46 protein-coding genes are annotated in these 51,644 nt (G+C 59.6%); 35 read left to right on the top strand and 11 right to left on the bottom strand.

Translation table 11 applies throughout. From position 1 onward, the window contains the following. The first annotated feature begins 208 nt into the window (after positions 1–208). The 3 genes from WC421_09270 to WC421_09260 all read left to right on the top strand — a co-directional run bounded on the left by WC421_09270 (position 209) and on the right by WC421_09260 (position 3,036). A complete protein-coding gene (locus WC421_09270) occupies positions 209–760 on the top strand; it encodes a hypothetical protein (GenBank protein MFA5162424.1) in 552 nt (183 codons plus the stop codon). Between the two features lie 59 nt (positions 761–819). Beyond that, positions 820–1,653 carry an alpha/beta hydrolase gene (locus WC421_09265; protein ID MFA5162423.1) on the top strand — a complete coding sequence of 278 codons (834 nt, stop codon included), beginning with the start codon at positions 820–822 and terminating at the stop codon, positions 1,651–1,653. 690 nt (positions 1,654–2,343) lie between these two features. Beyond that, positions 2,344–3,036: a hypothetical protein gene (locus WC421_09260; GenBank protein ID MFA5162422.1), complete on the top strand. Its 693-nt coding sequence runs from the start codon at positions 2,344–2,346 to the stop codon at positions 3,034–3,036. Positions 3,037–3,110: 74 nt separating this feature from the next. Here WC421_09260 and WC421_09255 read toward each other — a convergent pair whose 3' ends face one another. Together WC421_09255 and WC421_09250 are read right to left on the bottom strand one after the other, a co-directional pair. Continuing rightward, positions 3,111–4,589, bottom strand: coding sequence for an alpha-amylase family glycosyl hydrolase (locus WC421_09255; GenBank protein MFA5162421.1), 1,479 nt, complete (start codon positions 4,587–4,589; stop codon positions 3,111–3,113). 35 nt (positions 4,590–4,624) lie between these two features. Continuing rightward, positions 4,625–5,941 (bottom strand): response regulator, encoded by a 1,317-nt coding sequence (locus tag WC421_09250; protein ID MFA5162420.1) that lies wholly within the window; start codon positions 5,939–5,941, stop codon positions 4,625–4,627. A 23-nt stretch (positions 5,942–5,964) separates the two neighbouring features. On the opposite strand from WC421_09250, the gene rsmD reads away from it, so the two are divergent. From rsmD to WC421_09235, 3 genes are all read left to right on the top strand, one after another. Further along, entirely contained in the window at positions 5,965–6,543 is a 579-nt protein-coding gene (rsmD, locus tag WC421_09245; protein ID MFA5162419.1) for a 16S rRNA (guanine(966)-N(2))-methyltransferase RsmD, read from the top strand. Beyond that, positions 6,536–7,264, top strand: a complete 729-nt coding sequence (locus tag WC421_09240; protein MFA5162418.1) for a PD-(D/E)XK nuclease family protein — start codon at positions 6,536–6,538, stop codon at positions 7,262–7,264. Before rsmD ends, WC421_09240 begins: the two co-directional genes overlap by 8 nt. 159 nt (positions 7,265–7,423) lie before the next feature. Continuing rightward, positions 7,424–9,094, top strand: coding sequence for a hypothetical protein (locus WC421_09235; GenBank protein ID MFA5162417.1), 1,671 nt, complete (start codon positions 7,424–7,426; stop codon positions 9,092–9,094). Positions 9,095–9,302: 208 nt separating this feature from the next. Here WC421_09235 and WC421_09230 read toward each other — a convergent pair whose 3' ends face one another. Then, positions 9,303–9,890 carry a MarC family protein gene (locus WC421_09230; protein ID MFA5162416.1) on the bottom strand — a complete coding sequence of 196 codons (588 nt, stop codon included), beginning with the start codon at positions 9,888–9,890 and terminating at the stop codon, positions 9,303–9,305. A gap of 45 nt (positions 9,891–9,935) precedes the next feature. Here WC421_09230 and gpmI point away from each other — a divergent pair, with 45 nt between their 5' ends. Genes gpmI through WC421_09165 form a run of 13 tightly spaced genes read left to right on the top strand, consistent with a single transcriptional unit; the run spans position 9,936 to position 22,555 of the window. Then, a complete protein-coding gene (gpmI, locus tag WC421_09225; GenBank protein ID MFA5162415.1) occupies positions 9,936–11,504 on the top strand; it encodes a 2,3-bisphosphoglycerate-independent phosphoglycerate mutase in 1,569 nt (522 codons plus the stop codon). Continuing rightward, positions 11,486–11,707 carry a DUF167 family protein gene (locus WC421_09220; protein ID MFA5162414.1) on the top strand — a complete coding sequence of 74 codons (222 nt, stop codon included), beginning with the start codon at positions 11,486–11,488 and terminating at the stop codon, positions 11,705–11,707. Before gpmI ends, WC421_09220 begins: the two co-directional genes overlap by 19 nt. Positions 11,708–11,714: 7 nt before the next feature. After that, complete coding sequence (locus WC421_09215) at positions 11,715–12,335, top strand: thioredoxin domain-containing protein (GenBank protein ID MFA5162413.1); 621 nt, start codon at positions 11,715–11,717, stop codon at positions 12,333–12,335. Next, on the top strand, positions 12,332–13,153 hold the full coding sequence (locus tag WC421_09210) for a hypothetical protein (GenBank protein MFA5162412.1): 822 nt from the start codon (positions 12,332–12,334) through the stop codon (positions 13,151–13,153). The genes WC421_09215 and WC421_09210 overlap by 4 nt, the downstream gene beginning before the upstream one ends. 25 nt (positions 13,154–13,178) lie before the next feature. Then, the gene (locus WC421_09205; GenBank protein MFA5162411.1) at positions 13,179–13,577 is read left to right on the top strand and encodes a hypothetical protein; all 399 of its coding nucleotides are present in this window, start codon (positions 13,179–13,181) and stop codon (positions 13,575–13,577) included. 2 nt (positions 13,578–13,579) lie between these two features. Next, positions 13,580–14,545, top strand: a complete 966-nt coding sequence (locus WC421_09200; protein ID MFA5162410.1) for a hypothetical protein — start codon at positions 13,580–13,582, stop codon at positions 14,543–14,545. Beyond that, positions 14,532–15,518 carry a tRNA-dihydrouridine synthase gene (locus WC421_09195; protein MFA5162409.1) on the top strand — a complete coding sequence of 329 codons (987 nt, stop codon included), beginning with the start codon at positions 14,532–14,534 and terminating at the stop codon, positions 15,516–15,518. Before WC421_09200 ends, WC421_09195 begins: the two co-directional genes overlap by 14 nt. Positions 15,519–15,529: 11 nt before the next feature. Beyond that, positions 15,530–16,357, top strand: a complete 828-nt coding sequence (locus tag WC421_09190; GenBank protein ID MFA5162408.1) for a permease-like cell division protein FtsX — start codon at positions 15,530–15,532, stop codon at positions 16,355–16,357. Beyond that, on the top strand, positions 16,339–17,526 hold the full coding sequence (locus tag WC421_09185) for a peptidoglycan DD-metalloendopeptidase family protein (protein MFA5162407.1): 1,188 nt from the start codon (positions 16,339–16,341) through the stop codon (positions 17,524–17,526). Before WC421_09190 ends, WC421_09185 begins: the two co-directional genes overlap by 19 nt. A 10-nt stretch (positions 17,527–17,536) precedes the next feature. Continuing rightward, positions 17,537–18,817 carry a S41 family peptidase gene (locus WC421_09180; GenBank protein MFA5162406.1) on the top strand — a complete coding sequence of 427 codons (1,281 nt, stop codon included), beginning with the start codon at positions 17,537–17,539 and terminating at the stop codon, positions 18,815–18,817. Further along, positions 18,814–19,830: a tRNA (adenosine(37)-N6)-threonylcarbamoyltransferase complex transferase subunit TsaD gene (tsaD, locus tag WC421_09175; GenBank protein ID MFA5162405.1), complete on the top strand. Its 1,017-nt coding sequence runs from the start codon at positions 18,814–18,816 to the stop codon at positions 19,828–19,830. Before WC421_09180 ends, tsaD begins: the two co-directional genes overlap by 4 nt. Further along, positions 19,827–21,029 carry an extracellular solute-binding protein gene (locus WC421_09170; protein MFA5162404.1) on the top strand — a complete coding sequence of 401 codons (1,203 nt, stop codon included), beginning with the start codon at positions 19,827–19,829 and terminating at the stop codon, positions 21,027–21,029. The genes tsaD and WC421_09170 overlap by 4 nt, the downstream gene beginning before the upstream one ends. Beyond that, positions 21,026–22,555: a sensor domain-containing diguanylate cyclase gene (locus WC421_09165; protein ID MFA5162403.1), complete on the top strand. Its 1,530-nt coding sequence runs from the start codon at positions 21,026–21,028 to the stop codon at positions 22,553–22,555. The genes WC421_09170 and WC421_09165 overlap by 4 nt, the downstream gene beginning before the upstream one ends. 96 nt (positions 22,556–22,651) lie before the next feature. Here WC421_09165 and WC421_09160 read toward each other — a convergent pair whose 3' ends face one another. The 4 genes from WC421_09160 to WC421_09145 all read right to left on the bottom strand — a co-directional run bounded on the left by WC421_09160 (position 22,652) and on the right by WC421_09145 (position 27,837). Then, positions 22,652–23,734: an alpha/beta fold hydrolase gene (locus tag WC421_09160; protein MFA5162402.1), complete on the bottom strand. Its 1,083-nt coding sequence runs from the start codon at positions 23,732–23,734 to the stop codon at positions 22,652–22,654. A 157-nt stretch (positions 23,735–23,891) separates the two neighbouring features. Further along, the gene (locus tag WC421_09155) at positions 23,892–25,628 is read right to left on the bottom strand and encodes an ABC transporter ATP-binding protein (protein MFA5162401.1); all 1,737 of its coding nucleotides are present in this window, start codon (positions 25,626–25,628) and stop codon (positions 23,892–23,894) included. Next, entirely contained in the window at positions 25,625–26,770 is a 1,146-nt protein-coding gene (gene lpxB / locus WC421_09150; GenBank protein ID MFA5162400.1) for a lipid-A-disaccharide synthase, read from the bottom strand. Before lpxB ends, WC421_09155 begins: the two co-directional genes overlap by 4 nt. Further along, the gene (locus tag WC421_09145) at positions 26,770–27,837 is read right to left on the bottom strand and encodes a Gfo/Idh/MocA family oxidoreductase (protein ID MFA5162399.1); all 1,068 of its coding nucleotides are present in this window, start codon (positions 27,835–27,837) and stop codon (positions 26,770–26,772) included. The genes lpxB and WC421_09145 overlap by 1 nt, the downstream gene beginning before the upstream one ends. A gap of 162 nt (positions 27,838–27,999) precedes the next feature. On the opposite strand from WC421_09145, the gene WC421_09140 reads away from it, so the two are divergent. From WC421_09140 to obgE, 8 genes are all read left to right on the top strand, one after another. Continuing rightward, positions 28,000–28,671: a Crp/Fnr family transcriptional regulator gene (locus tag WC421_09140; protein ID MFA5162398.1), complete on the top strand. Its 672-nt coding sequence runs from the start codon at positions 28,000–28,002 to the stop codon at positions 28,669–28,671. Then, positions 28,668–29,906 (top strand): histidine--tRNA ligase, encoded by a 1,239-nt coding sequence (gene hisS, locus WC421_09135; GenBank protein MFA5162397.1) that lies wholly within the window; start codon positions 28,668–28,670, stop codon positions 29,904–29,906. The genes WC421_09140 and hisS overlap by 4 nt, the downstream gene beginning before the upstream one ends. Next, positions 29,903–31,669, top strand: a complete 1,767-nt coding sequence (gene aspS, locus WC421_09130; GenBank protein MFA5162396.1) for an aspartate--tRNA ligase — start codon at positions 29,903–29,905, stop codon at positions 31,667–31,669. The genes hisS and aspS overlap by 4 nt, the downstream gene beginning before the upstream one ends. A 165-nt stretch (positions 31,670–31,834) precedes the next feature. Continuing rightward, positions 31,835–33,013 carry a phosphoserine transaminase gene (locus WC421_09125; protein ID MFA5162395.1) on the top strand — a complete coding sequence of 393 codons (1,179 nt, stop codon included), beginning with the start codon at positions 31,835–31,837 and terminating at the stop codon, positions 33,011–33,013. Next, positions 33,010–33,957 carry a hydroxyacid dehydrogenase gene (locus WC421_09120; GenBank protein MFA5162394.1) on the top strand — a complete coding sequence of 316 codons (948 nt, stop codon included), beginning with the start codon at positions 33,010–33,012 and terminating at the stop codon, positions 33,955–33,957. Before WC421_09125 ends, WC421_09120 begins: the two co-directional genes overlap by 4 nt. An 88-nt stretch (positions 33,958–34,045) precedes the next feature. After that, on the top strand, positions 34,046–34,357 hold the full coding sequence (rplU, locus tag WC421_09115) for a 50S ribosomal protein L21 (GenBank protein MFA5162393.1): 312 nt from the start codon (positions 34,046–34,048) through the stop codon (positions 34,355–34,357). A 16-nt stretch (positions 34,358–34,373) separates the two neighbouring features. Beyond that, the gene (rpmA, locus tag WC421_09110; GenBank protein ID MFA5162392.1) at positions 34,374–34,640 is read left to right on the top strand and encodes a 50S ribosomal protein L27; all 267 of its coding nucleotides are present in this window, start codon (positions 34,374–34,376) and stop codon (positions 34,638–34,640) included. A gap of 54 nt (positions 34,641–34,694) precedes the next feature. Next, positions 34,695–36,020 carry a GTPase ObgE gene (gene obgE / locus WC421_09105; GenBank protein ID MFA5162391.1) on the top strand — a complete coding sequence of 442 codons (1,326 nt, stop codon included), beginning with the start codon at positions 34,695–34,697 and terminating at the stop codon, positions 36,018–36,020. A 5-nt stretch (positions 36,021–36,025) separates the two neighbouring features. Here the strand turns inward: obgE and WC421_09100 are convergent, their stop codons facing one another. The 4 genes from WC421_09100 to hpdB are packed head-to-tail and all read right to left on the bottom strand — an operon-like array spanning position 36,026 to position 41,131. Further along, the gene (locus WC421_09100) at positions 36,026–36,940 is read right to left on the bottom strand and encodes a glycyl-radical enzyme activating protein (GenBank protein ID MFA5162390.1); all 915 of its coding nucleotides are present in this window, start codon (positions 36,938–36,940) and stop codon (positions 36,026–36,028) included. After that, positions 36,925–38,349, bottom strand: coding sequence for a hypothetical protein (locus WC421_09095; GenBank protein MFA5162389.1), 1,425 nt, complete (start codon positions 38,347–38,349; stop codon positions 36,925–36,927). Before WC421_09095 ends, WC421_09100 begins: the two co-directional genes overlap by 16 nt. Beyond that, positions 38,328–38,579: a 4-hydroxyphenylacetate decarboxylase small subunit gene (gene hpdC / locus WC421_09090; GenBank protein ID MFA5162388.1), complete on the bottom strand. Its 252-nt coding sequence runs from the start codon at positions 38,577–38,579 to the stop codon at positions 38,328–38,330. The genes WC421_09095 and hpdC overlap by 22 nt, the downstream gene beginning before the upstream one ends. Beyond that, entirely contained in the window at positions 38,579–41,131 is a 2,553-nt protein-coding gene (hpdB, locus tag WC421_09085; protein ID MFA5162387.1) for a 4-hydroxyphenylacetate decarboxylase large subunit, read from the bottom strand. Before hpdB ends, hpdC begins: the two co-directional genes overlap by 1 nt. A 33-nt stretch (positions 41,132–41,164) precedes the next feature. Here hpdB and WC421_09080 point away from each other — a divergent pair, with 33 nt between their 5' ends. From WC421_09080 to WC421_09045, 8 genes are all read left to right on the top strand, one after another. Further along, positions 41,165–41,839: a response regulator transcription factor gene (locus tag WC421_09080; protein MFA5162386.1), complete on the top strand. Its 675-nt coding sequence runs from the start codon at positions 41,165–41,167 to the stop codon at positions 41,837–41,839. Further along, complete coding sequence (locus WC421_09075) at positions 41,823–43,565, top strand: ATP-binding protein (protein ID MFA5162385.1); 1,743 nt, start codon at positions 41,823–41,825, stop codon at positions 43,563–43,565. Before WC421_09080 ends, WC421_09075 begins: the two co-directional genes overlap by 17 nt. A gap of 112 nt (positions 43,566–43,677) precedes the next feature. After that, on the top strand, positions 43,678–44,847 hold the full coding sequence (locus WC421_09070; GenBank protein ID MFA5162384.1) for a glycosyltransferase: 1,170 nt from the start codon (positions 43,678–43,680) through the stop codon (positions 44,845–44,847). A 141-nt stretch (positions 44,848–44,988) separates the two neighbouring features. Continuing rightward, positions 44,989–46,182, top strand: a complete 1,194-nt coding sequence (locus WC421_09065) for an MltA domain-containing protein (protein MFA5162383.1) — start codon at positions 44,989–44,991, stop codon at positions 46,180–46,182. Continuing rightward, the gene (locus WC421_09060; protein MFA5162382.1) at positions 46,182–47,363 is read left to right on the top strand and encodes a DUF1343 domain-containing protein; all 1,182 of its coding nucleotides are present in this window, start codon (positions 46,182–46,184) and stop codon (positions 47,361–47,363) included. The genes WC421_09065 and WC421_09060 overlap by 1 nt, the downstream gene beginning before the upstream one ends. Positions 47,364–47,645: 282 nt before the next feature. Beyond that, positions 47,646–48,899 carry a S8/S53 family peptidase gene (locus tag WC421_09055; GenBank protein MFA5162381.1) on the top strand — a complete coding sequence of 418 codons (1,254 nt, stop codon included), beginning with the start codon at positions 47,646–47,648 and terminating at the stop codon, positions 48,897–48,899. Then, positions 48,896–50,395, top strand: a complete 1,500-nt coding sequence (locus WC421_09050; GenBank protein ID MFA5162380.1) for a hypothetical protein — start codon at positions 48,896–48,898, stop codon at positions 50,393–50,395. The genes WC421_09055 and WC421_09050 overlap by 4 nt, the downstream gene beginning before the upstream one ends. A 16-nt stretch (positions 50,396–50,411) precedes the next feature. Then, positions 50,412–51,542, top strand: coding sequence for a radical SAM protein (locus tag WC421_09045; protein ID MFA5162379.1), 1,131 nt, complete (start codon positions 50,412–50,414; stop codon positions 51,540–51,542). Positions 51,543–51,644: the final 102 nt, after the last annotated feature.

The raw sequence follows: 51,644 nt of genomic DNA, 5'->3' as shown, positions 1-51,644 counted from the left end.
CAGAATTCTGCGCGAAGCGGAGGAAAAAGACACGGTAAAATCAATCAAAACGGGAGGCATGGCAAAAAATATCCCGACGGAGCCACGACGAGAGATTTCAGGCTCATTATTCAATTAGAAAATGCTTCCGGCGCGGAGGCCAAATCTGGGTCTTGCGGCCCATGCGCCGCACCGGCGCGGTATGCGACAATTTGATACGGAGGAATTTATGAAAATTGCGATGATTGTCATTATGTCGGCCTGCGTTTCCGCGGCGCGCGCCGCGGAAGCGCCGCGCGGTTTCAGCGGCAGTTTCCAGTGTCATACCGAAAAGGGCGGCCTGCTCGGGGACAGGGAGGCTTTTTCGTTCTCGCTGTCCGGGGGCAAACTGTCCGCCGGCAAAGACGGCATGTCCATGGATGTCCGCAATATGGACGGCGGCGGCGCGCCGGCCATGGCCGTGTTCAATTCAAAAACCGGCGCAGTGTCGTCTGACGGCGGCAACCTTGTCATCACGATGGACGAGGGCGGCGTGCGCGGCAGGCTGACGCTGTACAAAAGCTCCGCTTACAGGCTGGGCAAAGTAGCTATTCAGACGCAGAATGTCACCTTCGGCGGCAAATTCTCCAGCCGGGTGTACTGCAAAGTGAAGCGGGTCCAGTCCTCCGGAGCGGATTCTTCGCCTTCGGGCTGCCTGCCCCAGGAGGATGGCGAGCCGTCCCAGCCTTCCCCGCTGGATTTACAGGATGAAATGCAGGACTTCCCCAGCTACGGCCAGTAGCCCGGCGTGGAAAGCGCGTCTCTGCTGTCCAACTGCAATTTCCGGGTTATAATACAGGCATGACGGACGTTAAAATCCATCCGGCGGTTGCGTTTGCCGTTATTGCCGCGCTGTCGTATCCGGCGGCGTGGTGGTTCCAGCAGAGATGCCTGTATTTTCCGGATTCCGGAATCGCCGCCACGCCGGGCCGTTTCGGGCTGGAATGGAGCGAAACCTTCGTCAGTTCCCCGGACGGCAAACGGATAAACATCTGGCATATTCCCGCCGCCAATCCTGACGCGCCGGCGGTTCTGTTTTTTCACGGCAACGCCGGCAACATGAGCGGGCGGCTGAATCAGGCCGCGATTTTCCGCGGGCTGGGCGCTACGGTCGTGATGTTTGATTACAGGGGATACGGCAAAAGCTCCGGTATCCCGTCCGAAAAAGGCACGTATGCCGACGCGGAGGCGGCGTACGGATATATGGTCTCCGCGCTGAAAATCCCGCCGGAAAAAATAATATTCTGGGGCGAATCTCTGGGCACTGCCGTCGCGGTGGAAACGGCTTTGCGCCACCGGCCCGCCGCGCTGATTCTGGACAGCCCGTTTACATCCATTACGGACATGTCCGGGGTGATTTTTCCGCATGTGCCGATGCGCTGGCTGGTTACTTACAGGTATGACACCCTCTCAAAAATAGGCGGGGTAAACTCTCCGCTGCTGGTGATTCACGGCGACAAAGACGAGCTTGTCCCCTTTGACATGGGCCGCAGGGTTTACGAGGCCGCCGCCTCGCCGAAGACATTTGTCCGCTTTTCCGGCGGGCACTGCCGGTCCCATCTTGAGGCCGGGAAATATTCCGCCGTCCTGCGCGATTTCCTGAGCAAGCACATTTCCATCGCGCCATCCCCCTGAAAGCGCAGCCGAACAGCGGTATGCCTGATAAGGTGTCCGCCATTGCAACGATAGCCGCTGTGCGCGCGCGCCTCACTGCGCGAAAGGATAATTTTGTGAAGGCAGTATGAAGCGATTTTTCGCCGAATCCCGCAATCCAACTGAAACATTCAGGTTATTGATGTCTGCATAAATAAAAGCCTATGCGACTGAGCCGATTTCGCGGCGAAACAAGAAGCCAAAGGCTGGACATACTGTTCGTATGTCCGGCCTTTGGCGACGCGGTTGCAGCCCGAAAGCGGCTCGGCCCCTTCGGGGAGGCCCGCCTTCAGGCCGCGCGCGTCGTTGCGGCTGTTTGCAGTGCGGACAGCACAGCGGCGCAGCCGCGCCTGGCGCGCGGCCTGAATTCGGGCCTTCGCATAGGCTTTTATTTATGCGGCCATCAATAGTACCCCGCGTTGCCGGGATACTCATCGGGGCATCCGCCTGTCCAGCACGGCGGCAGTTGCGGCGGATGCTGACAAGGCCGCATTTTACGCATATTCCCGCAGATAAAGCGCTGCATTGATTTGGCGGCAAGCCTATGGGGGCCGAAAGTCCCCGATTCCATATAGGTCTTATGCCTCATGCGCAAACGCCGGATTCCTGCGGTAATTTAATCATACGCCGGCAGACCGGCGGCTGAAATCCGTTCGTTTCAAGGAGAGTGTTATGGCGCTGAAGAACAGACTGGCTGTTATGGCTATCGCGATATGTTCCCCCGCCTTTGCCCTGGCCGGCGGAATAAATGACGATGACGCGCGCGCCGCGGTTCCCGCGGCGGCCAAAGCGGCGTTTGACAACCACTCCTACAAGGCCGAAATGCCCGACTACGAACTGCTGGCCAAGTACCAGGCCAGCCATTATTCTGCCAAAGCGCCGGGCGGCCTCGCGGCGGCGCGCGCCAAATCCGGCGCAACGGCGAATTTAACCGCGGCTTACGGCGGCTCCTCCGGCGCGGCGGCGCGGAAACCGGCGGGCGCTTACCGCGGCATGAGCGCGGCCTCCTCCAAATTCACAACCGCGCAGGCGGTTCCCTCCCCCGCCGTCGCGCCGCAGGCGGCAAAAGGACGGCTGTCGTCAATCGCCGGAAAGGTCAAACGCGGCGCTTCGGCTGTAAACCGCGCCGTCATGTTCATGGGCAGCAACCCGATGATAACCCTCGGCGTGGGGATATTAGCAGGAGGGGCGATGGTCGGCTCCATGGGCGCAATAACAGGCGGACTCACCTTCGCGGCCATGGGCTACGGGATGAAAAAAATCGGCGAATGGTACTGGAAAAACGCGGCGGACCCGCAGGCCGGAGTGCCGGTGGAGGGAATGCAGGACGCAATAAACTCCTCCCGCAAAAACGCCGCCAAGTAACAGAGTCTCATATTCAAAACAACGCGCCGCATTCCATTATATGGAATGCGGCGCGTCTTTTATATCCTTGCAATCTAAAACTCCAGGTCCAGCATGTGGGCGCCGTAGGGGGGCAGGTCCACCAGCAGGCCGTCGGGCCGCACCTCGCCTGCCGCGCGCACCATGAAAATATCCGACAACTCGTCGAAAAACGCGTATGAGTCGCCTTTGGCGGACGCGTTGACCGGCACCCGGCCCGCCGCGCGGTTTTGCGAGTAGTTCACTATTATCAGCTTGTATGTCCGGCGCTGATGCCAGGACCAGCACAGCAGATTGTTGAACGCGGCGTCGCCCGGCGCCGCGGGACGCGGCTCCACCAAAGCCCATTCCCCGCCGTGAAAGGCGGGATGGTCGGCTATTTTTATGATTTTGCTGTAGAGCTTTCCGATAAACGGGTCCTCGGGGAAATCCGCCCGCGAATACTGGATGGGCGACTTTACATTCATGCCCTTTATCTGCGGCTGGTAGAAAAGCCGCATTCCCCGCAACGTGGCCATGGCCACCGCCGAGGCTATGGATTTCTCCCTGCCGAAGGCGGATACGGCGGGGGCCTCGTCGTGGTTTTCCAGGAAGCGGACGGAGCGTTTCTGGTAAAGCTTTTCGGCGCGCAAATGACTTTTTACGTCCACCGGGCCGGAGAGCCTCATGCGGTCGTAGAGAACCTTGTCGTAGGTATAGTCAAACCCCATTTCCTGAAGCCGCCATTCCAGCCCCCAGTAAACCTCGGCCATAAAGGTGAAATGGGGATGCTCCTCCTTGACGGCGCGTATCGCCTCGTCCCAGAATTCGGTTTCCGGGCGCGCAAAGCCGTTTTTTCCCAGCAGCCGGCCCCAGGTGGCGTCGTGAATGTCGTTGAGGTTGAGCATCACCATGTCGCAGCGGACGCCGTCGCAGACGGAGGCTATTTTTTTCAGAGTGTCCAGCATGAAGGCGCGCGCGCGGGGGTTGAAATAGTTAAGCTGCGCCGTGTCCTGCCAGGGCGGGAAATTGGGGTCGCGCCCGTAGGCTGTGAAGCGGCCCGGCGCGCTTTCAAAAAACCAGTCCGGGTGCGCGGAGACCTCCGCCGCGCCGGCCTGTATGAAGCAGTCCGGCGCGGATTCCAGCAGCGCATGGTCCAGCGCCAGGTGGTTGGAGACAAAATCCAGAAACAGCCCGATGCCCATGCCGTTGAGCTTGGCGCGCAGCAGGGCAAGCTCGCCCTCCGCGCCCAGCGCGGGGTCCAGAGTATAGTCCCGCACGGCATAGGGAGAGGCGGCAATGTCGTTTATGTCGTAATCCGGCCTGAAAGCGGCCACGGCTTTAAGCAAGTCCGGAGTGGCGCGCGCCACATCGCGCCCCTTCGGGCTCTGCCGCCAGACGCCCATCAGCCACACCGCGTCAAAGCCCAGATGCTTAAGCTCCTGCCATTCCTCGTCCGGGACCGAGGCGAGCGTGAGCGGCGCGCCGTACTTGTCGCGCAGCTGGCGCAGCCAGCAGCGGGTGTTTATCTCCAGCACATGCGGGTTTGGCCGCATAGAACCCCCTTAAAAAACTTACCCGGCGGCGCGGACTATTCCAGCGTCAGCGAAAACCCCTCTCTGGCCGTATGGCACTGCGTTTCCCAGGAGTTCAGCTTGGCCAGGCGGGCCGCCCGTTCCGTCATCTTGTCCACCGTCTCGTCGGAGTAGGCGCCGTCGTAGTGGAACAGCACGAGGTTTTTCGCCTCGGCCTGAAGCGCGGCGAACTCCATAGCCGCCGCGGGGGAGGAATGCCCCTCCTCCCGGCGGGACTGCCAGTCCTCGTCGGTAAAGCAGGCGTCGTGGATGACTGCGTCGGCCCGGCGGCAGAATTCGCCCAGCTTCTCGTCATAGGCCTGCATGGCGGCGGCGTCGCCGAAAAGGCCGCTGTCGGGCGCGTAAACTATTTTCTTGCCTGCCGCCTCCAGCCTGTAGCACAGCGTCATGGACGGGTGGTGCGCCTGCATGGTCCGGACCCGGATGCCGGGCGCAAGCTCGCACACATCGCCGGACATCTCGTATATCAGAATGCGCGCCCTGGGACGCGGCGCATGCCACCAGGGCGAAGCGTAGAATATGCCGCGCACCGCCTCGGCGAACTTGTCCTCCCCCGGGCCGGCGCCGGCTATCCGTATGGTATAGGCCGGGTTGGCAAGGCAGGGGAAATAGGGCAGCCCCATCACATGGCCCAGATGGAAATGCGTAAGCAGAATCCAGATGTCGCGGTGTCCGCTTTCCGCCAGCAGCTTCCTGCCAAGCGGAATTATGCCGGAGCCGCCGTCAAAAATAACCAGACGCTCGCGCGTTTCCACCGCCACGCATGAGGTCTGCTTGCCGTAGGCGGAAACCAGATTCGGCATCTCCGGCGCAAATCCCCTGCACCCCCATACGGTTATCCGGGCCTGGGTTTCGGAGAGGGTATCGTCGGCATGGGGGGCGCCGGGCATCTCCTCTTCCTCCACGCCGCCGCCGAAAGCGGTCAGCAGTTCCTTGTTGCCGGAGAGTATCTGGCTTATCTGGCTGGCGAAAGTATCCACGTTGAAAGGCTTTTTTATGAACGCCTCCACCCCGTATTTGAAGGCGCGCTGCTTCTCGTATTCAAAATCATTTTCGCTGACCACCACTATTCTGACGGCGGATATCTCCAGGTCGGACTTTATCATGCGGATGACTTTCAGCCCGTCCATGCCGGAGAGCGTGATGTCCATCACCACCATATCCGGCTTGGCCTGTTTTATGGCGGGTATTATGTCTATGGATTTGCCCAGCAGGTGAACCGAAAAGCCCGCGCCGTCCAGCAGGTCATGCGCCAGCCGGCCGGAAACCTCGTCGTCGTCCGCCACCAGTATGAGGGGCGCTCTCTCTTCCATGCCCGGATATTCTATAATATATTATGCGCATTATTGCCGGGACAGCAAAGGGCAGGACGCTTATCTCCGTGCCGAAGCATCTTCCCGTGAAACCGATTTCGGACAGAATCAAGCAGTCGCTGTTTGATATCATCAGGCCGCGGATACCGGCCTCGCGTTTTCTGGACCTGTTCGCCGGAACCGGCGCGGTCGGGCTGGAGGCGCTTTCGCGCGGGGCGGGTTTTGTGGTTTTTGCCGAGCGGGACCAGGCCTGCCTCAAGGCCATAAACCGCAATCTGGAAAAATTCGGCTTCGCCGAGCGCGCCCTGACGCTGCGCGCCGATATAACCGCCGGGCTTTCCTGGCTGCGCCACCGCGCGGGAGAAGAGGGCTTTGACCTGATTTTCATGGGGCCGCCCTACCGCGACGGGAAAAACAACATGCTTTCGCTTACCGGCCCGGTTTTGCGCGACATAGCGCAAAGCGGGCTTCTGGCTGAAGACGGGCGCATAATAGCCCAGCACCATATAACCGAAAAATTCGAGGTCCCGGCGGGATACTCCCTTTTCCGCTCCGAGAAATACGGCGACAGCCTGGTGGATTTCCTGAGGCGCGATGTTTGATCCGGGCGAGCTTAATTATTCCAAAGTCCGGGCATACCTGAACTGCCCCGTCTCGTTCAAGTACAAGTACATTGATTACCGGCGGGAGCCGTTTACCCCGCTGTCCTCGCTGGGGGTGTCGCTGCACAAGGCGCTGGAATCGCGCCGGGCAAGCGCCGGCTCGCTTGAGGAGCTGCTCTCATCCTACGATGACTGCTGGCTTACCGGCGGCTACGTCAGCGCGGCGGAGCAGGTGGAGTATTACGACAAGGGCAAGGCGCTGCTTGAAACCTTCTGGCGGCGCGACGCGGAGCGCAAAACCCTGACCGTCTGCGCCGAGCAGTTTTTTGAATTTCCGTATCGCCGCTGGCGCATAAAAGGCACCATAGACCGCATAGACCGCCACCCCGGCGGCGGCCATGAAATCATAGATTACAAGACGGGCCCTGAACTGCGCTCCGATGCCGACGCCGCCGAAAACCTGCAATTGTGCATATACGCGCTGGGCGCGAAAAACGCGCTGGGCATAGAGCCGGCGTCGCTTACCATATGGCAGTTGTATCACGACAAGCTGGCCACCGCGCCCTACAACCCCTCCCAGGGCGAGAAGACGCTGGAGCAGTTCGCAAAAGCGGGCGAAGGCATCGCCGCAAACGATTTTTCCCCACGCCATGAATTCTGCGCGATATGCGGCTACCGCCACGCCTGCGCGAAAAGCGCAAATACACTCTCCCCGGAATAAGCCTTCGGGGCGCAAACACAGGATTTTGGTCTGCGGCAAAAACGGGGCGGGGCGCGCGCGGATAATTTTGTCCGGCATTATTTCGCCTCGGTTCACGCAACCAACTGAAGCATTCGGGATAAGTTTGACAAAACCGCCGGCGTCTGTTATGGTTAAATAATGAGGCTTCTGCATCTCGTTTTACTGTGCGCCGCCGCGTCGGGCGCGCCGGACGGGTTTTCCTCTCTGGATGAGAACCTGCCTTCCGCGCAATTGCAGCAGGCGGACGGCAAGCTGGGAGAGACTGCCAGCAGGCTCGCCAGCGACCTGATGTTTGCCGGCGAACTGGCCGACGCCATGATGGATTCCGGAGATTACGGTTCCTACCCGGGCGATGTGCAGGGCGGCGACCGCGCCGCCATCCGCCAGGGGATAATACTCTGGATACGCAGCCATCCCCAGGAGGCCGCGCAGATTTACGAGCGCGAAAAACGCAACCGCCCCGCCCGTCCGGAGGCGGCGCCCCCGTCCTCCGCGCAAACCAGCCAGCCAGCCTCCGCGACAGGGTCTTCCATGGGGCCGTATACCGTCAAGAAGCTGAAATGGTATCTCAACACCAATTTTCTCAACGTCTCCCGCACGCTGATACGCGACGCCGCCAACCCGTCGCTCTCAAACGAGGAGGCCTCCGTGGCCATGCGCCGGCTGTTTGAGGGACAGCAGATACCGGCGGACAAGTCCGGGGCGGTAGTGCTGGGGCTGCGCGAAGCCGGTTCCGGCGCGGTTTCCGGCGGGGCCGCGCGCGGCGGCGCGCGCAGCGGCGGCGAGAAATACGAGTGGCGGCTGAACCGCGCCGCGCTGGAAAAAGAGCGCCGCAGTTCCGCCTTCAATCTGGAGGAACTGCGCGGACAGTTGCGCGGCGACAAGGCGCGGCAGGCGGCGGCGCTGTCCGGCCTGAAGGCGGACAAGCTGCTTGCCGATCAGGATTTGATGAGCCGCGCGCTTTCCATGGAGCAGAAAGGGCGCAGCGTGGAGGAATTGCTTGCGGAGCAGTTCCTTGCGCGGGAAAAGCTGCTTGACAGGGCCTCGGCGCGGCAGGCGGAATTTTCATCCTATGCCGCGCGGTTTGCCGGCAGGGACGGGCTGCGCGGCGGCGAGGCCGCCTCGCTGGAGCGGCTGCGCGGCGCCTCGCGCGACGCGCTGGCCGGCGCGGCTATAGCCGGGCGCATAGACGGGCTGCGCCAGGAAAAGGCCGCGGTGCAGGCCGCCGCCGCGGTTCCCGCGGGCCTGCCCAAAGACATGGCCCGCGCCTATGCCGCAGCAGGCGGGCAGCTGGCCGGGCGCGGCGCGGAGGTGGAAGCGGCCTACCGCGCGGTGTTTTCCATGGCCGCGGCGAATATGCCGGCGGCGCAGGTTTACGCGGCGCTTGCCGCGGCGGCGGATAAAGACGCGCGCTGGCGGCAGGCGGCGCAGGCATGGATTGTCATGCCGCAGTTTCTGGACAGGCCGCGGCTGTGGCGTTCCAACACGCTTAACAATGCGCTGACCCGCGTTTTAACAGGATTGTATCCGGATTCCGGCTATTCAAGGGCGGCGCGCGGGCTGGAGGCGTATCCGCAGGCCGCGCGCGCGGTAACGGCGGCGATGTCCGCGGGGGATTATGACAAGGCGTTTTCGCTGCTAAGCGCCGCCGTCGGCGGAAGGGACACCGCCGAGAATCTGGCGGAAATAGCGGAGCAGTACGATTACTGCGCGCGTGTGGTCAACCTGACGCGGATGACTTCGGACGTGGTGCAATCGCTTTTGTTTGATTCGCCTTTCTACCGCGTTTTCTCGCCTCTGATGAAATAATCTCATTTTCCGCCGCAATGCCCGGTTATAAAGGGAAAAGTCCGGATAATCTGTGGAAATCTGTGGTCAATCTGTGGATAAAACGCCGTTAACCTGAAACTTTCAGGTTAACGCAGATGGCCGTAGATGAATTCGGAATTATCCGAGGAGGACCAAATTCCGCGCAGGAATGTTCCGCCGGCCGGCGCGGACTTCTCTGTGCAAAGTGTTACCGCGCCAGGAATTGCTTTATGCCGGACATGAACATCTGAACGGAGATGGTGGTAAGCAGCATTCCCATCAGGCGGGTTACGGCTATCATGCCGCGCTCGCCCAGAAAACGGCTTATGCGCACCGAGGAGAGCAGTATCGCGCAGTTAAGCACCCATGCCGCCGCTATCACAAACACCCATTGCAGCATCTTGTCGGGCTCGCGCAGCGGCATGATAAGCACCATGCTGGCCACGGAAGGCCCCACTATAAGCGGCACGGCCAGCGGGACTATGAACGGTTCCCCCTCCGGGCTGGCGGCGAAGCCGTCTTCCTTGAGGGGGAAAATCATCTTCACCGATATCAGAAACAGCACTATGCCGCCGGCTATGCTGAGCGACGGCTGGTCTATGCCCATCCACTCCAGCATTCTGCCGCCGAAAAGCAGGGCGGCGTACATGATGCCCAGCGCTATCAGCAGCTCGCGCGCGATGACCCGGCGTTTGCGCTCGTAAGGCACGTCTTTGAGCGCGGCGATGAAAAGCGGCACATTGCCCAGCGGGTCCATCACGAAAAACAGCGTCAGCACGGCGGTAACAAAGGACATACTCTGATTCTACAATTTCCCCGCGCATTTTTATAGAATGTCCGTATGGCGAAACAACGCGTGGTGCTTATCGTGCGCGACGGATGGGGCATAGGCGCCCCCGGAAAATACAATGCCGTTACAACGGCAAAGACGCCCAATGTGTCCGGCTGGCTGGGCAAATATCCGTATTCCGTGCTGGAAGCCTCCGGCGAATTCGTCGGGCTGCCGGCGGGGTTCATGGGATCCTCGGAAGTGGGGCATCTCAACATGGGCGCGGGGCGCATTGTGGTTCAGGAGCTTAAAAAGCTCATGGACGCCGCCGCGGACGGCTCGCTTTTCAGCGCGCCGGCTTTCAAGGCATGTATTGACAACTGCCTCAAGACTGGCGGCGCGCTCCACCTGATGGGGCTGGTGCAGGACGAGGGCGTCCACGCGCATCAGGAGCATCTTTTCGCCATAATGCGCCATGCCGCGGGCAGAGGCGTAAAAAATATCAACATCCATTTTTTCGCGGACGGGAGGGACACTCCTCCCCGCAGCGCGCTGGCTTATGTGAAAACAGTGGAAGCCAAAATACGGGAAACCGGCGCCGGCAGGATAGCCACCGTCATAGGCCGCTATTACGCCATGGACCGCAGCGAGAAATGGGAGCTGGTGGACAGGGCCTATGACTGCATAGCGCTGGCAGCGGGCGAACGCGCCGCAACCGCCGAAGAAGCCGTAACGCGCGCCTATTCCGGCAAAAACCCGGACGGCTCCCCGCTTGTGGACGAATATGTGCCGCCCACCGTCATCGGCGGCTATTCCGGCGTGAAAGACGGCGATTCCGTGGTGCATTTCAATTTCCGGCAGGACCGCGCGATAGAGCTTACCAAAGCCTTCGTGGAGGACGAGTATCCGGGAAAGCGCGCCGTAAAGCTGAATGTGGCTTATTGCGGGCTTACCCGGTATTACGACACCTTCAAATTCAGCGCGCTGCCGCCCATGGACGAGGACGCCTCCATGTCCAATCTGCTGGGAGAGGTTATCGGAAAACGCGGGCTGCGGCAGCTGCGCCTGGCCGAGACGCAGAAGTTCAAGCACGTGACCTCCTTTTTCAACGGCAAGATGCTCAGGCCCTATCCCGGAGAGGACCGCATAGAGATAAAGGGCACATTTGACCCCGCCACCTATGCCGAGCATCCCGAAATGAACGCGCCCGAGGTTTGCGCCGAGGCGGAAAAGCAAATCCGCTCCTGCGCGTATGATTTCGTGCTTGTCAATTTCGCCAACTGCGACATGGTGGGGCATACCGGCAATTTCGGCGCCGCCGTCAGGGCGGTGGAAATTGTGGACGATTGCGCCGGCCGGCTGGTCCGCGCCGCGCTGGAGACAGGGGCCGCCGCCATCGTAACCGCAGACCACGGCAATGCCGAGGAGATGTGGGACGCCGCGCTTGACATGCCCAAAACTGCGCACACCTGCAATCCGGTGGAATGCATTCTCATCCGCGGCGGCGCGCCGACACGGCTGCGCCCGAAGGGCATACTGGGCGACATCGCGCCCACCGTGCTGGAACTGCTGGGCATTGCCCCGCCGCCGGAGATGACGGCAAGGACGCTTATCGCGGCCCCATGCGCTATATCCGGCTGAAGGTCCATGCGGGCGCCAAAACCGCCAGGCTGGAGCGGCGCGGCCCCGACGCGCTGGAGGCGTGGGTGAAGTCCCCTGCGGAACGCGGGCTTGCCAACGCAGAGGCACTGAATGCCGCCGCGCGCGAGCTGGGGATAGAAGCCAAAAGGCTGCGCATAATAAAGGGCGCGCATTCCCCGGCGAAAATTCTGGGATTGCTCTGATGCTCCTATGAAACGGATTTATTGCTTTTACGCCGCCTGCCTGCTTGCCGCCGCCGCGACGGGAATTTATGTGGCGCGCAAATACGAGCTTCCGCCGGAGATTCAGCCCAGCCGCGTCAAAGGTCCGCTGGACGCGCCGATTGTGATAGACGAGTATACGGATTTGCAATGCCCCGCCTGCCGGGTGGGGAACGAGGAAATGAACAGGCTGTTTTCAGCCTATGGCCGGCATATACGGCTGACTTTCCGCCATAGCCCGCTGCCGGAGCATAAATGGGCCGTGGCCGCGGCTGGCGCGGCGGAATGCGCCGGCTGGCAGAATAAGTTTTTCCAGTATGCGGACATGCTGTATCAAAATCAGGATGAGTGGTCCAAATCCGCGGACGAGCCGGCCCAGTTTGACGCTTACGCCGTCAGCCTGGGCATCAACAGGGATGTATTTTCGCTGTGCATGAGGGACCCTTCGGTCCGGCAGGCGGTGGAGGCGGAGGCTAGGTATGCCGCGGAGCATGGCATAGATGTTACGCCCACTTTTATCGTAAACGGCAAGCCCGTGCGCGGCGCGCGCGAACTGGCCCAGGCCGCGGCGGGTTTCGAAGCTTTGATACGTCGCAGGGAGGGGTTATGATGCAGGCTGCCATGCTGGTTCTGGCCTTGTGCCGTCCCGCTCATGCCGTAAGGCCGCCCGCGGCCACGTTGGAGCCGGCGGCTATATGGATGCGCGTTTTCCGCGAGGGGGTTCCCGGCTACGAGTACATTGAGACCGACGAAAACGGCGGGGCGCTGTATGTGAACGCCTCTTCAGGGAACATGCTGGTGGAGTCCGGTGATATCAAAAAAGGACTGGTAAGGGACCTTCTGCGCGAACTGGAGAACGCCGATACTTTTGACGTTGCGCTTGAGAAACCGCGCGGGCAGTTCATGTTCATGCGCGGCTCCGTTTACGAGATAACCGCTTCCCATAAGGGCGAATTGCTCACGGCCCGCGTGCCGGAAAGCAACCTGACTACGGGGTTCAAGCTGGCTTTCGGAGAGACCAGGCAGGCCGTGGTGAAGCTTCCCAGGATGAAGGGGGTTTACCGTTTCATCACGGCCAGCATGCACAAAAAGGAAACCATGTTTATCCCGGATGCCAAGCCGGACAGGCGGGGCGAAACGGTCCTGCTTGAAATATCGGACATGGAAACCATAGCGCCGCTCAACCGCGCGTTGCTTAAGCCGCACCGCCTTATCCCGATAGAGAGCAAAAAGCAGTATGACCAGCTTGCGGAGTTCATGGCCGTGCATAGCGTGGCCAACGAGGAGAATGTCTATAACTTTGACACACTGCGCGGCAGATGGCGGCTGGATATCATAAATCCCGGCGCGGGCGGGGAATTGTCTCCGAAAAATAAAAATGCGGCCGGCGGGCGCAAGCCGCGCGGGAAGAAACTCATTTCAAAGTAGCCGGCGCGCTCCGGCAGGAGGAGATATGCTGCAACTGTCCGTCAAATGTCCGCATTGTCTGAAAACGCTGATGAGCCCGCGCAAAATAGGCGGCGGGTCGTCGGTTTGCGTGAGAGTGTCTTATGCCGGCAAGAGAGGGATGCTCTACCTCAGCGCGGTTTACGGCAGTTACGACACTGTTGCGCCGTTTCAGGTGCCGCCGGGCAAGGTGGCCGGGCTGCGCTGCCCGCATTGCGATGCCGACCTCAAGGGCGCGCGCCGCTGCGACGGCTGCGGCGCCCAGATGGCGGCTTTTGTTCTAAAACACGGCGGGCAGGTGCAGATATGTTCGCGCAACGGCTGTAAAAAGCACATCCTTGAATTCCAGGATCCCAAAACCGAGCTTGAAGCCTTCTATAAATCTTACGCCAAATCCTTCGGATAAACATGGCAGAGCAATTCTCGCGGGAACAGCCTTATTGGGACAGGGAAGGACAGCAGCAGGAAAATGTGCAGAGAGGTCCTGTGCCTCCGCCTCCTCCGCCGCCTCTGTCTCCGCCTTCGCGCTGCGTGCAGGCGTCGCAGGAAGAAGCCGGCTTCACCCCGCAAAATACGGAGATTTCCCTGCCTTCGCAGGAAGCCGCCCCGCCTGGAGTCACAGTCAGGATGGCCGCTACCGTGCGCGAGAAAATGGTTGCGCCTGTGCGCGATTTCAAGGTTACGCCCCGCGTGGCGGCGCTGCTGATACTGTTTATACTGGCGATGAATTACTGGAACCGCACGCTTATCCGCCGCATGGGCGACAGGCAGCGCGCCGCGGCGCGCGCCGCCAGGGATCGCGTTTTCCAGCGCAAATACGGGCTGGACAGGGGCGCGCCGGGCCTGGTTAAAGAGGACCTGGCTTCCGGCATAAAATTCAAGCTGTTCGGCAAGCCGCAGTTCCAGGATCAGGTGATGAAGTCGCTGGTGCTTATCAGCCATTACGACAATTCCCTGTTCCAGCAGCTGCGCCAGTACGTTTTCGCCATACGCGGCGCGGACCGCACCGATTTTGCGATTGAAAACGGCGTTCCCACGATACTGCTCACCGACAACACCGCTTTCCGCTCCCCGGCCTGGTGCGCCGGCGCGATAGCGCGTCAGTTTTTCCACGCGCAGCGTCATTTCGAGCGGGAAAAGCTCAGGCACGAGCTTGCCACCCCGTCCGTTCCGGGGCAGAAGTACCTCGACGGCATAGCCGCCAACCCCATCCTGAACGATTTCCGCGACGCCAAAAGCATAGAGCGCATGGAGCGCGAGGCGGACGCTTTTCAACTGCTGGTCATGCGCGCGGTGGGCGCAAGCACCGGCGAACTCCTGCTGATTCAGGACAGAAAACCCTCCGACTACAGCCTTGTCAATGACGGCAAGTAAGCGCCCTTCCGAACTGCGCATAGGGCGGGTAACCTGCTCCAATATTTTGTCGCTGGCGCCCATGGCGGGGATAAGCGATTCCGCGCTGCGTCTGCTCTGCCTGCGCGGCGGCGCGGGGCTGGTGTGCGCGGAGATGGTGTCGGCTGTGGCGCTGCGGTTCGGCAGCCGGCGCTCCGGCGATATGCTGGAAATAGGGCCGGACGGGCATCCCTGCGCGATGCAGATTTTCGGGCAGGACGAGGCGGCGGTGCGCCTTGCCGCGGCCCGGGCCGCCGAACGCGGGGCGGATATTGTGGATATAAACGCGGGGTGCCCGGTTCCCAAAATAATCAAATCCGGCGCGGGCACGGCCCTTATGAAGGACGAGCGCGCCTTTGCCCGCGTGGTCGCGGCGGCGGTGTCCGCCGCGGGGGGCGCGCCGGTAACGGTTAAAACCAGGGTCGGGCTTGAAAAAGGCGCGCCGCTGTCCGCCCGGCTGGCCCGCATAGCCGAAGGCGAGGGGGCCTCCGCCGTTTTCCTGCACGGGCGTTATGCGCGGGCCGCGCATTCCGGTCCTGTTGACCTGGACGCGGTGGCTGCCGCCTGCGCGGCGGTGAAAATACCGGTTATAGGCAACGGCGGCGTGTCGGACGCGGAGGGCGCGGCGGCCTTCCTGTCCGCCGGCTGCGCCGGGGTGATGATAGGCCGCGCCGCGATAGGCGACCCTTTCATTTTCGCGTGCATAGACGCCGGCCTGCGCGGCGCGCAATACTCCGCCCCGGAATACGGCAGGCTGGAACTGTTTATTGAGTATCTGGAACTCAGCGCGCGGCAATGCGGCCCCCGCGCGGCGGTTCTGCGTGCGCGCAAGACGGCGGGTTTCTGGATACGCGGCCTGCCGGATTGCGCCCTTTTGCGCGCCGCCTTCATGCGCGCGGAGAACCTGGAGCAGGCCCGCTGCGTTTTGCAGGAATGGCGGCGGCAAAAATTATAGAATCAATACATATGCGCCAGAATATTTCAGGAGACGGAACCGGCGGCGCGCGGACCTGGCGTTCGCCGGCGTTTATGACCGGCGGCCACAGGGCGGCTTTTCTGATAAGCCTGTGCCTGGCGCTGCCGCTGTGCGCCGCCGCTTTCATGGAAAAGCAGAGCGCGCAGCTTGAATCGCTGCTGCGGGACGATTTCAGACTTTTTCTGATTGTGGACGACAAGGCCCCGCTTTCCGCCATGAACGGGCTGGAAGACGCGGTACGCGCGCTGCCTTATGTGGCGGAGGCGCGCTTTGTCTCAAAAAAACAGGCGCTGGAGGAACTGAAGCTGGGCGATGCGGACCTGATAAAATCCATCACCGTGGCGGCTGAAAATCCGATGCCGGAGTATTTTTCGGTGAAAGTGGCCGATCCCGCGCTTGAGAATATCGGCGGCTGGCTGGACGCAAACGTGCTTCAGGGCAAAATGCCGGCCATAGCCGGCGTTTCCTACAAGCCGGAGCAGGTTTACGCGATATTGCACGCCTCGTTCTACAGGCGGTTTCTGCGGCTTGTGTTTTGCGCGGCGGCTTTTGTTCTCGCCATGGCGGCGCTGGCCGTTGAAATAGCCGCCGTGCGCGGCGCGGGGTTTTCGCTTCCCTCCGTTCAGGTCTGGGGCTGGCTGCTTTCCGGCGCGGGCGGGGCCGCCGCCGGCGCGCTGCTGTGCTGGCTGCTTGTCTCTCCTGTGAAACACTTAAGCCCGATGTGGTGGTCCCTGCCGCTGGCGCAGTGGCGGTTTGCGGCGCCGGCTCTGGGCGCGTTATGCGGCTGGATACTTTTCCGATGGAAAGAAACGCTCTGAGCCCGCTTAGTTCGCGCGCGGTTTCCGGCTTTGCCGGCGCGTGGCTGGCGGCGCTGTTTCTGTGCGCCGCCCCGGTCACGGCGGCATCCTCGCGCGAGCAGACGAAGCAGGAACTGGAGAAAATACAGTCCCAGCTGAGCGCGCGCAAAAAGGAGATGGAGCGCTACCGCAAGCAGGAGCGCGACATAAACCGCTACATAGAGTTCCTGAAACGGCAAAGCGACCAGGCCGAGCAGGCCCGGCAGGGCATTCTCCGCGAAAAGACGCAGACGGAGCATCTGTTGCGGGACACGGAGATAAAAACGGCCTCGCTGAAATCCTCGCTTGAGCGGTGGAAGCGGCTTGCCGCCGACGATACGCGGACTTACGCCGCGTTGCAACTGTCGTCATTTCCGTATTACGGCAGCGCCAGGCTGCCGCAGCAGTTGTATTTGCAGGCCGCGCTGTACCAGAAAGCGTCCCTTCTTACCCGCCTTTCGGATGAGAGAGAGCGCAGCCAGCGCCAACTCAATTCCTGGAAGCGCGCCAGCCGCGAGCTGGTGGATCGCTCCAACAAGCTCCGCCGCGAGAAGGAGCGGCGCATGAGCGATTACAGGAAAAAAGTCGCCGCCCTCAACACGGCAAGGGACAGGCAGCAGCAGATACAGGCGGAACTGGACGATCTGAAAGCTTCCGCCGCCAGCCTGATGAAATTCCTGAAGAATTTTGAGAAAAAACAGGCCGCCGGCCCTTCCCGCGGAAAAAACGGCATCAGCATAGCGCGCCACAGCCTGCCCTGGCCGGCGGGGGGAGAGGTGGTCAGCAATTTCGGGCGGGAGGCGGTTCCCGCGCTGAAAACCTGGATTTACCGGGAAGGCGTCAAAATCGCGGCCCGTCCGGGGGAGCAGGTCCTTTCCGTCATGGAGGGCGACGTAATATACGCGGGTCCTTTCCGCTCATACGGAAATGTTGTAATAATAGACCATAGGCGCGGTTTTTTCACGGTTTACGGGCTGCTTGCGGATATGTCGGTGCGCAAAGGCGACAAGGCGGCAGCCGGACAGCCGCTGGGAACCGCAGGCCCGGACAACGGGAACATATCCGGCGGCAGCCCCGCCCAGACTGTGTATTTTGAGATACGCTCCGGCACCACTGCGGTGGATCCGGTGGAATGGCTGATTAAAAGGTGATGGAGGATATATGGCAAAACGCAACAGGATAATGCTTTGGGTGCTGGCGGCTTTCTTTATGGGAACCGTTTTCCCGCTGGCTTATTCCGCCGTGGACCAGACGTATCAGCAGTTGCGCGTGCTGGTGGAGGTGCTGGAGCTGGTAAAGGACAATTACGTAGACGAAACCGACAGCAAAAAGCTCCTTTACGGCGCGGCCAACGGAATTGTGCGCGAGCTGGACGATTTCTCCCAGTTTATGGACCCCGACGTCAACAAGCGCGTCAAGGGCGACACGGAGGGCGAGTTCGGCGGCATAGGCATACGGATAACCTCGCGCGACGGTTTTGTGGTGGTCATCACGCCCATGCCCGGCACTCCCGCCTACAGGGCCGGCATCATGCCTGGGGACCGCATCGTCAAAATAGAGGATGAAAGCGTCAAGGACATGTCGCCCGACGATGCCGTCAAAAAGCTGCGCGGCGCGCCCGGCACCAAAGTGCGCTTTACCATCGCGCGCGACCCGGAGAGCAAAAGCACGGACGCCCCTGCGCTGATAAAGGAGTTCACGCTGGAGCGGGCTAAAATAGTAACCGAAGCGGTGGATTTCAAAATGCTGGAAAACGGCACAGGATACCTGCGGCTGGCGGAATTTTCCGGCCACATGATGCAGTCTACGTCCAAGGCGCTGGATTCCATGTCCAAAGACGGGATGAAGGCGCTTGTCATAGATATGCGCTACAACCCCGGCGGGCTGCTGGCCGGCGCGGTGGACTTCTCCAAGCTGTTCATGGGCGAAAACAGGATGGTGGTTTACACCAAGGGCCGCAAGGCCGAAAACTATCAGGAATTCCGCTGCGGGCGCGCCGCCAAATACTCCGCTCTGCCGCTGGTGGTGCTGGTAAACGGCGGCTCCGCCTCCGCTTCCGAGATTGTGGCCGGCGCGCTGCAGGACAACAAGCGCGCGGTGATAGTGGGCGCGCGCACCTTCGGCAAGGGCAGCGTGCAGTCCATACTGCCGCTGTCCGACGGTTCAGGCCTCAGGCTTACTGTCGCCAAATACTACACCCCCAGCGGCAAAACCATACACCGCGACCCCAAAACCGGCGCCGGCGGCATAGTGCCGGATATAACCGTGGATGTCCCGCGCGAAACGGAGCGCCGGCTTATGGAGCAGATGGACAAGCTCTACGCGCAGGGGAAAGAGCCTATTTCCGCGGTTAAAAAAGAGGATATGGTCAAGGACGAGGCCCTGATCCGCGCCCTGGAGATACTCAAGGCGCGCGAAGCCTTTATAAGCCTCAAGCAATGAGACTGCGGGTGCTTGGCATAGAGACCACCTGCGACGAGACCGCCGCCGCGGTTTACGAGGACGGACGGCTGCTTTCGGATGTGGTGTGGTCGCAGGTTCCGCTGCACCGGCGCTACAAGGGGGTTGTGCCGGAACTTGCCAGCCGCGCGCATTGCGAAAAAATCGCCCCGGTAATAGCCAAGGCGCTTAAGGACTGTCCCGCCCGGCGGGGCGCGCCGGTTGACGCGGTGGCTTTCGCCAGGGGGCCGGGACTGGCAGGCGGGCTGGTGTCCGGCAGCGTGGCGGCGCAGACCGTCGGGGGGCTTTATAACGTTCCGGTCATGGGCGTGAATCATCTTGAAGGCCATCTCTATTCCTGCGAGTTCACCGCCGGCGGGCGCGTCAGGGCCCTTGAATTTCCGCTGCTGGCGCTTATAATATCCGGCGGGCATACTGAGCTGTGGCATGTCAAAGGCTATGGCAGATACCGCCGGCTGGGGAAAACGCGCGACGACGCCGCCGGCGAGGCTTTTGACAAGGTGGCCAAGCTGCTGGGGCTGGATTATCCCGGCGGGCCGGCTGTGGAGGCCGCCGCGCGCGGCGCGCGCAGAGGCGGAGTGGTGTTCCCGCGCCCCATGCTGGAGGGCAGCCGCGATTTTTCGTTCAGCGGATTGAAAACCGCCGTAAGCTATCACCTGCGCGGCGGAAAGCCGGCGAAAGCCGCAGAAATCTGCGCCGCGTTCCAGGATTCGGTGATAGAGACCGTAACCGCCAAAACATTGAATGCCGCGCGGGATTTGAAGCTGCGGCATATAGCGGTCGGCGGCGGGGTGGCGGCCAACGGCGCATTGCGGGAGTATTTGTCCGATGGGACCGCAAAAGCCGGAATGACCGTCCGTTTCGTGGAAAGGAAATACTGCTCCGACAACGGCGCGATGGCCGCATTGTGCGGCTGGCATATGCTCAGGGCGGGCTGCAGGCCCGGCGTTTCGGCAATCAACCCCGCGCTTGAAGTGAAAAACTGGATTTTATGATATTCTGGGTTCTGCCTAATTCCGGTTTGCAGACGGTTTCGCATCTGAAATCGCTGCTGTCCGAATTCGAGCGCGAGCATCCCGATATACGGGTGGAGCTTGCCGTTTTAACGCGCGACGCGCTGTGGCGCAGGCTTTTTGAGTTCCAGCGCCAGCCCCGCCGCGCGGAGACGGGGGATATCGTCCAGATACCGCATTACTGGACCGCGCTGTTTGCGCGGCTGGGCATTATAGACCCGCTGCCGGAATTCACCCCCAAGTCCTGCCTGGACGAATGGATAGAACCGCTGCGCCCGCACTGCCTGCTGCCCGGCTCGTCCGACATATACAGCGTTCCCTGGTGGATGGATGTAACAGCCCTGCATTACAGGACCGACCATATGCGCGCGGTGTGCGGCAACGGCTCCGCCGCGTTCCGGGAATGGGACGATGTGGTGCGCATCTGCCGCGAGCTGGCCAGAAAGTTCGGCGGCGGCAATTATTTCCCGATGGAAAACTCCAATTTGCGCGGCTCGGTCAACCTGCGGGATTTGCTGCCGTCCATCTGGAGCCGCGGCGGAGATATTTTCAACACCGAATGCACCCGCGCCGTGGTCCACCGCGAGGAGGCGCTGCGCGGGATGGAGGATTATCTGCAGTTGCTTTCCGGCGGCCATATGCCGCTGCTGCGCGAGCGCGGCTCGCTTGGCACCATGCTGGAGGGCCGCGCCAGCATGACGGTGTCGCGCCGGCTTTCGCAGTCGCTGCTGCCGGAAAACGACGAGTTTGAGGTCAAGACCGTCCCGCTGCCCGGCGGCCTCTACGGCGCGCACAGTCTGCTTTCCAGCTATAATCTCGCGCTGGTCAAAAACGCCAAAAACCGCAGCGAGGCGGCGGAGCTGCTTAAATGGCTGGTCCGCCCGGCGCAGCAGGCGATGTACTGCCGCATGATACACGCCTTCCAGCCCGCCGCGGCGGAGTTTGAGCAGTTTATTTTCTCTTCGCATGAGAGGATGCGCACCTATTCCGAAATCGTGGCCGGGGCGCGCGCGCTGCCAAATGTTACCGTCTGCGGGACATATGTGGAGATTCTGGATTCGGCGCTTTCGCGCATAGCCATAGCGGTGGCGCGCGGCTCGTACTCATCGGGAATGCTGCTTCAGGAGATGGTGAAAGTCCAGGTGGAGATGGATTACCTGCTTTCGCTTTACGGCGAATGACCACGCATCCGACCGAAGTGCTTTACAAGTACCACAAGGAGCTTAACCGGCCATTTGCGGACTCGCGCCAGATGCTGGCGCGCGCGCTGGAGCTTATGGCGGTCAACCTCAAGCTGGACCAGGCCTGCTTTTTCTCCTGGGAGCCGGAGGAGTCGCTGCTGTCTTTGCGGTTGGTGTGGAGCGGCAGCGACGCCATGGACCTGGAGGAGGATATAGCGGCGGCCTCCGACTCCCCGCTACGGGCCGCGCTGGAAAGCGGTGTTATATGCGATTCGGCGCAGTTGGACTATCCGGCCATATACATACCGTTGCGCTGGCCGGGGGCGGGGCGCTCCCCCGCCGGAAGGCAGCCCCTGGCCGATACCGCGCGGCTTGGCGCGCTGCGGATGGAGCGCCTGTCCAAATCCCGTCCTTTTACCGAGCGCGAGCGCGAGCTTGCCCGCGGCCTGGCCGACGAGCTGGAGCAGAATCTCGCTCATATAGAGCTGGACCAGTTCACGCGCGAGCAGCTTGGCCGCGCCAGCGCGCTCAACGAGCTGACCGCGGTTTTTGCCTCCTCGCTGCGCATGGAAGACGGCATGCGGCTGATTTTGCAGGGCATACAGAAATACTTCGGTTTTGACCGGGTGCGGCTGTATCTGGTCAACCAGGCCGAGCGCAAGCTTAAGGGCGAACTGAGCGCCGACGCGCGCGGGCAGGTGCGCAGCCTCGCGCACGAGCAGATACCGCTCCAGCCCGGAGTACACCGCTTTGCCGACATAGTGCTGGGCAGCGTCTCCGGCGACACCGTGGCCGACAAATACCGCGATTCCGTGGTATACCTGCCGCTTACCGTGCAGGGCAAAAGCGAGGGGCTGCTTATAGTTGACAACCTGCTTTCCCAGCAGCCGATTATGCAGGAAGACATGCTTTCCTTAAGCTCTTTCGCCGGGCAGATAGCCCTTGCGGTGGACAACGCGGTCCTTTTTGACCGGGTGCAGGAGCTTTCCCAGTACGACGAACTGACCAAGCTCCCCGTGCGCCGCTATTTCACCGAGCGTTTCCACGAGGAAATGTACCGCGCCGAGCGTTTCAACCAGCCGCTCGCGCTTATCTGGATGGACGTGGATTTCTTCAAGGAGATAAACGATTCCTACGGCCATCAGGCCGGCGACGTCGCGCTGCGCGAAATAGGCCGCGTGATACTTTCCAACCTGCGCAAAATAGACTTTCCCTGCCGCTACGGCGGCGACGAGATTCTGGTGCTGCTGCCCCAGTCCAAGGCGGAGGAAGCCAGTGCCATAGCCGCCCGCCTCTCGCGCGAGATAGGCGATATAAAAATACCCGCGCCTTTTTCAAAGACCGAGCCGCTGAAAATAAGCGTCAGCCAGGGCATAGCCGCCTATCCGGGCGACGCGCGCACTGCCGACGAGCTTCTGGCCCGCGCCGACGAGGCGCTGTACTGGAGCAAAACCCACGGCAGGGGCCGCATAGCGTTCTACGGTGAAGTCTTTGGCGCAAAAAACCACAAGCCTCCCGCGAAATAGATTTTCCGGATGAAACAAAGCCCCGCGCTTGCGCGGGGCTTTGGGTTTGGAGCCGGGATTGCCGGCCCGTTTTTCGCTGTCCGGCTGCGGAGTGGGTCAGCGCGGCTTGATGTCGCGCGTGGCGGGGCCGTCCCAGTTCATGACGCGGGCGGGATTGATGGAGGCGGCTTTTTCCTCAAATCCCCTTGCGGAGGCGGCGCTGGCCTTTTCGGCCTTCATTTCGCGCGAGGCGGCTTTCTCCCTGTCGTCGCCGGCGGCTTTGCCGCGGTTCAGGTAGGGAAGGAATGTGTTGAAAACGGCCTGGTCTTTCATTATCTTTTCGTGGCCGTTGGTGTTGGAGCCGAGGTCAAAGCTTTTGTTGATATCCGCCCCTTTCAGCGAGCCGGTGTCGCGCAGTTGCGCGTCCACAAAATCGCCCGCCGCCCACAGCGCCGCATACGTTATCTGCCCGTTGTCCAGCGAAGTAACCTGTCTGTAGCCCTGCGTCTGTTTGCCTTCGTCGGCGGAGCCGTAAGGTGTCTGGTCGGCAACGCCGTCGGCGGCGCTTATGCCTTTGACGAAATCGCCGCCGGTCTTGAACTCGTCCACGGAATATTGGCCAAGCCCGTTGTTGGCCCCCGCCAGCGAAACGAAGGTGGAAATATTGCCGTAGCCCCGCTTCTGCGGGTTGAATTTGCCGGAACTGTCATAGCCGGCCATATACGCCAGCGTCATGGTCGTGCCCAGCGAGTGGGCGACCACATCCACTTTTTTCACTCCCAGATAATCGCGCACGGCGTTTATGAACGCGCGCACATCCTCTATATGCGTTTTGTGGACGCCCATAAGCTCCACATACGGGTTGTCGCCTTCGTAGGAAACGGCCCACACTTCAGAAGTGTTGTAGCCCGCCTTGAACAGCATGTCGCGTATCGGGACCATGCCCCACTGGGCATGCGTGGCGCTGCCGGAGTTGCCGTGCAGCAATATCACCGGCACATGCTTGAGGCCGGCGCGGTTGCCGGCCTTGTCCAGCTTCTCGTCGCCGCCGAAACCGGTCAGGATTTTACCTGCGGTTTGCCCGCCGGTTCCCTTCAGCTCGGGGAAGTCTTTCGGAAACGCCCATACGGACGCCGCTCCGCAGGCTGCCAGCAATACCGCCGCGGCGGCGCACACAGCACCAAACCTCTTTCCGCGCATTTGAATTCCTCCAATCGGCTGTACAGCGGCAGGACCCGGGATATGCGATGCAGCTTTTCAGCCGGGGTGCCGCCATGTTTTACCCAGGTTAAGGTGTATCATAGCCCGTCCGGCCTGTCAAGGACGGCGGGCAGGAACGTCTATGAGCGGCGGAATGTTATTCGGCGGCGGGGGCCATTTTCTGTATTTCGCAGAGCCGGGCGTAAATGCCGCATTTGGCAAGCAGCTCGTCGTGCGTGCCGGTTTCGGCTATTTCGCCGCGGTGGAGGACGCAGATTTTGTCCGCCCCGGCTATAGTGGAAAGCCGGTGCGCCACCATGATTACGGTGCGTTGCTTCATTATGCGCTCCAGCGCGGTCTGGACGGATTTTTCGCTTTCGGTGTCCAGGTTGCTGGTGGCCTCGTCCAGCAGCAGGACGGAGGGCTTTTTAAGCAGCGCGCGCGCTATGGCCAGGCGCTGCCTCTGCCCGCCGGAGAGCTTGACGCCGCGCTCGCCCAGCATGGTTTTGTAGCCGCAGGGCATTTTTGCGATAAATTCATGCGCGTCGGCGGCCTCGCAGGCGGCAATGATGTCGCTTTCGGCGGCGGCGCCGTCGCCCAGCGCCACGTTGGCGGAGACGGTATCGTCAAAAAGTATGGTGTTCTGGCTCACAAGGCCGATATGCGAGCGCAGCCCGCGCAAATCCACGGCCCGCAAATCCTTGCCGTCGTAGAGAATGCGGCCCTCCGCCGGATCAAAAAGCCGCAGCAGCAGATTGATGAGCGTGGTCTTGCCGGAGCCGCTGGCCCCCACAAACGCCACCGCCTGCCCGGGCTTTATATGCAGGTTGAGCCGCTTTATGACCGGCGCGCCGTTCGGATAGCCGTAGGAGACGTTTTCAAAAACGATGTCGCCCTCCAGCCTGTCAACGGGAACGGGGTTTTCCGGCTCCGCCACATGCGGCTTCTCGTCCAGCAATTGCAATATCCTGCTCCAGGAAACGTATCCGAGCTGGAAGGTGGAATTGGCCTGCGCCAGATTTTTGAGCGGGCCGTAGGCCATGAAAAACGCGCCCAGGAAAACCGCGAAATCCCCGGCGGTCATGCGGTGCGCCAGGATTTCCCGCCCGCCCACCCATATCAGCAGCGCTATCACCAGGCTGCCCAGGAATTCCAGCAGCGGCCCCGACAGCGCCGTGGCGCGCAGATAGCGCATTATCTGCGCGAAAAGCGCGTCGTTCTGCTGGCAGAATTTGGCTATCGCGCCTTCCTCGTAGTTGAAGGCCTTGACTATGGTCATTCCCTCCAGGCTTTCGCTGAAGCGATGGTAAATCTGGCCTATGATGGCCTGGCTGCGCCCGGAGGACTGGCGCATTTTCCTGCCCAGCACTCCAATTACCACGCCGGCCAGCGGGCCCACCAGCAGCGCTATCAGCGTGAAACGCCAGTTGATATAGAGCAGCACCGCAAACACCGCCATCACCGTGAAAGTGTCCCGCACCGAGTACAGCGGCAGAAACTGCAGCGCGGACTGGAGATTGGTCAGGTCGCTGGTAACGCGGGTCATTACCTCGGCGGAGCGTTTGCGCCAGTAGAATTCCACCGACAGCTTGTGCAGATGCCGGAACAAATCCTCCCGTATCTGCTGCACTATTTTCTGGGAGATGAAGCTCATCAGATAGCCCTGGGTATACTGGAAAAGCAGCTTTAGCAGGAAAATGGCCGGCAGCAGGATTACGATGACAAACAACTGCTTCTGATCCCTGAAGCTGGAAAACCCGTCCACCACGGGCTTTAGCAGCAGGCTGGCGCCGCCGTTGATGGCGGCGGTGGCCGTCATGGCAAGCGAAGCCTGCATAAGCCGCCTGCGGTGCGGACGCAGATACGGCAGCAGTCTTGCTATGGTCTGTTTCATTGAGAGAAAGTTTCCGCCAGAATTGTTTCCGCCGCGCGGCGCGCCGCGCCGGGGCTGCCAAGCTTTCCGCGCAGGACCAGCAGTTCCGCTCGCAGGCCGTTGAGCCTGTCGGGGTTTTGCAGAAGGCCCATTATCTGCCCGGACAGCGCCTCCGGCGAGACGGCGTCCTGCACATACTCGCGTACGAGCTGTTTGCCGGCTATGATATTGGGAAGGGAAATGTATTTCACATTGATGACGCGCCGCGCCACAGCGTAGGTGAAGGCCGGCATTTTATAGGCGACCGCCATCGGCAGGCCCAGCATGGCGTTTTCCAGAGTGGCGGTGCCGGAGGAGGCAAGCGCCGCATCCATGCCGGCGCGGATGGCATAATCCTCCTCCCGCACTATGGCCGGCCTGGCGCCGCCTTCGCAGCGGGCCAGCAAATCCCTGTCGGAAATCTCCCGCGCCGCGAAAATATAAGGCTCCGCGTTCGGGAACACTTCCTTTATCATCAAAAACGCCTTCCAGAAAACCGGCATCAGCCGCGCGACTTCGGAGGGGCGGCTGCCCGGCAGCAGGCCGATTTTCCATTTGTAATCCACGCCGCCGCGGTTTTCCGGCGGGGTTTTGGGCTGGGGAACAACATCCAGCAGCGGGTGCCCGATAAAATCGCATTTGCCGCCGAGGTCCCTGTAAATTTTCTCCTCAAACGGGAAAATGACGAACTCATGCCGCGCCAGCCGCGCTATGGTCTCGGCGCGCTTTGGCCGGCTGGCCCAGACCTGCGGGCAGACATAGTAAAACACGGGAATTTTCCGGTGCGCCGCCAGCCCCAGCAACTGGTGGTTGAACCCGTAGAAATCCACGGCGATTACGCAGGCGGGCCGCTTTTCGTTGAGGAATTTGCGCGCCAGGTTTATAAGCCTCAGCCACAGGAAAAACCGCTTCAGCGGCTCAGCAAAGCCTCCCGCGCCGACGCCAACCAGATTGTAGATGAACCGGTCCGCCGCCTGCTGCATCCGCTGCCCGCCCAGGCAGGAGACATGCAACTGCGGGTCTTTGGCCTTAAGCTCGCGGATAAGCGCGGCGCCGTGCAAATCGCCGGACGGGTCGCCGGCGACGACCAGGATATTTTTGGTTGTGGGGATGATATCCGGCATCAGCTCTTGTCCAGCCCTATGGTGCCCAGCGCCTCGCTGATGGCCACCTGGGCGGCCTTGCCGATGTCGGAGGCCACCTGCACAGGGCCCTGCGGCTCCGGGTTTGCGGCGCGGTTAAGCTCGTAGCGGGCCAGCCGTTCGGTGAATTCCAGCGCGTAATGGAGCGCGCGGCTGCCGCGCTCTCCCGATGGCCAGGGGATTTTCATGTGGTTGATGCAGTCTATGAAATGGGTTATCTCCGCCGCGATGGGTTGCTGTTTGGCCACGGGAGGATATATAACGTCCACATCCTTGAGCGAAGCTACCACCGGATTTTTCTTCTTGTAGAGTTTGACGCGCGCGTTCATGAAATCCACGGAAACATAGGCGCTTTCCTGATAGACGCGCATATAGCGCGCCCGCTCCATGGAGGCGCGGCTGGCGGTTACATCGGCTATGCAGCCGTTTTTGAAGCGCATTCTGACATTGGCGATGTCTTCGTGTTTGGAAAAAATGCTGGCTCCCACCGCCTCGAAGCTCATTATCGGAGAATCCATAAGCGTAAGCAGCAGGTCTATATCGTGAATCATCAAATCCAGTATTACGCCTATGGCGGACATGCGCGGGTCGTAAGGGCCGGCGCGCTCTATGACTATAAAACGCGGGCTTTTGATATGCTTGAACGCTTCCGTAACAGCCGGGTTGAACCGCTCCGAATGGCCCACCTGGAAGACGACGTCCTTTGACTCGGAGGCCTTGAGCAGCTCGCGCGCCTCGTCCATGCTGGAGGCTATGGGCTTTTCCACCAGGCAGTGAATGCCCCTGTTAAGCGCGGCCATACCCACCTGCTTGTGATGCTCGGTCGGCACGGCGATTACTATGGCCTCAACCTGGGAGAGCAAATCGTCCTGATTGGTGTAGGCTACGCAGTTATGCTTCCACGCCAGCGATTGCGCGCGCATTGAATCGGAATCACATACGCCCACCAGCTCCACGTCCGGCATTTTAGACAGGGTGCGGACATGATAGGTGCCTATTTTGCCGGCGCCGACGACGCCGAATTTGATTTTCTTTTTCTCTTCCGGCATAAAACCTCTCTTTTCCCTATGGTACAATATTTGGAAATGAAAATCCGAAAACCGCGCGGCTGAAATCTGCCGACGGGCTGCGCGCAGGGTTTCCGCGTGCCGCTGCCCACCCGGCTGGCGGACCGCGCGGTGTCCCGCCGGTAAATGATATAATCTGAAAATATGACAGGTATTAGGAAAACCGCTTTCCTGTGCAGCCTGAAAACGGCGGAGCGCAACCGCGTCTTCGCCCTTGCCAGAACCGCGCGCTGGCGCAAGGGCGAAATGATTTTCTCCAAGGACGAGGCCGGCGACAATTTCTTCATAGTCAAATCCGGGCGGGTGAGAATCTTCACCAGCGTCCAGCCTGAGCGTGCCAAGACGCTGGCCTATCTGGGCGCCGGGGATTTTTTCGGCGAGATGGCGCTTCTGGGCGGGGAGGTGCGCTCCGCCTCCGCCTGCGCGGAGGAGGATTGCGAGTTGCGCGTCATCAACGGCGGCAATTTCAAAAAACTGCTGCGCGCGGACCATGCGTTTACTCTGAACCTGCTGCGCACACTGTGCGAGCGGCTGCACAAAGCCGACGACGAGATAGAGGGGCTGCTGTTCCACAATATGATAGGCCGGCTGGCGGGCGCGATAGTGAAATTGCGGGGGGAGCGCAAATTCTCTCCCGTTCCCGCGGAAATAGACATCAACATCTCCCAGCTTGCCCAGTACATCGGCGCGACCAGGGAGCCGGTCTCCCGCGCGGTCTCCGCGCTAAAGCGCGCGAAAATGATAGATTACCGCGCCGGCAAAATCGCTGTGCTGGATGTGGCGCGGCTCAGGGCCATATCGCCTCAAAAAAAATGACTATACAATCGGTGCGCGGTTTCAGGGACATTCTGCCGCCGCAGTCGCGGCGGTTCGCGGATTTTGAAAAAATAGCGCGCGAAGTCTTCGCGCTATACGGCTACGGCGAAATCCGCGTTCCCGCAGTGGAGATGCGCGAGCTTTTCGTCAAATCCACCGGCGAGACGACTGATATAGTGGAAAAGGAGATGTATTCCTTTGAGGACGCCGGCGGCCGCAAACTGGCGCTCCGTCCCGAGGGTACTCCGGGCGTGGCGCGCGCCTATATAGAGCAGAACCTGTCCGCCCAGTCGCCCAGGCAGAAGCTGTTTTATATGGGCAATATGTACCGCGCCGAGCGTCCGCAGCAGGGCCGCTACCGGGAGTTTGAGCAAATCGGCGCGGAGTGTATCGGCAATCCCCATCCGGCGGCGGACGCGGAGATTATAGCCCTGCTGTCCGATATTCTGCGCCGCGCGGGAATAAACGATTTCTCCGTGGAAATCAACAGCCTCGGCTGCGCGCAATGCCGTCCCGCGCACCGCGAAAAACTGATAGCTTTTCTCAATTCCCGCAAAGAGACGCTTTGCGAAAACTGCAAAAAGCGCATAGAGAAAAACCCGCTGCGCGCGCTGGACTGCAAAACCGACGGCCCCGCATTGTTCAAAGACGCGCCGGTTCAGGAGTTATGCCCGGATTGCGGGAAACACTTTGACGCCGTGCAGCTTTTTCTTAAGGAAACCGGCATTCCTTTCGCGGTCAACCGCGCGATAGTGCGCGGGCTGGACTATTACAGCCGCACGGTGTTTGAATTCCGCAATGCAAGACTGGGCGCGCAGGACGCCATAGCCGGCGGCGGAAGGTATGACGCCCTCATCCGCTCAATGGGCGGGCCTGAGGCGGCGGCGGTAGGCTGGGGCCTCGGCGTGGACCGGGCAGTATCGCTTATGCCGGAAGCCGCATATCCCGGCCCGGAAGTTTTTGTAATCAGCATGGAGGAAGCCGCCCATTCCGCCGCATTCAAATTGATGGCGGAACTGCGCAAGGCGGGCATTTCAACCGACGGCGGGGCATTCGCGCAGAGCATGAAGGCGCAGCTCAAGGCGGCGGACAAATGCGGCGCCAAATTCGCCGCCATAATAGGCGGCAACGAGCTGGCAAAACAATCCGCCGCCGTCAAGAATCTCAAAACCGGGGAGCAGGCGGAAATTCCCTTTCAGGATATTGCAAGACACCTTGCCAAGGAGACGCCATGAGAACGCATTATTGCGGGGAAATAACCAAATTTGATGTTGGCCGGGAGGTGTCGCTTTGCGGCTGGGTGAATTCTTTCCGCAATCATGGCGGGGTGCTGTTCATTGACTTGCGCGACAGGACCGGCATCACACAGATAGTCGCCGCGCCCGAAAACGCCGAGGCGTTCAGGGTTGGGGATACGGTGCGCAGCGAATACGTCCTGCGCGTAACCGGCGCGGTGCGGCTGCGGCCCGAGGGCCTCTCCAACAAGAACATCCCCACCGGCGAGGTGGAAGTCTCCGCCGCGAAAATAGAAATTCTTAACCCGTCCAAAACCCCGCCTTTTGAGGTTGACGACCGCATCACCGCTACCGAGGAGACGCGGCTCAAATACCGCTACATAGACCTGCGCCGCCCCTGCATGGCGGCCAACCTGGCGGCGCGGCACAAAGCCGCGCAGGCCGCGCGCCGCTATTTTGACAAACACCGCTTTATTGAAGTGGAAACGCCGATACTCACCCGCTCCACCCCGGAGGGCGCGCGGGATTATCTGGTGCCCTCGCGCCTTGCGGCGGGAGAGTTTTACGCGCTGCCCCAGTCGCCCCAGATGTTCAAGCAGATACTGATGGTCTCGGGCGTTGACAGGTACTTCCAGCTGGCCCGCTGCTTTCGCGACGAGGATTTGCGCGCCGACCGCCAGCCCGAGCATACCCAGATAGATGTTGAGATGTCTTTTGTGTCCCAGGACGATATTTTCGCCATGGCAGAAGGTCTGATGAAGGAAATTTTCGCCTCCGCCGGCGAGGAAATAGAAATCCCGTTCCGGCAGATGGAATATACGGAGGCGATGCTGAAATACGGCTCCGACAAGCCGGACCTGCGCCACGGTTTTGAGATAACCGACGTCGCCCATGTTTTCAAGGCGACGGAGTTTAAGGTGTTTTCCTCCATACTCTCCGGCGGCGGCGCGGTGCGCGCCATAAAAGCGGAGGGCGGCGCGTCGCTTTCCCGCACCGAGATGGACAAAATCACCGAAGCCGTCAAAGCCGCCGGCGCAAAAGGCCTGGTGTGGATAAAATTCACCGAAAAAGGCGCGGAGTCGCCGTCCGTCAAATTCTTCTCGCAGGCGGAAATGGACGCGCTCCGAACCGCGCTGGGAGTTAAAACCGGCGACGCGGTTTTCATCGGCTCCGCGCTGCCGGAGAAAACCCCGGCGGATTTTACGGCGCTTTGCGTTTTCATGGGCGAACTGCGGAAAATCCTTATCGCCAAGCTCTCCGCCATACCGTCGTGCAAATGGGCTTTCGCGTGGGTGATGCATTTCCCGCTGCTTGAGTGGAGGCCGGAAGAGAACCGCTACGACGCCGCGCACAACCCCTTCACCGCGCCGCTGGAAGAAGACATCGGCAAGCTGGAGACAGACCCCGGCAATGTCCGCTCGCACCAGTACGATATGGTGCTAAACGGCACGGAGCTTGGCTCCGGCTCGGTGCGCAACACCAAACGCGAGGTGCAGGAAAAGGTCATGTCGCTTATGAAGTATTCCAAAGAGGACGCCGCGCGCCGCTTCGGCATGCTGCTGGAGGCGCTGGAATACGGCGCGCCGCCGCACGGCGGAATCGGCATAGGCTTTGACCGGGTCGTGGCGCTGCTGCGGGGCGAAAGCTCCATACGCGAGGTTATCGCCTTTCCCAAAACCGCCAGCGCGTCCTGCCCGTTAAGCGGCGCGCCCAACATGGTGGACGAAAAGCAGCTCCGCGAGCTTCACATAAAAATAAACTGACCAGCGCGCAATTTTCGGGTTTTCCACGGAGATGTGCTTCGTCCGAGGCCGGGAAATTCCACACAAGGCGCATTATTTGGTAGATTTTAATCAGGCGGACGCCGGCGCATGGCGCTGGCGGGGCCGTGGCTGTTTGCCGGTGAATAATATCTCCAAGGAGAACTTATGGACAAACCGACGGTCAGGACCAAGTGCCCCAACTTCTCTTCAGGCCCCTGCGCCAAAAGGCCGGGCTGGACGCCGGACGCGCTTAAAGGCGCGCTGGTAGGGCGGTCGCACCGCTCCAAGGAAGGCAAAGCCCGGCTGGCCGAGGTGTCCGAGCGCATGAAGCGCGTGCTGGGCCTGCCGGCGGATTACCGCATCGGCGTGGTGGCCGGCTCCGACACCGGCGCGGTGGAGCTTGCCATGTGGACCATGCTGGGCCCGCGGCCCGTGGATATTTTCGGCTGGGAATCCTTCAGCAAGGGCTGGATTACCGACGCGGTGAAATACCTAAAGCTGCCCGGCGTAAGCGAGTATAAGGCCGACTACGGCAGGCTGCCCGACCTTTCAAAAGCCAACCCGAAGCACGATATAGTGTTCACCTTCAACGGCACCACCTCCGGCGTGAAGGTGCCGGACCTCAACTGGATCCCGGCGGACCGCGAGGGCATTGTCATCTGCGACGCCACCTCCGGCGTGTTCGCGATGGAGATGGATTACACGAAGCTGGATGTAATCACCTTCTCGTGGCAGAAGGTGCTGGGCGGCGAGGCGGCGCACGGCGTCATCGTCCTTTCCCCGCGCGCGGTAAAGCGCATGGAGGAAAACGAGCCTAAAGTCTCCTGGCCGCTGCCGAAAATTTTCCGCCTGGCGGCGGAAGGCAAATTGAAGCCCGGCGAGCTGGAATACAACACCGTCAACACGCCGTCCATGCTTTGCGTGGAAGACGCCATAGACGCGCTTAAATGGGCCGAATCCATCGGCGGGATGAAGGCGCTGGCGGCGCGTTCCAACGCCAATCTGCGCGCGCTGGAAAACTGGGCCGCCAAATGCGGCTGGATAGATTTCCTGGCCGAGACGAAAGAGACCCGCTCCAACACCTCCGTCTGTCTCAAAATCACGGCGGACTGGTTCAAGCGCCTGCCCGACGAGGAAAAGGCCAAGGCCGCCAAGAAAATAACCGCCATGCTGGACAAAGAGGGCGTGGCCCACGACATCAACTCCTATGCCAAGGCGCCGGTGGGAATCCGCATCTGGTGCGGCGCGACGGTGGAAGCTTCCGACGTGGAAATTCTCACCAAATGGCTGGACTGGGCGCACAGCGAAGTCGCCAAAACCTATCAGACGGAGGCCGTGAAATGAAAGTGCTTATAGCCGACAAAGCCGATCCCCTTTGCGAGAAGGTGCTTAAGGAGCGCGGGCTGGAGCCGGTGGTCAAAACCGGCATGACGCCGGAGCAGCTAAAATCCTGCGTGGCGGATTTTGACGGGATAATAGTCCGCTCCGCCACCACGCTCACCGGCGACATTATCGCCGCCGCAGCCAAGCTCAAGGCTGTGGCCCGCGCGGGCAGCGGCGTTGACAACATAGACGTCAACGCCTGCACCGGCAAAAAAGTGGTGGTGATGAACACGCCCTACGGAAACACCGTCTCCACCGCCGAACATGCCGTGGCCATGATGATGGCGCTGGCCCGGCATATCCCGCAGGCCAACGCCTCCACCCACGCCGGCAAGTGGGAAAAGAAAAAATACGAGGGCGTGGAGCTTACCGGCAAGACGCTGGGCATAATCGGCTGCGGTAATATCGGCGCCGTGGTGGCAGACAGGGCCAGGGGCCTGAGGATGACTGTCCTGGTCTATGACCCGGCCATGACGGCAGAGCGCGCCCGCGAGTTGGGCGTAACCATGGTTCCGCTGGACGAGCTTTACAAAAAATCGGACTTCATCACTTACCATGTGGTTATAAGGGATGCCACCAAAGGGATGCTTAATAAGGAAGCCATCTCCAAGATGAAAAAGGGCGTGCGCATAATCAACTGCGCGCGCGGCGGCGTTATGGTGGAGGCCGACGTAAAAGAGGCCCTGCAAAGCGGCCAGATAGCGGGCCTTGCCTGCGACGTTTTCGTCAAAGAGCCGGCGACGGAGCATATATTTTTCGGCATGGAAAATGTCATCGCCACGCCGCATATCGCCGCCTCCACGAAAGACGCGCAGATAACGGTGGCTCGCCAGGCCGCCGAGCAGATAGCCGATTACCTGCTTGCCGGCAAGAAAACCCACGCCGTAAACGGCGACAAGGTCTGACCCGCAAAGCCGCCCGCGCCGGCCTTCGGACCGGCGCGGGCGGGTAGGGTTTGAATCCACTGCGGCAATTTTGCTAGGATAAACTATTATGTACGCAATCATACAAACCGGCGGGAAGCAGTACTGGGTTACGCCCGGCGAGAAAGTCACCGTAGAGAAGCTTGAGGCCAAACAGGGCGACGAGGTTAAAATCAACGCCATCTGGTCCGCTTCCGGCGACGGCGCCGCGGTAAACCCCTCTGCCCTCCCCAAGGCGACGGTTATCGCCAAAGTGTCAAGGCATCTGAGAAGCCCCAAAATACTGGTTTTCAGAAAGCGTCCCAAGAAGGCTTACGAAAAAATGAGAGGCCACCGGCAGGACCTTACCGAACTGGAAATCAAAGAGATTAAAATCTCCTGACGGAACCGGAACACATATGGCACATGCAAAATCGCAGGGTTCTTCAACCAACGGGCGCGACAGCCACGGCCAAAGGCTTGGCGTAAAGCGCTACGGCCAGCAGAAGGTCCTGGCGGGCGAGGTGCTGGTGCGCCAGCGCGGCACCAAATTCCTGCCCGGCCTCAACGTAGGCATCGGTTCGGACGACACGTTGTTTGCCAAGTCGGCGGGCACCGTGAAGTTCCAGTGGGCCAGCCGCGGCAAGCAGAAAATATCCATAGTAACCGAAACCGCCAAGGCCTGACGGATTCTTCGTCTTTTGACACGGCGGCGCAGTCGCGCCGCCGTGTCGGATTTTATGAATGAAGACAAAAAACGCCAGCAGGCGTTCATAGACCGGGTCCGCATCCACGTAAAAGCGGGCGACGGGGGCGACGGCTGCCTTTCCTTCCGGCGCGAAAAATTCATCCCCTACGGCGGTCCCAACGGCGGCGACGGCGGCTCCGGCGGAGCAGTTTTCCTGGAGGCGGACCGCAACCTCACCACTCTTGTGGAGATTTCCTATCATCCCCATATAAAAGGCATTCCCGGCGGCAAGGGCGGCAGCTACAACAAGAACGGCGCCGCCGGGGAGGATACGGTTGTATTCGTCCCCTGCGGCACCGTAGTAAAAAAGGACGGGCATGTCGTCGCGGACCTTACCGGGCGTGGCCAGCGTTTCCTGGCCGCGCGCGGCGGCAGGGCGGGCAGGGGGAACATGGCTTTCAAAACCCATGCCAACACCGCTCCCAGAATCGCCGAAAAAGGCGAACCGGGCGAGGAGTTCGTTTATCACCTGGAGCTTAAAGTCCTCGCCGACGTGGGGCTGCTGGGTTTTCCGAACGCGGGGAAGTCAACTTTTCTGGCGCGGGTTTCCGCCGCGCGGCCCAAGGTGGCAGATTATCCGTTTACGACTTTGAATCCCAATCTGGGCATGGTTTATCACAAGGGCAAAAGCTTTGTGATGGCCGACATTCCCGGCATCATAGAGGGCGCGCACGAGGGCCGCGGGCTGGGCACCGCCTTCCTGCGCCATATAGAGCGCACCCGCGCGCTGATACATCTGGTGGACCCGCTTGGCTTTTGCGGAACCGGCCCTGCCGAATCCATAAAAGCCGTGGAAAACGAGCTGAAGCTTTTCAACCCCGCGCTGGCGGCCAAGCCGCGCATAATCGCCGTCAACAAAGCCGATTTGCCGGAGGCGGAAAAAGCCGCCGCCAAAATCCGCGCCAGATACCGCCGGCGCAAGCTCTTTGTCATGTCTGCCGCCACGGGCGGCGGCGTTTCCTCCGTGCTGGACGAGGCCGTGCGCCTGCTGGCCGAAACCCCGCCGGAAATAAAGCCGCCGTCTGCGCCGCATCCCGCCTATCATTCCATAGAGCCTGCCTTCCGGCTGGAGCGCGGGCGTGACGGGTTGTTTGAGGTGTCGGGCAGGGAAATAACCCGGCTTGTGCAAATGACCAATTTCGGCCAGCCGGAGGCGGTAATCCGGCTTAAAAACCTCTTCAAGCGCATCGGCCTTGAGAAGGCGCTGCTGCGCCGCGGCGTCAAAGAGGGCGAGTCTGTCCGCATCTGCGGACAGGAGTTTGAGTGGAGTTCCAGCGATTTTGAAGAACGCCGCAAACCCGGCAACCCCGGCAAATAGCGCGGTCAGAACGGCGTGTCGGGACCGGAGTGGCAGGCTATGTTCCTGACGGTGAAAAGCTCCGCCGCGCGGGAAAGTTCTTTTGCGCCGCAGGGCGCGGTGTCCGCATAACCGCAAACCATCCCCAGTTGTTTGTATTTGGACAGGCCCATCGCGTGAAAGGGCAGTATATTTATCTCCCCCAGTCCCGCAACCGCCATGAAATCCGCGCAGGCTGCCAGATTATCCTCCCCGTCGTTATAGCCGGGTATAAGCGGCAGCCGGATGACCAGCCTGCGCTCATGTCTGCCGCGCGCCAGCCGCCTGATGTTTGACAGAATGGTTTCATTCGTCTGCCCCGTTCCGGCTTTGTGTTTTTGCGCGTCCATGTGCTTTATGTCGGCGAAAACCCAGTCGCAGTTTGCGGCAAGCTCCATGAAATCCTTTTCCGGGGCGAAAGCGCAGGTCTCAACCGCTGTGTGAACGCCGTTTTCCCGGCACCAGCGCAGCACGGCAAGCGAGAATTCCTTCTGAAACAACGGCTCCCCGCCGGAAAGCGTTATCCCGCCGCCGGGCCCCCAGAAATCCCTGTCCCGGCGGATTATTCTGATTATTTCGTCAACGGAAACTTCCCTTCCGGCTGTTTTAAGCGCGCCGCTGCGGCAGGCTTTGACGCAGTCAAAAGAGCGGCATTTCGCGCAGGCCGCGCGGTCAAAAACCGGCCCGGCTGAAACTGCATTAGCCGGGCATGCAGCCGCGCACAGCATGTCCCCCGCGCATCTGGAGGCGAAATGCAGCAATGCCGGCGCGCCGGACATACCCTCCGGGTTGGCGCACCAGCGGCAGCGCAGCGGGCAGCCGCTCAGGAAAAAAACCGTCCGGCAGCCCGGCCCGTCATGCACCGAAAAACCCTGTATGTCAAAAATCAATCCTTTGGGCATTGCTCAAAATCCAGTTTTAACTTGTAAACCCTGAACATTTCGTTGCCGTAGGCATAGGCAAAACAGCCGGGCCGCGCCGCCAGAAGCGGGGCAATAATTTCCCTGTCTTTCCGAAGCCACCAGGTCTCCAGCAGATAACCGGCTTTTACGGAGCGGTAATACTCAAGCTGAGCTTGCGGGGCGCTGTTCTGCGGGTATATGGATGCTTTGCGCCCGGTCATAAGCGCCAGCATTCTGGGCTTGCGCGCGATAAACACCGCGTCCGGTTCCGTGTTGGCTTTTATGGCGGCGAAAAGCTGTTTTGAAGGGGGCCTGCTTATGTCGTAATCCTGCCAGACGCTTGCAAAACTGCCGATGTATGCCATTGCGCCGCATAGTATCAGCGCCGCGCCTGCCAGAAAGCGGGTTCGCCCGTCCCGGACGGCTTTTGCCGCCGCGATGCAGTTGAGCGGGATAAACGGCAGCAGCGGCAGCAGGGTGCGCACGCCGTCGCTGCAAATGATAAAGGTAAGCGGACAGCCGGCGGCCAGCCAGTCCGCAGCCGTCAGCCTGCCGCGGCGTATGTACATGCCGGTTGCCGCTGCCGCAAGCAGTACGCATAGGGCGGCTACAAACGGCGCGGACATGCCGTCGGGAATGAAGACCTCGTTGAACGGACTGGACATGTATCTGCCGCTGATAGGGGTGTCGTGGCCGGGCAGAAGAATTTTGGTGGATATGTAATACGACCCGGCTATAGCGGGCATCATTATTTTCTGCGCCGCCGCCAGCGCGAAAAATATAACGGACATCCGCACAAGCCGCGCGGTGATTTTCCGGTTGCGGAAAATATCATCCGCCGCCAGCGCCAGGTATCCGGCAAGCCCGGCCACCCGGGTGCTGTATGCCAGTCCCAGCAGCAGCCCCGCCGCCGCGCCGCCGCGGCGGAATGCCAGAAACGCGGCATACATAAGGGCAAGGCAGAGCCAGTCCGCATATACCAGCTGACGCAGCCAGAACACCGCCGGCAGCGCGGCAAACAAAGCCAGCGAGGCGGCGGTCTCGGACTTTTCCTCTTTCGCGGCCAGCGCGCAGAGCAGGGCCAGGCATAAAAACATCAGCAGGACGTTTACCAGCTTGAACGCAATCATGTTCAGCCCGAATAATTTGTAAACCGGGGAAAGCAGCGCGGGATACACCGGCGGATAGCTGGCCGGCCCCGTCATCGGATTTTGGGGATTGAATATATATCCGGTGGCCGCGTATGGCCTGCCCTCGGCTATATTCCGGGCATGGGCGATGTATTGCGCGCCGTCGTCCCAGCGCCAGCCGTGGCCGTTTGTGAGGGTGAGCGAGTAAACCAGCGCGGCTGCGGCAAAACAGGCGGCGATAATTGCGGAGCGGGATTTCAGTCCCGGCGGTATTTGCATTCGCGGGCGCTCATGCCGGCATAGGCGAAAAACCCGTTCGCGGAGGCTTTGCATTCTCCGGTAAGCGGGTCTTTGCCGGGGGCGTAGAGTTTACAGTTGCCGCATCTGGGCGCGGGCGAAAATTGCGGGCAGGACTGCGCGTCCGCCGCGACTTCCTGTTTCGTCTTGTGGCAAATGCCTTTTGTTACATCCACCGGCGCGTAATAACCGCAGTTCCTGTGAGTGTCCATCAGAATTCCCCGTATTCGGTGCGGGCGATGATTTCGTCCTGTATCGGTTTTCCCAGCTCCACCCAGTATTGGGTGAAACCCGCCACGCGCACCAGCAGTTCCCGGTAACCGGCGGGGTTGCGCTGCGCGTCCCTGAGGACGGAGGAGTCTATTACGTTGTACTGCACGTGGAAGCCGCCCCTGCGCATGTATCCCCGCGTAAGCTCAAGCAGTTTCTTTGCGCCTTCCCTGCCCGCCACTGCGGAAGGATGCAGTTTGATGTTTAGCTGCGAGTTCTGCGAGGACGAATGGTCCCAGCCGCAGGCCGAGCGGAACAGCGCGTAAGGCCCGTTTTTGTCGGTTCCCGGGTATGCGGACATGGAACCGTCGGCAAACGCCGCGCCTGCCGGCCTGCCGTCCGGCCCGGCTATTGCCGCCGCGCCCATCGCGCCGTGGGTGGAAACCGAAATCTGGCACGGATAGAGCCTTTTGCCGTAGAGCGATTCAAATTCGCGGCTTGTTTGGGCGAACCACCGCTCCCATTCCGCGAGTATGGAGTCTGCATACGGGTCGTCGTTGCCGTATTTGGGCGCGTTGAGGCAGAGGGAATGCGTCTTTTCATGCGACTTGAAATTCGCTGCCAGCGCGGCCTTCAATTCTTCCAGCGATACGGCGCGTTCCTCAAACACCAGCTTTTTCAGCGCGGCCATGCTGTTGACGAAATTTACGGTGCCGGTAGTTTCAATATTGAAAGTGCCGTTGTAACGGTAGCCCAGTTCGTTTATCAAATGCCCTTTTTCCAGGCAGTCCGGCTTTAGCAGCGAGTTTATGACGGCCATGTTGTTCTTGCGCCACACATCGTGCTGTATGTTGTTGCATTTGTTGAGCGCGGCGACCGCCTGCAAGAAGTAATCCCGGAATGCCTCAATCACGGCCTCGCAGGTTTCCAGCCCGCGCCCGCGCGGCGGGAAAATGCGGTGGTTTGCGCGCATGTCCATGCCGTCAAAAAGCGCCAGCTCCAGTATTTTCGGCAGCGAGACAAAATGCACCCCCACGCTTGTCGGCTGGCCGGAGCCGCCGGGGATTTGCCATTTCCGGCCCGCGAAATCCAGCGTCAGCCACGAGCAGGGCGAGGTTTCCAGGCAGCCGCCTATGGCGACGGCGCGCGCCTCGCCCACCGTCATGCCCTCGCCGCCGTACTGGGAGAGCAGAAAATCCGCCGCCACCCGGTTGTTCATGAAAGCCGGATAGCCTGCGCCGGTTCTGACGCATTCCGCCGCCCTGAGCAGGAAATCCTCCGGCAGCCGCTCGTCATATAAAACCGAAAGCGTCGGCTGCGGCGAGGCGCAGGACATGGCGGCCTCTATGATAAGCTGCTCCAATTCGTTGCAGGCGGGCTGGCCGTCTTCCGTAAGCCCGCCAAGCGAAAGATTGTTAAACGTGCTGCCGGAAAGCACCCCGCCCACCACCCCGGCGGAGGCAAAGCAGTCTATGGAGGTGAATTTCACCCGCTGGCATTCAAGCAGTTCCAGCGCGTCCCGGCGGGTCAGCGCGCCGGAGGCCGTGTCATGCTCGTAGTACGGGTACAAAACCTGACCCAGCCGGCCCGGCGAGAGGCCGGAGATGGCGTCCTCGTTTAGCGCGGCCACGTGCAGTGTCCAGCACAGTTGTGCGGCGTCCCGGAAGCCGCGCGGCGGATAATGGGCGATATGCTCCAGCCGCTCCGCTATCGCGCAATACTCGGATTTTTGGTTTTCATCGCTCTCAAAAGAGGCCAGCCTGCGCGCCTCTTTTGCGTAATTGAGAATCCAGTTTTGAAGCCCTTCAGCCGCCAGTATCACGGCCTCGTAATTATAGAGGCGGTTCATGCCGGCCATGCCGTCGCCGCCGGCGCAGCCGGCGCAGGCGGCCTTTTTTTCGGAGGCGATTTTTATAATTCCGTCAAAGCCGTATTGCAGCGGATAATAGTAGTTAATGACCTCGCGCCCCTGCGGCAGCGTGTAGCCGGAGTCGAACATACAGACTATGCCGCGCATAAGCTCGTCTTTTAGCGCGCTTTCCGGCACGGCGCGCTCGTAGCGGGCGGAAATGTCCTGCACCGATTTGTGCTGCCACAGCCGCGCCAGTTTCAGCAGGGCGGGAATCTCCTCCTGCCTCATGCCGAATTTGCCGGCGATGGAGACGGCTTTTCCCCTGCTTTGCGTGAAATTGCCGCCGCCGCAGCCGAAGCTGGAATGCTCGTCCGCGCTGGAGGAGCCGCGCTCCAGCGCCTGGCGGTAAAGCTCGTCCTCGCGGGCCATGTAATAGCCTTCCGACAGCCAGGGCATCGGAAAAGAGCCGCGGTAATAGGCGGCTTTCTGCATCACTATAAGCTCGCCGGGATAGATGACCGGCGTCAGCGAGGAAAACGCCGCCCTTAACGCCCGGGCCCGGCGGACGACGGGGATTTCGCAGTCGTCCGTAAAATATTGCCTGGTGTACCAGTACGGGAATTCGTTGTCGGCGGAGCTGGCCGCGCCCAGATAAATGTCCCGCAGCTTTTTCGCGCGGGCGGTAATAGCCGGAGTTGCCATTTGTAACGGAATTATAACATACTATCTATAACCATGCCCGCGAAAATACTTGTCGTGGAAGATGAGAAAAACATAGCCGCCGCGCTCCGCTACAATCTGGAGAAGGCGGGGTATATCGTCGCGGCTGCGGCGGACGGCGAAACCGCGCTGAAGCTGCATGAGGCCGGCCCGCCGGACCTGGTGCTGCTGGATGTCATGCTGCCCAAAGTGGACGGGTTGGAGGTTTGCCGCCGCATAAGGCAAAAGCATTCCACCCCCGTGATAATGCTGACCGCTAAAAAAGAAGAGCTGGACCGTGTTCTGGGTTTGGAGCTGGGCGCGGACGATTATGTGTCCAAGCCTTTCAGCATGCGCGAGCTGCTGGCGCGCGTCAAAGCCGTGCTGCGCCGCCGCGCGCCGGAAGAGAGCCCGGTTTTCAGGGCCGGGGATATTGAAATTGATTTTGACAAATACGAGGTGCGCGTCGCCGGCGGGACCGCCGCTTTAAGCACGAAGGAGTTTGAGCTGCTGCGCTGCCTGGCTCGCGCGGGGGGCAAAGCCCTCACCCGCGACCAGATAATGGAGCAGGTCTGGGGCTACGAGCGTTCCATGGAACTGGACACCAACACCGTGGACCAGCACATAGCCAGGCTGCGCGCCAAGCTGGGGCGAGAAGCCGCCCGCATCGTTACGGTTAAAAACGTTGGCTACCGTGTTAAAACTGATTAAAGAGCATTTCCGGCTTAAACTGGCCGTCGCAATCGGCGCGATAGCGCTGGCGGCGGCTTTTGCCGTCGGCATAGCGGTGGAGAAATCCGCCCGGACGCATCTGGTGTCCGAGCTGGCGTCGGGGCTGTATTCTCAGGCGCGGGTGGCCGCGCTGGAGCCGGAGCGCGCCGTTTCCGCTTTGTCCGCCGCGTGCGGGTGCCGGGTTACCGTAATCGGGCGGGACGGCGCGGTTATTGCCGATTCCGAGGTCGCCTATTCCGCTGTGTCTTCCATGGAAAACCATGCGCACAGGCCGGAGGTCGCCGCCGCGCTGTCGGGCCGCGAAGGCCGCGATATAAGGCGCAGCGCCACTATGGGCCACGATTTCCTGTATGTGTCGGCGCCCGTGCCGGAAGGGAGGGCGGCGGTGATGCGGCTGTCGCTGCCGCTGTCCAAGGTCTATGGAAGGGCGGCGGACATGCAGCGCGCCGCATTCTATGCCATGGCCGCGGTTCTGCCTCTGGCGCTGCTTGCGGCGCTGTGGGCGGCCTGGTCGCTGGGCGGGCCGGTGGGGGAGATGTCGCTTGTGGCGGAAAAGCTCTCCGGCGGGGATTACGGCGCGCGCATACGGAACTCCCCCGCGGACGAGCATGGCCGTCTGGCCGCCGCTATAAATCTGCTGGCGCAGAAAACCCAGTCCGCCATGGGCGAGCTGGCGCGGGACAGGGCGCTGCTGTCGGCCATACTTTCCAACATGACGGAGGCCGTCGCCGCAGTGGATAAAGACGGGAACATCATTTTCGCCAACGAGGTTTTCGCCGCGCTGGCCCGCGTGGACGCCAAAACCTGCGCCGGCAGGCCGCTGGTGGAGCTGCTGCGCAACCCTGCGCTTAACGAGATGGCGGCTGCTTCCATGCGTACCCGCGCGGCGGAGAGGCGCGAGATAATGTTCTCCGACGCGCCGGACAACGTGTTTGACGCGGTCTGCGCCCCGCTTATAGAGGATGGCCGCTGCGAGGGCGCGGTGCTGGCCATGCGCGACATATCGCGCGTCAAAAAGCTGGAGCAGATGCGCAGGGATTTCGTGGCCAATGTCTCGCACGAACTGAGAACCCCGCTCACCTCCATACGGGCCGCCGCGCAGACGCTGCTGGACGGTGCGCTGGAGGACCGGGAAAACCGCCGCTCCTTCGCGCAGGCCATAGAGGAGGAGTCCGTCCGCCTGGGCCGGCTGATAGAGGATATACTAAGCCTCTCCGCCATAGAATCCGGCAGGACGCCTCCCCGGCTGGAGGCGGTGAATCTGGGCCAGGCGGCGGCGGAGGTTTGCCTGCGGCTTGGGGAAATGGCGCGCGCCGCCGCCGTGTCCGTCTCGGTGGACAGGAGCATGCATGAACTGCCGCCCGTGCGCGCCGACAAGGGCCAGCTTTTGCAGGTGTTCCGCAATCTGATAGAAAACGCCATAAAATTCAACATCCCCGGCGGGACGGTGGAAATACTGGCCCGCGCCGCAAGCGGCAAAGTCCATGTTTCGGTCAGGGACACGGGCATAGGCATTCCGGCTGCCGACCTGCCGCGCGTTTTTGAGCGGTTCTACCGGGTGGACAAGGCCCGCTCCCGCGAGATGGGCGGCACCGGGCTTGGGCTTTCAATAGTCCGGCACATAACGGAGGCGCACGGCGGCTCGGTTTCAGTGGAGAGCGTTGAAGGCAAAGGCTCCGTGTTCACTTTCACCCTCGCCGCCTGAAACTTCCTGCGCCGCCCCCTCGGTTCTCGCAACCAACTGCGATTTCCGGGCTAAAACTCCGGGTTCCCGCAGAAATCAGACCAGGCTGGGGCTGTATTTTGCATAATAAACCATGCAAACAGTTTTAGTCATTCTTGCCTTCCTTACACTGGCGGCCTGGGCCGTGCGGAGCGGGTTCATGCTGTACGGGATCCGCAAAACAAAATTCCTGCGCAATACCGCATGCCCTGCCGGCTTTCATTATCCGCCGCTTTCCGTGATAATCCCCGCAAAAGACGAAGCAAACACCATAGAAGCCGCCTTGCTTTCAAAATTGCAGTCCGATTATCCGTCGCTTGAAGTAATCGCGATAGACGACCGTTCTTCCGATCAAACCTTCGCTGCCATTTCCCGGGTGGCAGAAAACGACCCGCGCGTAAAACCGTTGCGCATAACAACCTTGCCGCCGGGCTGGCTTGGCAAGGTTAACGCGCTTGATAAAGGCGTTAAATCCGCTTCGGGCCAATGGCTGCTGTTTTCGGATGCCGACGTGCATTTCAGCCCCGATGCGCTTAAAAAAGCCGTCTGCTTTGCCCAAACCAACGGGTTGGACCATCTGGCGGTAATGCCGCAGCTATGGTCAAACGGATTTTTCATGGACATGGTATTCGCCCCGTTTCTGGACACCGCGCTGCGCTGGAGCTGCTGGAACTCGCAGGATTCCCGCGGGGATGCGGCTGTCGGAGTTGGCGCGTTCAACCTGGTGCGCCGCGCGGCTTTTGAAAAAACGCCGGGGTTTGAATGGCTGCGGCTTGAGGTTATAGACGATATGGGCCTCGGGCTTATGATGAGAAAAAGCGGTTTCAAAGGCGCGGCGCTCAACGGGGAAGGCTGTGTCGGACTGCACTTTCTTGAAAACTTCGGCGAAGCGGTAAAAAGCTGCGACAAAGGAGTGTTCGCAGGCGCAGGCTTTAATCCTCTTGTAATATTCGCTGCCGCTTTTGCGGGAGTGTTTTTTGACCTGCTGCCTTTTGCGCTGTTGTTTGCCGGCGGGACGGCGGCAAAAATAGCGGCGGCTGCATGCGGAACAGCTGTTTTAAAATCGGCGCTGATTGCGCGCTGGAATAAATTACCGGTTTTCCCCGCACTGTTTGTGCCGATAGGCGGGGTTATAGGCGTATATCTGCTGCTGCATGGGGCGGCGTCCGCGCTTGCCTCCGGCGGTATTACGTGGCGCGGCACTTTTTATCCGACAAAAGACCTCAAAGCCGCAAAACGTTTCCTGCTTAAAAACTTTTACTAAGCCGGACAGCGGAATTCGCCGGTGGCCGACGGGACATTCCCGCGCAGAATTTTCCTCCGTTTTCATCTGCGGCGGGAAAGCGGGTGATTTGCAGATTCAAATCATTGCGGCATTGCGCCTATTATGGCAAAATGTAACGTAATGAGAAAGCTATGGTGGAGTGTTGCACCGCTGGGGATTGCGGCTGTGTTTGTGTTCAGCGGCTGCGTGGTGTTTAGGCGGCCTCATCCGCCGAAGTCGGCTTTTGTGCAGGTGCCCGCGGCGCTTGCTCCGCGTTTTGCGGATGTAAAGGACCGCGCCGGCCTTATTGAGGCGGCGCAGAACAGCCTGTATTATGTTCAGGCATCCAAACAGGCGCTTTATACCATAGGCGACAGGCAGGTCTCGCCGGCGATGCTGGCGGCCACGTTGCGGGAATTCATCAAAACGCTCAAGCAGGCAAAAAACGGCGACGAGCTTGCCGCGCTGGTCGCGGACAAATTCGACGTTTACCGCTCCGTCGGCTCGGACGGGAAGGGCGCGGTGCTGTTCACCTCGTATTACGAGCCGGTGTTCAAAGCCTCCAGAACCAGAACCGACGAATACAAGTATCCGCTTTACCGCCGTCCCGACGATCTGGTGGACGCGGATCTGGAGGAGTTCGGCGACAAATACAAGGGCGAAGGCATAGCCGGACGGGTGGAGAAAAGCCGGCTGCGCCCCTACTTCTCGCGCGAGCAGATTGAAAGCGGCAAGGCGCTGGAGGGCAGGGGCCTGGAAATCGCCTGGCTGCAAAACCGGCTGGATGTGATGGATCTGCATATAGAAGGCTCCGCCCGGCTGGAGTTTGACGACGGCTCCGTCCTGCGCGCCAATTACGACGGCACCAACAATCTGCCTTTCAGGGGGCCGATGTCGGCGCTGGTCAAATCCGGCGTGCTGCCGCCGGACACGGACCCCAAGGAATACGTGGCCAAACACCCGGAGATAGAGCAATGGCTTATGGCCACCAATCCGCGCTACACGTTTTTCAAGCTGGAAAAAATATCCGGCGGGCCGGCGGGAACATACGGCGGCGCGCTGACGGCGGGACGCTCCATCGCGGTTGACACAAAGCATGTGCCCCTGGGCGCGCTGGCTTTCGTGGACGGCCCCATGCCCCGCTTTGACGGCGAAGGCAAACTGGTTGAAGTCGCGCGCGTGGGAAAATTCGCCCTCTGCCAGGACACCGGCGGCGCAATCAAAGGCCCCGGGCATATAGACTATTACGCCGGCGCGGGCCTGGACGCGGGCCGCTTCGCCTCCAAGCTCAAGCACGACGGCAGCGTCTACCTCCTGCTTCTTAAATCCGAATAATGAGACTGTTTGGCCTGCTTCTGCTGCTGTGCGCGCCGGCGCGGGCGAAAACGGTAACGGGGTTTGAAGTCCTCTCCGCCGGAAATTTCGCGCCGTTTTCGGGCAAAAGGGTGGGGCTCATTACCAATCATACCGGAACCGATTCCGGCGGGCGCAGCATAGCCGGCGCTTTCGCGTCGCATGGCAGCTTCAGGCTGGCGGCGATTTTCTCTCCCGAACACGGCTTCTCTGGCCGGGCGGCGGGCGGGGATTTGGTGGGGGATTCCTCCTATAACGGCGTTCCCGTGCGCAGCCTCTACGGCAAAACCATGCGCCCGGACTGGGGGATGCTAAAAGACATTGATATCCTGGTTTTTGACATGCAGGACATAGGCGCGCGGTTTTACACCTATCTGTCCACCATGGGCATGGCGATGGAGGAGGCCGACAAATACGGCATTCCCTTCTATGTGCTGGACAGGCCCAATCCCGTCGGCGGCGAAATCGCAGAGGGGCCGGTTCCGCCGGGCCCTTCCGGCGGGTTGACGCAGTATTTCCCCGTCCCGGTGCGCCACGGCATGACAGCCGGCGAAATGGCGCTTTTGCACGCGGACGTCAAAAAACTCCGCCTTGCGCCGGAAGTGATACGGATGAAAGGCTGGAAGCGCGGCATGTTCTACGACGAAACCGGTCTTCAATGGGTAAATCCGTCGCCCAACATAAGGGACCTGGACGCGGCAATATTGTATCAGGGGCTGGGATGTTTTGAGGCCGTGAATATCTCCGTGGGCAGGGGGACGGATTCTCCTTTCCACTGGTTCGGCGCGCCCTGGCTGGACGCGAAAGCCCTGGTTTCCGCTCTTGAAAAAGCTCATATAAAAGGCGCGGAATTCCGCTGCGAGGAGCGCACTCCTTCCGACGATATATATGCGGGAAAAACCTGCAAGGGAGTCAGCATCAGGATAACCCGCCCTAAAAAAATCCGTCCGCTGGAGATTTTCGTCAGCGTCCTCTGCCTGCTGCGCGACATGAAGCAGCCCGGTCTGGAAATCCGCTGGGACGCCGCCGGGAAAATGACGGGCAGCGGCAATTTCCGCGCGCTCTACGAATCCGGCGCCTCGCCGGAGGAAATCCTGTCCGATTTTGACAAAACCCTCAAGCCTTTCATGAAGTCGCGCGGCAAATACCTGCTCTACAATTGACTCCTGCATAACCCCATGCGGTTGTCCGCAGCCGCGCCGCGCGCGTTTTTACGCCGCGCCTCCCGCCGCCGGCTGCGGAAAATGAATACACTGGCGCGGCTCTCCACGTCTGCCGGCGGGGCGGATTTTTTCAGGGTTTGATTTGCCTGCCGTCGCGCAGCAGCTCCGGCCCCGCCGTTTTAAGCGTGCGAGCTATTTTTTCATTACATCCAGCGAGATGTTCTGCCGGGCGCGCTCTAAATTTGAGATATTGCTGGCCCGCAGTTTTGGTACAATATGCTTGTGTGCAGCGCCAAAATAAAAATACACCTTTTAGTTCTGCTTTTCCTTCTCTGTTCTCCGGCGTACGCAGAGAATATTAAGTTCCCTAAAATAGATGTCCGCCACAAACCCGCAGATTATTCGTTTAAGCAGGCACAACTGACACCGGATAATTTTAAGTATGATGAGAAAAATCGGCAGACATTTCAGATGGATTTCAGGAATTGCGATTTAAACGGATTTGCGTCGTTACTGAAAAAAAACAAAGACATCTTTTATGCCGGGTTCAACACCAAAACTGAATTCCCGGACAAGCTGCCCAGAGGATTTGAGCCAGGCAAAATAATGGAGTTGGGCAAAAATCCGGGTTTAGGCATAAGAGAATTGCACAAGCAAGGAATAACCGGGAAGGGAATCGGCATCGGCATAATTGACCAGGGGCTGCTGGTTGACCATGTTGAATATGCAGACAGATTGAAACTGTATGAGGAAATACATCTTGTGTTCAACGAAGCATCCATGCACGCCTCTGCGGTGGCGTCTATCGCGGTCGGAAAAACCACAGGCGTGGCGCCGGAAGCGGATTTATACTTTATCGGGGAAACCAACGGCGAAAACGTGGATGGGAAATTCGTCTACGATTTAAACCCTATCGCAAAATCAATAAACAGGCTTATAGAGGTCAACAAGCAACTGCCGAAGGAAAACAAGATTCGGGTTATTTCCATATCATTGGGACTAGACAGTATAACACCCGGATACGATGAAACGGTTGAATCCATAAAGGAAGCCGATAAAAGCGGCATTTTTGTGATAGTTGTCGCTGATGAACATTTTAAGATTGATGGAATGGGCCGCTTCCCGCTTGCCGACCCGGATAATCGGAATTCCTATGCAAGCGGGACAATGTTTTGCAGAAATAAACTAGGCTCGCAACCAGATGAGTTGGAAATTCCAATGGATTCCCGAACAGTCGCCGATCCCAACGGAAACAAGGACTATTATTTTTCCAGAGTCGGTGGAATCAGTTGGACTATTCCGTGGGTAGCCGGCCTGTATGCGTTAGCCTGTCAGGTTAGCCCGGATATAACGCCGGAAATCTTTTGGGCAGCCGCGCTTAAAACCGCGGAACCGGTGAAATTCAGCGCGCATTTTCCGGCTCCATCCAAGTTTGACGGGGAATTCACGCTCAAAAAAGTGGTCAATCCCGCAGGCCTTATCAAGGCGATAAAAGGGATGAATAGGCAAATCGGCGCACATGAGGGAGGTTTATGACAAACCAACGGGGTATAGTTTCAATTCTCATAACCTCCATGCTGGGGATATGTTTCTGGCAAAGCAAAGTCGCGGCAGACGAGATGATGATTCAATCCGACACTGTGTTTAACGATCCGGCACATGCCGAATACTTCAGGTTCGAGGAATTTTTGGTTGCGCATGGACAGAAGGGAGAGACAAAAGAGTCCTGGGATCAACTGCCGGCAGATAGTCGTGTAAAAAAAGTTTCCGAAGGCGAGAGGACACTATCTGCCCTAAAAAATAAGTTTCTGGGAAAAATGTTGCTTGATACCGATGAACTTGAGATGTTCGCATCTGTTTGGGGCAATACCGAAACAGCGCCGGACACTAAGTCCTCCGCGATTAGTGACGAAGGCTCCGCTGTCTTTTCCAAATACCAAGTCTACCGGGCTAAACACGCAGGGGAAGAGAGTGAACAACAGTCTTTGGACAATATTTCCGAAGATGTTCGCGTCAAGAAAATTGCAGACGGTCTGTTTTTTTTGGATAGTCTTAAGAAGGAATTGGCAAACAAAGCTATCCTTACCGCGCAGGAATCTGAACTGTTTGGGGCTATTTGGGGCAATTCAAGCGAAGCACATGCGACGCAAGAAAGTGCCAGCGCAACTGATAAAACAAAAGACCAACCACACCAGCCTCAACGCAAATCCTTTAACACGGAGGCTGTTAATGCTGTTAAGAGTATCCTGCAAAAATACCAACAAAATGACAATTGGAGCGGCTTTTTTGATGGCGCGAAATTGAATACTGCCGATGCTGTGGGTTTGATATCAAAAACAGCACAAGACATTCTGCCTATTAACCTGTCTTCCAATTCCATGGTGATTGCCGAAACTGCGGTGCATCAAACAACACACTTGACAGGACAAGGAGTCTATGGACAGGCTGTTAATGAGAGCCAAATTAGTACCGTTTCCGCATCCAACTCAAAGCTTGAATCTGGAAATATTGCGGATACTCCGCGTGGAAATTTAAAATCGAAATCAACACCAGTCAGCAAGAATGAGCTTGTTTTCGGCGCTGTTTTGCTTGTGCTTGGAACTTGTGCATTTGGGCTGAAGAAGTTCACCTCCAAATCCATGCCTGGCGTAGCAACAGATATTTCCGAGTCTGATGATTTTCCTGCCATCAAATTGTTGCAAAACAGGATTGATGAGAAACTGGGTCCTGAACCTAAAGCAACCATTGATATAAATCCTGTTTCTAGTCGAACATGTTCTGGTTGTGAAGGTACCTGCAATAATACTTGTGCGGGTGGTTGCAAAGGCAGTTGCTCCTCTGTTTGTGCGGACGATTGTCATGGCTCATGCAGGGGTTCTTGCTCTGTGACTTGCGCCGATACTTGCCACAGCAACTGTTATGGTGGTTGTGATGGAACCTGCACTGGCCGTGTAAGGGCACTTGCGGCGGTTCTTGCGTCAATCTCGTTGCCCCAACTTGGGAGCATTAGCAAGTTCAGCCATAATGCTTGATGGGTGGGACAGTGCAATGGCGGAAAAAACCAACACAGATGTGAAAGACGTCTCTCGCTCCAAGCAATCTGTACAATCCCAAAAAGATCCGAAACGTCTCACACTTCAGCTTATTGTGACGGAAGGATGCAATTTGAGTTGCGCTTATTGCTTTGAGCACAGCAAGAACTCCACGTTCATGGATTTTGACACGGCCATGAATGCTGTCAGATATTATCTTAGCGGGAATGCTGAGTTGGACGGCGAGCCTGCATATGATGAAGTGATGATTGATTTTATGGGAGGCGAGCCTATGCTTGCATTTCCCATGATCCAGCGCATTGTAGCAGCTGTAATATGTCCGCACAACAATTGGGGAAAAAACTACGGCTTTTCAATGTCCACCAACGGAACACTTTTTACTGAGGAGAACAAGGCTTGGTTCCTTAAACACAAACAATTGATAACCCCAATGCTTAGTTTTGACGGAACGAAGACAGCTCATGACATGAACAGATCTCAATCATACGACGTGGTTGTAGCAAATGTTGATTTCTTGAATAAGCATTGGCCGAAACAGAAGTTTAAGATGACAGTGGATAATCGGTCTCTCCCATACATTGCCGATGGGCTTTTTGAGATTCTAAAACGCGGTTGTGGCGTCAGCCTCAATCTTGTACACGATGATGTGTGGGGCGATGGCGAACAAAAGCAAAAACACCTCAAAACATTCGAGACCGAATTGGCGCGCATCGTTACTTTTTATAGCAAAAACAGCGCTATTGAACTGCCGAATTTAATTTCTCTCCCGATACAAAATTGTCTTTTTAAGGATGTGGACCGCCCCAAAGCATGGTGTGGCGCGGGCAATGGCATGGTTGCGATAGGCGTTGATGGGGTGAAGTATCCATGCCATCGCTTTATAAAATTCTCCGCAGGAAAATCGGTCCCGTTAGAAGAATTCAGAGCGTGGAAAAGGAAACCGGCAGAAAACGGTCTTTGTGAAAATTGCAAAATGCTGCCTGCCTGTCCCACCTGTCAGGGTGGTAACTGGGAACGCTACGGCAATCCAGACAAGCGCATCACCCATAACTGTGAAATGCTGAAGCTTCAAATGGTGGCGACAGCGGCGGTGCTGGTTACCCTGAAAACTTCAGTTGACTTCTAAAAACAGGGCACGGTTTCGTATCATCTATTTGCCAATGGAGGATAGAAACCGTGCGCATACAAACTACCACATTACAGACCAGCAAGCCAATAACCCTGACGT

The sequence above is a fragment of the Elusimicrobiales bacterium genome, assembly GCA_041651175.1.
Lineage (GTDB): Bacteria > Elusimicrobiota > Elusimicrobia > Elusimicrobiales > Elusimicrobiaceae > JAQTYB01.
The sequence above is the reverse complement of the archived record's forward strand: the minus strand, read 5'-3'. Positions and strand labels throughout refer to the sequence as shown.

Coding starts and splice junctions, on each gene's coding strand:
- WC421_09120 (MFA5162394.1), top strand. CDS start 33,010: ATGAAAGTGCTTATAGCCGACAAAGCCGATCCCCTTTGCGAGAAGGTG.
- WC421_09160 (MFA5162402.1), bottom strand. CDS start 23,734: ATGCGCGGAAAGAGGTTTGGTGCTGTGTGCGCCGCCGCGGCGGTATTG.
- WC421_09165 (MFA5162403.1), top strand. CDS start 21,026: ATGACCACGCATCCGACCGAAGTGCTTTACAAGTACCACAAGGAGCTT.
- WC421_09265 (MFA5162423.1), top strand. CDS start 820: ATGACGGACGTTAAAATCCATCCGGCGGTTGCGTTTGCCGTTATTGCC.
- WC421_09195 (MFA5162409.1), top strand. CDS start 14,532: ATGACGGCAAGTAAGCGCCCTTCCGAACTGCGCATAGGGCGGGTAACC.
- hisS (MFA5162397.1), top strand. CDS start 28,668: ATGACTATACAATCGGTGCGCGGTTTCAGGGACATTCTGCCGCCGCAG.
- WC421_09270 (MFA5162424.1), top strand. CDS start 209: ATGAAAATTGCGATGATTGTCATTATGTCGGCCTGCGTTTCCGCGGCG.
- WC421_09190 (MFA5162408.1), top strand. CDS start 15,530: ATGCGCCAGAATATTTCAGGAGACGGAACCGGCGGCGCGCGGACCTGG.
- rplU (MFA5162393.1), top strand. CDS start 34,046: ATGTACGCAATCATACAAACCGGCGGGAAGCAGTACTGGGTTACGCCC.
- WC421_09200 (MFA5162410.1), top strand. CDS start 13,580: ATGGCAGAGCAATTCTCGCGGGAACAGCCTTATTGGGACAGGGAAGGA.
- hpdC (MFA5162388.1), bottom strand. CDS start 38,579: ATGGACACTCACAGGAACTGCGGTTATTACGCGCCGGTGGATGTAACA.
- WC421_09230 (MFA5162416.1), bottom strand. CDS start 9,890: ATGTCCTTTGTTACCGCCGTGCTGACGCTGTTTTTCGTGATGGACCCG.
- rpmA (MFA5162392.1), top strand. CDS start 34,374: ATGGCACATGCAAAATCGCAGGGTTCTTCAACCAACGGGCGCGACAGC.
- lpxB (MFA5162400.1), bottom strand. CDS start 26,770: ATGCCGGATATCATCCCCACAACCAAAAATATCCTGGTCGTCGCCGGC.
- WC421_09210 (MFA5162412.1), top strand. CDS start 12,332: ATGATGCAGGCTGCCATGCTGGTTCTGGCCTTGTGCCGTCCCGCTCAT.
- gpmI (MFA5162415.1), top strand. CDS start 9,936: ATGGCGAAACAACGCGTGGTGCTTATCGTGCGCGACGGATGGGGCATA.
- WC421_09045 (MFA5162379.1), top strand. CDS start 50,412: ATGGCGGAAAAAACCAACACAGATGTGAAAGACGTCTCTCGCTCCAAG.
- WC421_09215 (MFA5162413.1), top strand. CDS start 11,715: ATGAAACGGATTTATTGCTTTTACGCCGCCTGCCTGCTTGCCGCCGCC.
- WC421_09170 (MFA5162404.1), top strand. CDS start 19,827: ATGATATTCTGGGTTCTGCCTAATTCCGGTTTGCAGACGGTTTCGCAT.
- hpdB (MFA5162387.1), bottom strand. CDS start 41,131: ATGGCAACTCCGGCTATTACCGCCCGCGCGAAAAAGCTGCGGGACATT.
- WC421_09050 (MFA5162380.1), top strand. CDS start 48,896: ATGACAAACCAACGGGGTATAGTTTCAATTCTCATAACCTCCATGCTG.
- WC421_09095 (MFA5162389.1), bottom strand. CDS start 38,349: ATGCAAATACCGCCGGGACTGAAATCCCGCTCCGCAATTATCGCCGCC.
- WC421_09065 (MFA5162383.1), top strand. CDS start 44,989: ATGAGAAAGCTATGGTGGAGTGTTGCACCGCTGGGGATTGCGGCTGTG.
- WC421_09070 (MFA5162384.1), top strand. CDS start 43,678: ATGCAAACAGTTTTAGTCATTCTTGCCTTCCTTACACTGGCGGCCTGG.
- WC421_09125 (MFA5162395.1), top strand. CDS start 31,835: ATGGACAAACCGACGGTCAGGACCAAGTGCCCCAACTTCTCTTCAGGC.
- WC421_09260 (MFA5162422.1), top strand. CDS start 2,344: ATGGCGCTGAAGAACAGACTGGCTGTTATGGCTATCGCGATATGTTCC.
- WC421_09205 (MFA5162411.1), top strand. CDS start 13,179: ATGCTGCAACTGTCCGTCAAATGTCCGCATTGTCTGAAAACGCTGATG.
- WC421_09100 (MFA5162390.1), bottom strand. CDS start 36,940: ATGCCCAAAGGATTGATTTTTGACATACAGGGTTTTTCGGTGCATGAC.
- WC421_09140 (MFA5162398.1), top strand. CDS start 28,000: ATGACAGGTATTAGGAAAACCGCTTTCCTGTGCAGCCTGAAAACGGCG.
- WC421_09240 (MFA5162418.1), top strand. CDS start 6,536: ATGTTTGATCCGGGCGAGCTTAATTATTCCAAAGTCCGGGCATACCTG.
- WC421_09185 (MFA5162407.1), top strand. CDS start 16,339: ATGGAAAGAAACGCTCTGAGCCCGCTTAGTTCGCGCGCGGTTTCCGGC.
- WC421_09145 (MFA5162399.1), bottom strand. CDS start 27,837: ATGCCGGAAGAGAAAAAGAAAATCAAATTCGGCGTCGTCGGCGCCGGC.
- aspS (MFA5162396.1), top strand. CDS start 29,903: ATGAGAACGCATTATTGCGGGGAAATAACCAAATTTGATGTTGGCCGG.
- WC421_09180 (MFA5162406.1), top strand. CDS start 17,537: ATGGCAAAACGCAACAGGATAATGCTTTGGGTGCTGGCGGCTTTCTTT.
- WC421_09060 (MFA5162382.1), top strand. CDS start 46,182: ATGAGACTGTTTGGCCTGCTTCTGCTGCTGTGCGCGCCGGCGCGGGCG.
- WC421_09250 (MFA5162420.1), bottom strand. CDS start 5,941: ATGGAAGAGAGAGCGCCCCTCATACTGGTGGCGGACGACGACGAGGTT.
- obgE (MFA5162391.1), top strand. CDS start 34,695: ATGAATGAAGACAAAAAACGCCAGCAGGCGTTCATAGACCGGGTCCGC.
- WC421_09235 (MFA5162417.1), top strand. CDS start 7,424: ATGAGGCTTCTGCATCTCGTTTTACTGTGCGCCGCCGCGTCGGGCGCG.
- WC421_09155 (MFA5162401.1), bottom strand. CDS start 25,628: ATGAAACAGACCATAGCAAGACTGCTGCCGTATCTGCGTCCGCACCGC.
- WC421_09220 (MFA5162414.1), top strand. CDS start 11,486: ATGCGCTATATCCGGCTGAAGGTCCATGCGGGCGCCAAAACCGCCAGG.
- rsmD (MFA5162419.1), top strand. CDS start 5,965: ATGCGCATTATTGCCGGGACAGCAAAGGGCAGGACGCTTATCTCCGTG.
- tsaD (MFA5162405.1), top strand. CDS start 18,814: ATGAGACTGCGGGTGCTTGGCATAGAGACCACCTGCGACGAGACCGCC.
- WC421_09255 (MFA5162421.1), bottom strand. CDS start 4,589: ATGCGGCCAAACCCGCATGTGCTGGAGATAAACACCCGCTGCTGGCTG.
- WC421_09080 (MFA5162386.1), top strand. CDS start 41,165: ATGCCCGCGAAAATACTTGTCGTGGAAGATGAGAAAAACATAGCCGCC.